The 57213-nt window shown below is 69.8% G+C and carries 46 protein-coding genes, 1 pseudogene and 1 riboswitch (1 of these 48 only partly in view); of the genes and pseudogenes, 19 read left to right on the forward strand and 28 right to left on the reverse strand.

Going from position 1 to position 57213, the window contains the following annotated elements:
* Nucleotides 1-482: the 5' portion of a thioesterase family protein gene (locus tag ACIBK0_RS19725; protein ID WP_399081320.1), read on the reverse strand. The gene continues 379 nt to the left of window position 1, outside the view; 482 of the gene's 861 nt are visible here — the first part of the coding sequence; it begins with the start codon at nucleotides 480-482; its stop codon lies off the left edge, out of view.
* 154 nt (nucleotides 483-636) lie between these two features.
* Between ACIBK0_RS19725 and ACIBK0_RS19730 the strand changes: the two genes are divergently transcribed.
* Nucleotides 637-1878: an alpha/beta hydrolase gene (locus tag ACIBK0_RS19730; RefSeq protein ID WP_399081322.1), complete on the forward strand. Its 1242-nt coding sequence runs from the start codon at nucleotides 637-639 to the stop codon at nucleotides 1876-1878.
* Here the strand turns inward: ACIBK0_RS19730 and ACIBK0_RS19735 are convergent.
* The 10 genes from ACIBK0_RS19735 to ACIBK0_RS19780 form a co-directional block, all read right to left on the reverse strand.
* On the reverse strand, nucleotides 1778-2443 hold the full coding sequence (locus ACIBK0_RS19735) for a trimeric intracellular cation channel family protein (RefSeq protein WP_399081324.1): 666 nt from the start codon (nucleotides 2441-2443) through the stop codon (nucleotides 1778-1780). The two genes, ACIBK0_RS19730 and ACIBK0_RS19735, sit on opposite strands and share 101 nt — an antisense overlap.
* A gap of 66 nt (nucleotides 2444-2509) precedes the next feature.
* Nucleotides 2510-3901, reverse strand: coding sequence for a M1 family metallopeptidase (locus ACIBK0_RS19740; RefSeq protein ID WP_399081327.1), 1392 nt, complete (start codon nucleotides 3899-3901; stop codon nucleotides 2510-2512).
* A gap of 96 nt (nucleotides 3902-3997) precedes the next feature.
* A complete protein-coding gene (locus ACIBK0_RS19745; RefSeq protein ID WP_399081329.1) occupies nucleotides 3998-5458 on the reverse strand; it encodes an ABC transporter ATP-binding protein in 1461 nt (486 codons plus the stop codon).
* The gene (locus tag ACIBK0_RS19750; protein WP_399081331.1) at nucleotides 5455-6552 is read right to left on the reverse strand and encodes an ABC transporter ATP-binding protein; all 1098 of its coding nucleotides are present in this window, start codon (nucleotides 6550-6552) and stop codon (nucleotides 5455-5457) included. The genes ACIBK0_RS19745 and ACIBK0_RS19750 overlap by 4 nt, the downstream gene beginning before the upstream one ends.
* Entirely contained in the window at nucleotides 6549-7556 is a 1008-nt protein-coding gene (locus tag ACIBK0_RS19755; protein WP_399081333.1) for an ABC transporter permease, read from the reverse strand. Before ACIBK0_RS19755 ends, ACIBK0_RS19750 begins: the two co-directional genes overlap by 4 nt.
* Before the next feature lie 72 nt (nucleotides 7557-7628).
* On the reverse strand, nucleotides 7629-9401 hold the full coding sequence (locus ACIBK0_RS19760) for an ABC transporter substrate-binding protein (RefSeq protein WP_399081335.1): 1773 nt from the start codon (nucleotides 9399-9401) through the stop codon (nucleotides 7629-7631).
* Nucleotides 9402-9436: 35 nt separating this feature from the next.
* Nucleotides 9437-10435, reverse strand: a complete 999-nt coding sequence (locus tag ACIBK0_RS19765) for an ABC transporter permease (RefSeq protein ID WP_399081337.1) — start codon at nucleotides 10433-10435, stop codon at nucleotides 9437-9439.
* 465 nt (nucleotides 10436-10900) lie between these two features.
* Entirely contained in the window at nucleotides 10901-11698 is a 798-nt protein-coding gene (locus ACIBK0_RS19770; protein ID WP_399081339.1) for an enhanced serine sensitivity protein SseB C-terminal domain-containing protein, read from the reverse strand.
* Between the two features lie 179 nt (nucleotides 11699-11877).
* Nucleotides 11878-12654 carry an enhanced serine sensitivity protein SseB gene (locus ACIBK0_RS19775; RefSeq protein ID WP_399081341.1) on the reverse strand — a complete coding sequence of 259 codons (777 nt, stop codon included), beginning with the start codon at nucleotides 12652-12654 and terminating at the stop codon, nucleotides 11878-11880.
* A gap of 129 nt (nucleotides 12655-12783) precedes the next feature.
* Nucleotides 12784-13458, reverse strand: coding sequence for an AAA family ATPase (locus tag ACIBK0_RS19780; RefSeq protein ID WP_399081420.1), 675 nt, complete (start codon nucleotides 13456-13458; stop codon nucleotides 12784-12786).
* Between the two features lie 168 nt (nucleotides 13459-13626).
* A riboswitch (glycine riboswitch) is annotated at nucleotides 13627-13729 on the forward strand.
* A gap of 147 nt (nucleotides 13730-13876) precedes the next feature.
* Here ACIBK0_RS19780 and gcvT point away from each other — a divergent pair.
* The 5 genes from gcvT (at nucleotide 13877) to ACIBK0_RS19805 (ending at nucleotide 18964) form a co-directional block, all read left to right on the forward strand.
* Nucleotides 13877-14995: a glycine cleavage system aminomethyltransferase GcvT gene (gene gcvT / locus ACIBK0_RS19785; protein WP_399081343.1), complete on the forward strand. Its 1119-nt coding sequence runs from the start codon at nucleotides 13877-13879 to the stop codon at nucleotides 14993-14995.
* A 119-nt stretch (nucleotides 14996-15114) separates the two neighbouring features.
* Nucleotides 15115-15492, forward strand: a complete 378-nt coding sequence (gcvH, locus tag ACIBK0_RS19790) for a glycine cleavage system protein GcvH (protein WP_399081345.1) — start codon at nucleotides 15115-15117, stop codon at nucleotides 15490-15492.
* Nucleotides 15493-15505: 13 nt separating this feature from the next.
* Complete coding sequence (gene glyA / locus ACIBK0_RS19795) at nucleotides 15506-16768, forward strand: serine hydroxymethyltransferase (RefSeq protein WP_399081347.1); 1263 nt, start codon at nucleotides 15506-15508, stop codon at nucleotides 16766-16768.
* 130 nt (nucleotides 16769-16898) lie between these two features.
* A complete protein-coding gene (locus ACIBK0_RS19800) occupies nucleotides 16899-18266 on the forward strand; it encodes an L-serine ammonia-lyase (protein WP_399081349.1) in 1368 nt (455 codons plus the stop codon).
* Nucleotides 18267-18406: 140 nt separating this feature from the next.
* Entirely contained in the window at nucleotides 18407-18964 is a 558-nt protein-coding gene (locus ACIBK0_RS19805; protein WP_399081351.1) for a glycoside hydrolase family 25 protein, read from the forward strand.
* Here the strand turns inward: ACIBK0_RS19805 and ACIBK0_RS19810 are convergent.
* Nucleotides 18938-19612, reverse strand: a complete 675-nt coding sequence (locus ACIBK0_RS19810) for an HAD-IA family hydrolase (protein WP_399081353.1) — start codon at nucleotides 19610-19612, stop codon at nucleotides 18938-18940. The genes ACIBK0_RS19805 and ACIBK0_RS19810 overlap by 27 nt on opposite strands.
* A 38-nt stretch (nucleotides 19613-19650) precedes the next feature.
* On the opposite strand from ACIBK0_RS19810, the gene ACIBK0_RS19815 reads away from it, so the two are divergent.
* The gene (locus tag ACIBK0_RS19815; RefSeq protein ID WP_399081356.1) at nucleotides 19651-20199 is read left to right on the forward strand and encodes an MOSC domain-containing protein; all 549 of its coding nucleotides are present in this window, start codon (nucleotides 19651-19653) and stop codon (nucleotides 20197-20199) included.
* Nucleotides 20200-20212: 13 nt separating this feature from the next.
* Here the strand turns inward: ACIBK0_RS19815 and ACIBK0_RS19820 are convergent.
* A pseudogene (locus ACIBK0_RS19820) lies at nucleotides 20213-20896 on the reverse strand (NADPH-dependent F420 reductase); the annotation flags it as partial.
* Between the two features lie 78 nt (nucleotides 20897-20974).
* Nucleotides 20975-21970, reverse strand: a complete 996-nt coding sequence (locus ACIBK0_RS19825) for a zinc-dependent alcohol dehydrogenase family protein (RefSeq protein ID WP_399081358.1) — start codon at nucleotides 21968-21970, stop codon at nucleotides 20975-20977.
* Between the two features lie 101 nt (nucleotides 21971-22071).
* Here ACIBK0_RS19825 and ACIBK0_RS19830 point away from each other — a divergent pair, with 101 nt between their 5' ends.
* On the forward strand, nucleotides 22072-22992 hold the full coding sequence (locus tag ACIBK0_RS19830) for an AraC family transcriptional regulator (protein ID WP_399081360.1): 921 nt from the start codon (nucleotides 22072-22074) through the stop codon (nucleotides 22990-22992).
* A 65-nt stretch (nucleotides 22993-23057) separates the two neighbouring features.
* Here the strand turns inward: ACIBK0_RS19830 and ACIBK0_RS19835 are convergent, their stop codons facing one another.
* Both ACIBK0_RS19835 and ACIBK0_RS19840 read right to left on the reverse strand, forming a co-directional pair.
* Nucleotides 23058-23270, reverse strand: coding sequence for an EF-hand domain-containing protein (locus ACIBK0_RS19835; RefSeq protein ID WP_189188843.1), 213 nt, complete (start codon nucleotides 23268-23270; stop codon nucleotides 23058-23060).
* 48 nt (nucleotides 23271-23318) lie between these two features.
* Nucleotides 23319-24233 (reverse strand): MerR family transcriptional regulator, encoded by a 915-nt coding sequence (locus ACIBK0_RS19840; RefSeq protein WP_399081363.1) that lies wholly within the window; start codon nucleotides 24231-24233, stop codon nucleotides 23319-23321.
* Between the two features lie 81 nt (nucleotides 24234-24314).
* Here ACIBK0_RS19840 and ACIBK0_RS19845 point away from each other — a divergent pair, with 81 nt between their 5' ends.
* Complete coding sequence (locus ACIBK0_RS19845; protein ID WP_399081365.1) at nucleotides 24315-24953, forward strand: GNAT family N-acetyltransferase; 639 nt, start codon at nucleotides 24315-24317, stop codon at nucleotides 24951-24953.
* 76 nt (nucleotides 24954-25029) lie between these two features.
* Here the strand turns inward: ACIBK0_RS19845 and ACIBK0_RS19850 are convergent, their stop codons facing one another.
* The 7 genes from ACIBK0_RS19850 to ACIBK0_RS19880 form a co-directional block, all read right to left on the reverse strand.
* The gene (locus tag ACIBK0_RS19850) at nucleotides 25030-25638 is read right to left on the reverse strand and encodes an ADP-ribosyltransferase (RefSeq protein WP_399081367.1); all 609 of its coding nucleotides are present in this window, start codon (nucleotides 25636-25638) and stop codon (nucleotides 25030-25032) included.
* A gap of 90 nt (nucleotides 25639-25728) precedes the next feature.
* Complete coding sequence (locus ACIBK0_RS19855; protein ID WP_399081369.1) at nucleotides 25729-26916, reverse strand: YncE family protein; 1188 nt, start codon at nucleotides 26914-26916, stop codon at nucleotides 25729-25731.
* Nucleotides 26916-27689, reverse strand: coding sequence for a polysaccharide deacetylase family protein (locus ACIBK0_RS19860; protein WP_399081422.1), 774 nt, complete (start codon nucleotides 27687-27689; stop codon nucleotides 26916-26918). Before ACIBK0_RS19860 ends, ACIBK0_RS19855 begins: the two co-directional genes overlap by 1 nt.
* 769 nt (nucleotides 27690-28458) lie before the next feature.
* On the reverse strand, nucleotides 28459-28962 hold the full coding sequence (locus tag ACIBK0_RS19865) for an ATP-binding protein (RefSeq protein WP_369249310.1): 504 nt from the start codon (nucleotides 28960-28962) through the stop codon (nucleotides 28459-28461).
* 331 nt (nucleotides 28963-29293) lie between these two features.
* Nucleotides 29294-30061 (reverse strand): enoyl-CoA hydratase/isomerase family protein, encoded by a 768-nt coding sequence (locus ACIBK0_RS19870; RefSeq protein ID WP_399081371.1) that lies wholly within the window; start codon nucleotides 30059-30061, stop codon nucleotides 29294-29296.
* Between the two features lie 80 nt (nucleotides 30062-30141).
* On the reverse strand, nucleotides 30142-31389 hold the full coding sequence (locus tag ACIBK0_RS19875) for an Ig-like domain-containing protein (RefSeq protein ID WP_399081373.1): 1248 nt from the start codon (nucleotides 31387-31389) through the stop codon (nucleotides 30142-30144).
* Nucleotides 31390-31568: 179 nt separating this feature from the next.
* Complete coding sequence (locus ACIBK0_RS19880) at nucleotides 31569-32786, reverse strand: Ig-like domain-containing protein (RefSeq protein ID WP_399081375.1); 1218 nt, start codon at nucleotides 32784-32786, stop codon at nucleotides 31569-31571.
* A 151-nt stretch (nucleotides 32787-32937) separates the two neighbouring features.
* On the opposite strand from ACIBK0_RS19880, the gene glgX reads away from it, so the two are divergent.
* Nucleotides 32938-35205 (forward strand): glycogen debranching protein GlgX, encoded by a 2268-nt coding sequence (gene glgX, locus ACIBK0_RS19885; protein ID WP_399081377.1) that lies wholly within the window; start codon nucleotides 32938-32940, stop codon nucleotides 35203-35205.
* A 272-nt stretch (nucleotides 35206-35477) separates the two neighbouring features.
* Here the strand turns inward: glgX and ACIBK0_RS19890 are convergent, their stop codons facing one another.
* Genes ACIBK0_RS19890 through ACIBK0_RS19905 form a run of 4 tightly spaced genes read right to left on the reverse strand, consistent with a single transcriptional unit; the run spans nucleotide 35478 to nucleotide 39055 of the window.
* On the reverse strand, nucleotides 35478-36119 hold the full coding sequence (locus ACIBK0_RS19890) for a response regulator (protein WP_399081380.1): 642 nt from the start codon (nucleotides 36117-36119) through the stop codon (nucleotides 35478-35480).
* Nucleotides 36109-37368, reverse strand: coding sequence for a sensor histidine kinase (locus tag ACIBK0_RS19895; RefSeq protein ID WP_399081382.1), 1260 nt, complete (start codon nucleotides 37366-37368; stop codon nucleotides 36109-36111). Before ACIBK0_RS19895 ends, ACIBK0_RS19890 begins: the two co-directional genes overlap by 11 nt.
* A gap of 26 nt (nucleotides 37369-37394) precedes the next feature.
* The gene (locus tag ACIBK0_RS19900; protein WP_399081424.1) at nucleotides 37395-38129 is read right to left on the reverse strand and encodes an ABC transporter permease; all 735 of its coding nucleotides are present in this window, start codon (nucleotides 38127-38129) and stop codon (nucleotides 37395-37397) included.
* Nucleotides 38130-38152: 23 nt separating this feature from the next.
* The gene (locus tag ACIBK0_RS19905; RefSeq protein ID WP_399081384.1) at nucleotides 38153-39055 is read right to left on the reverse strand and encodes an ATP-binding cassette domain-containing protein; all 903 of its coding nucleotides are present in this window, start codon (nucleotides 39053-39055) and stop codon (nucleotides 38153-38155) included.
* Between the two features lie 202 nt (nucleotides 39056-39257).
* Between ACIBK0_RS19905 and ACIBK0_RS19910 the strand changes: the two genes are divergently transcribed.
* The 7 genes from ACIBK0_RS19910 (at nucleotide 39258) to ACIBK0_RS19940 (ending at nucleotide 52051) form a co-directional block, all read left to right on the forward strand.
* Nucleotides 39258-41174 carry an ABC transporter ATP-binding protein gene (locus tag ACIBK0_RS19910; protein WP_399081386.1) on the forward strand — a complete coding sequence of 639 codons (1917 nt, stop codon included), beginning with the start codon at nucleotides 39258-39260 and terminating at the stop codon, nucleotides 41172-41174.
* Nucleotides 41171-43036, forward strand: coding sequence for an ABC transporter ATP-binding protein (locus ACIBK0_RS19915; RefSeq protein ID WP_399081388.1), 1866 nt, complete (start codon nucleotides 41171-41173; stop codon nucleotides 43034-43036). Before ACIBK0_RS19910 ends, ACIBK0_RS19915 begins: the two co-directional genes overlap by 4 nt.
* 206 nt (nucleotides 43037-43242) lie before the next feature.
* Nucleotides 43243-45060 (forward strand): ABC transporter ATP-binding protein, encoded by a 1818-nt coding sequence (locus tag ACIBK0_RS19920; RefSeq protein WP_399081390.1) that lies wholly within the window; start codon nucleotides 43243-43245, stop codon nucleotides 45058-45060.
* Nucleotides 45057-46814, forward strand: coding sequence for an ABC transporter ATP-binding protein (locus tag ACIBK0_RS19925; protein WP_399081392.1), 1758 nt, complete (start codon nucleotides 45057-45059; stop codon nucleotides 46812-46814). Before ACIBK0_RS19920 ends, ACIBK0_RS19925 begins: the two co-directional genes overlap by 4 nt.
* A 664-nt stretch (nucleotides 46815-47478) precedes the next feature.
* Entirely contained in the window at nucleotides 47479-49521 is a 2043-nt protein-coding gene (locus ACIBK0_RS19930; protein ID WP_399081394.1) for a M4 family metallopeptidase, read from the forward strand.
* A gap of 300 nt (nucleotides 49522-49821) precedes the next feature.
* A complete protein-coding gene (locus ACIBK0_RS19935; RefSeq protein ID WP_399081396.1) occupies nucleotides 49822-51480 on the forward strand; it encodes a M4 family metallopeptidase in 1659 nt (552 codons plus the stop codon).
* Between the two features lie 70 nt (nucleotides 51481-51550).
* Nucleotides 51551-52051, forward strand: coding sequence for a DUF1990 family protein (locus ACIBK0_RS19940; protein WP_399081398.1), 501 nt, complete (start codon nucleotides 51551-51553; stop codon nucleotides 52049-52051).
* 10 nt (nucleotides 52052-52061) lie between these two features.
* Here the strand turns inward: ACIBK0_RS19940 and ACIBK0_RS19945 are convergent, their stop codons facing one another.
* Nucleotides 52062-54680 carry a glycosyltransferase family 1 protein gene (locus ACIBK0_RS19945; protein WP_399081400.1) on the reverse strand — a complete coding sequence of 873 codons (2619 nt, stop codon included), beginning with the start codon at nucleotides 54678-54680 and terminating at the stop codon, nucleotides 52062-52064.
* Nucleotides 54681-55052: 372 nt separating this feature from the next.
* Here ACIBK0_RS19945 and ACIBK0_RS19950 point away from each other — a divergent pair, with 372 nt between their 5' ends.
* Both ACIBK0_RS19950 and ACIBK0_RS19955 read left to right on the forward strand, forming a co-directional pair.
* Nucleotides 55053-56255: a S8 family peptidase gene (locus tag ACIBK0_RS19950; protein ID WP_399081402.1), complete on the forward strand. Its 1203-nt coding sequence runs from the start codon at nucleotides 55053-55055 to the stop codon at nucleotides 56253-56255.
* A gap of 195 nt (nucleotides 56256-56450) precedes the next feature.
* Nucleotides 56451-57213 (forward strand): maltotransferase domain-containing protein (locus ACIBK0_RS19955; protein ID WP_399081404.1); only part of this gene is annotated, 763 nt, incomplete at its 3' end.

Raw genomic sequence — 57213 nt, forward strand, 5'->3', positions numbered from 1 at the left:
CCGGGGATCGGAGCGGGCGCGTCCTGCGGTCCGAAGCACTGGTCCATCGGCGGGATCGCGGGCGGTTTCGCGGTCGTGCGGACGTCGTCGGGCAGGGTGTCGAGATCGCCGTACGAGGCGAGGACGCGGATCCGCTCGACCTCGCGGCCCTCGTCGTCGCGCTGGAAGAGCGACGCCTGGCCGGTCGAGAGCGTCCGCCCCGTGCGGACGACGTCGGTGCGGACGACCGCCGGTCCCGGCTGGGACGCAGTCAGGTAGTGCGCCGAGATGGTGAACGGGTCGGAGTGCGGCAGGGCGTCCGCGAGCGCGCGGCCCAGGACGGCCAGCAGATAGCCGCCGTTGACGGCGCTGATGATCGTCCACCCGGCGGAGAGGTCGATGTCGTAGACGCCGGGTTCGCGCAGGGTGACCGCGGTGTCGCGGTCGAACTCACTGTCGCCGATCGTGGCCCGTAGGGCCTGTACCGAAGCTGCTTCTGGCATGCCTGAACGGTACAACAAGAAATTACTAAGCGGTAGCTTTTACTGGTACGACGAGGTGACATCCCTCGGCATCCTGGGTGAGGGTTAGGCAATTTCTTGGTAAGTGTCCGTTATGGACGGTGACCAATCGCCCGCGTCCCTCCTCTGAACTGACATGAGCCTCACCGGGACGCCGTTCCTCTTCTTCGCGATCGCGCTGTTCGCCCTCGCCCTCGTCCTGCCCCTGGCCCTCTGGTCCCGAGTCCGCGGTCCCGCGCCCGTACGCAGCGCCGCCAGGCTGCTGATGCTGCTGTTCGCCCAGGGCACCGCGGTCACCCTCGTCTTCGTCCTCGTCAACAACGCCAACAGCCTGTACGACAACTGGGCCGACCTCCTCGGCACGGGCAACCACGTCCAGCAGGCCGCCGACCTCGGCACGGACGGCACCGGCGGGATCGCCCTCAAGCAGCTGCCGAAGGTCCGGCAGACGTTCACCCAGGCCGACGGTCCCGGCATGCGCCAGGCGGGCGGGGTGCGCGTCACCCAGCTCAAGGGCCAGGTGTCGGGGGTGAACGCGGAGGTCTACGTCTGGCTGCCGCCGCAGTACCACGAAGCCGCCTACCGGCACCGAAGGTTCCCCGTCGTAGAGCTGCTGCCGGGCTACCCGGGCTCGGCCAAGGCCTGGTTCGGTTCACTGAAGGTGCACGAGCAACTGCTGCCGATGATGCATGCCGGCCAGGTCGCCCCGTTCATCCTGGTCGCGCCGCGCACCACGCTGCTGGCCAAGGTGGACACGGGCTGCGCGAACATCCCGGGCACGGTGAACGCCGACAGCTGGCTCAGCATCGACGTGCCGAAGATGGTGACGGACAACTTCCGCGCCGAGGCGGCTCCCGATGGCTGGGCGACCGCCGGCTACTCGGCGGGGGCGCACTGTGCGACGAAGCTCGCCGTCGCCCACCCCGACCGCTACCGGGCGGCGGCGAGTCTGTCCGGCTACAACGACCCGATGGGCGAGCGGAATTCTCTCGCCGCGCAGAGCCTGGCGCTGCGCCGGCAGAACAACCCCTACCTGCTGCTGCGCGCGTACCGCACTCCGCCGCGCGTCGCGCTCTACTTCTCCGGCGAGTCCGGAGACGGCTATCAGGCGGGCGCGGCGCTCCAGCAGATCGCGAAGCCGCCGACGACCGTGGACGTGGTGCTGCTGCCGAGGAGCGCGGGCGGCCACGACATGGGGCTGTGGCGGCCACAGGTCCCGGAGGTGTTCCGCTGGCTGACCCAGCAGATCGGCACCGGGGCGAAGGGAACCAGGACGGCTACGGGGTCTCCGGCTCAGTCGCCGTCGAACGACGGTGCCAGGCACGCGGCGCTCGCCAGTGGTACCGCATCGCGAGCAGCCTCAGGACGAAGGCGGTGACCACTGCCAGCCCGCTGGTGAACGGGGACAGCACGTCGTAGCGGATGCACAGCACGACCATCGTGGCGCCCACCATCGCGGGCACCGCGTACAGGTCGCGGTCCCAGCGCAGCAGGGAGGGCACCTCGTTGGCGAGCACGTCGCGCAGCACGCCGCCGCCGACCGCGGTGGCGAGACCCAGGGCGGCCGACTGGGGCAGACCGAGCCCGTACTCGTACGCCTTCGTGGTGCCCGCGACGCAGAAGAGGCCGAGCCCGGCCGCGTCGAAGACGTTGACGGCGACCTGGATCCGCTCCACCTCCGGGTGGAGGAAGAAGACGAGCAGAGCGGCGAGCAGCGGAGTGCTGAAGTAGCCGAGGTCGGTGAACGCGGCCGGGGGCAAGGCGCCGATCATCACGTCCCGGAACAACCCTCCGCCCAGCGCCGTGACCTCGGCGAGTACCGCGATGCCGAAGACGTCGAAGTTCTTGCGGACGGCCAGCAGAGCGCCGGAGATCGCGAAGACGAAGATCCCCACGAGGTCGAGCACATGCTGGACGGAGGGGGTGAACAGTTCCTGAAGCACCCGAACATTCTCACCCGCCGACGGCCGTGCACCTTACAAAGCAAGGCTCGCGGCAGATCTTGCGGCCTACACCACGGGCTTGCCGGTCGTGTAGATCCAGGTCTGGAACAGGTCGTCCAGCTGCCGGCCCGAGATCTTCTCGGCGAGCCGGATGAAGTCCGCGGTGTTCGCGTTGCCGTAGCGGTGCAGCTTCGTCCAGGCGGGCAGCAGCTTGAAGAAGGCGGTGTCGCCGATGCGCTCGCGCAGCATCTGGAGCGTCATCGCGCCACGCTGGTAGACCGCGGAGGCGAACATGGTGTCGCGCTGCGGGTCGGCGACCGTGATCTGCCAGAAGGCGGAGTCCGCGGGCCGCGCGTTGTACCCGGCCACGAACGAGTCGTGCGCCGAGCGGATGCCCTTGTGCTCGGACCACAGCCATTGGGCATAGGTCGCGAAGCCCTCGTTCAGCCAGATGTCCTTCCAGCGCTCCACCGAGACGGAGTCGCCGAACCACTGGTGGGCCAGCTCGTGCACGATGGTCGACTCCGAGCGCACGGCGGAGTACGCGGGCTTCGACTGGACCTCCAGCGAGAAGCCGGCCTCCGGCATGTCGTCGACGATCGCGCCGGTCTCCTCGAAGGGATAGGGCCCGAAGACCTGCGACCAGTAGTCGGTGGCCTCGGCCGTGACGCCGTACACGTCGACGCTGTTGCTGTTCGCGAGCACCGGATCGATGGCGACGTAGATGGGCGTCCCGGCGGGGGTCGTGCCCGTCTTGACGTCGAACTTGCCGATGGTCGCGGTCGCGAGATAGGTGGCCATGGGCCTGCTCTCGCGCCAGTGCGTGACGGTCTGACCGCCCCTGTCGTACGTCGATATGAGGCGGCCGTTGGAGACACCGGTCAGGCCCTTCGGGGCCTTGATGCGGATGTCGTACGTGGCCTTGTCTGCCGGGTGGTCGCTGGACGGGAACCAGGTGGAGGCGGCGTTGGGTTCACAGGCGACGAAGACGCCGTCGGTGGTCTTCATCCACCCGTAGTCGGAGCCGAAGACGATGGGGCCGTTGAGTGCTTCGGGGACACCGCCGTAGGTGACGGTCACCGTGAAGGTCCCGCCCTTGGGCAGGGCGCCGCGCGGGGTGATGTGGATCTCGTCGCCCGACCGCGTGAAGTCGGCGCGTCTGCCGTTCACTTCGACCCTCGTGACGTCCAGCTTCTGGAGGTCCAGGTCGAAGGCGGAGAGGTTCTGGGTGGCGCGCGCCGTGAGAGTCGTACGGCCGTCGAGACGGTCGGTGTCCGGGTTGTACGCCACATCGAGGTCGTAGTGGCGGGCGTCGAAGCCGCCATTGCCGAGCTGCGGGAAGTAGGGGTCGCCGATGCCGTCTGCGCCCGGGGTCGGGGCGGAGGAGGCGGCGATGAGGAGGAAGGAGGCCGCCGCGGTCGCGAGGGCTCCTAAACGTGCCGAACGGGAGAGTGCCATGAGCGTCCCTTTCGAGCGTGTTCCGAACTATCGGACACGCGAGACTCTGCACTCTCCCGCACGAGCATGTTCATGACTTTGCCAAGTCGTCATGGCCTACTTGCCGGTTGACTCCTGACGATCGGCTTCCGCTGCATCGGCCTTCGCCTCCGCGGCTTCGGTCTCGGCCTCGGCGGAGGCGTCGGCCTCGGGGGCTTCGGCGTCGGGGGCTTCGGCCTCGGCGGAGGCGTCGGCCTCCTCGGCTTCGGTCTCCGCTTCCGCGGCGTCGTCAGCTTCCTCGGCTTCGGCCTCTTCGGCTTCGGCTTCGGCAGGCGTCTCCTCGTCGGCAGCGGCCTCTGCGACCACCGGCTCGGCGGCCTCCGGCTCCGGAGTCTCCTCGGACGCCTCGGGCTCCGCCGCAGAGGACTGCGCCGGAATCACCAGCTCCACCGCTTCCTTCGCCGCCGACAGCAGCACCGTGTCCTGCGGCGCCTGGTCCTCGGCGTTCTCCGGGTGGTGGCAGGCGACCTGCTGACCGGGCTTCAGCTCAAGCAGCGGGGGCTCGGTCGTCTTGCAGATCTCCGTGGCCTTCCAGCACCGCGTGTGGAAGCGGCAGCCGCTCGGCGGCGAGATCGGCGAGGGCACGTCGCCCTTGAGCAGGATCCGCTCGCTCTTGGCACCCCGGCGCTTGGGGTCCGGCACCGGCACGGCCGACATCAGGGCCTTGGTGTACGGGTGCATCGGCGCCTCGTACAGCGAGGTGCGGTCGGCGAGTTCGACGATCTTGCCGAGGTACATCACCGCGATGCGGTCCGAGACATGGCGTACGACGGAGAGGTCGTGCGCGATGATCACGTACGTCAGGCCGAGCTCGGACTGCAGGTCGTCCATCAGGTTCACGACCTGCGCCTGGATCGACACGTCCAGCGCGGAGACCGGCTCGTCCGCCACGACCAGCTTCGGCTTCAGGGCGAGCGCGCGGGCGATGCCGATGCGCTGGCGCTGACCGCCGGAGAACTCGTGCGGGTAGCGGTTGTAGTGCTCGGGGCTCAGACCCACCAGCTCGAGGAGGCGCTGGACCTCCTTCTTCACACCACCCTCGGGCTCCACGCCCTGGAGCCGGAAGGGCGCCGAGACGATCGAGCCGATGGTGTGCCGGGGGTTCAGGGACCCGTACGGGTCCTGGAAGATCATCTGGATGTCCCGGCGCAGCGGGCGCATCTTCCCCACGCTGAGCGAGGTGATGTCCTTGCCCTCGAACTCGATGGTGCCGCCGGTCGGGTCCTGGAGGCGGGTGATGACCCGGCCCATGGTCGACTTGCCGCAGCCGGACTCGCCGACGACGCCCAGGGTTTCGCCCTTGCGGACCTCGAAGTCGATGCCGTCGACCGCCTTGACCGCGGCGACCTGACGCTGGAGAACGCCCTTCCGGATGGGGAAGTGCTTCTTCAGCCCCTGGACCCGGAGCAGTACCTCGCGGTCGCCCGAGCCCTTCGCGGAGTCCGCGCGGTCCTCGGGGGCCGCTGCCTGCTGCGGGACCACCGCGTTGGCGGCGTCCGTTTTCTTCGTCTCACTCACAGCTTCGGCGCAATCTCTTCGGTCCAGATCCGCGTACGGTCCTCCTGCGAGAGGTGGCAGGCGGTGTAGTGCCCGCTGCCGACCAGCTGCAGTTCGGGGCGCACGGTACGGGTGACATCGCCCTTGGGCAGGTCCGCGTACGGGCAGCGCGGGTGGAAGGCGCAGCCCGAGGGGACGTTGATGAGGCTCGGCGGCTGGCCCTTGACCGGGATGAGCCGGTCGGAGGTCTCCCGGTCGATGCGCGGCATCGAGCCGAGCAGGCCCCAGGTGTACGGGTGCTGCGGCTTCTCGAAGATCTCGTCGACCGCGCCGCGCTCCACGCACCGGCCGCCGTACATCACCAGGACCTCGTCGGCGATCTCGGCGACCACACCCAGGTCGTGGGTGATGAGGATGACCGCGGAGCCGAACTCCTTCTGCAGATCCCGGATGAGGTCGAGGATCTGCGCCTGGACGGTGACGTCGAGGGCGGTCGTCGGCTCGTCCGCGATGAGCAGCTCGGGATTGTTGACCAGCGCCATCGCGATCATCGCGCGCTGACGCATACCGCCGGAGAACTCGTGCGGGTAGCTGTCGGCGCGCTTGGCCGGCTCGGGGATACCGACCCGGTCGAGCATCTCGATGGCCCGCTTGCGGGCGGTCTTCTTGTCGACCTTGTGGTGGACGCGGTACGCCTCGACGATCTGGTTGCCGATCGTGTAGTACGGGTGCATCGCCGAGAGCGGGTCCTGGAAGATCATCGCCATCTCGCGGCCGCGGAGCTTGCGCACCTCGTCCGGGTCGGCGTTCACCAGTTCCTGGCCGTCCAGCCAGATCTCGCCGGACATCTGCACGTTCTTGCCGCGCGCACCGAGCCGGTGCAGGCCCATGATCGCCAGCGAGGTGACGGACTTTCCGGAGCCCGACTCGCCCACGATGGAGAGGGTCTTGCCCTTCTCCACCGAGAAGCTGAGCCCGTCGACGGACTTGACCAGGCCGTCGTCGGTCGGGAAGTGCACCTTGAGGTCGCGCACTTCGAGAAAGGCACTCGGGGCGTCCGAGGGAGCGTTGACGGGCTCGCCGACCGCGGCGCCGGTCTTGGACAGTTCGGTCACGAGAGCCTCACCCGCGGGTCGGCGGCGGCGTACAGCAGGTCCACCAGGAGATTTGCGATCACTACGAAGAAGGCGGCGAGCAGGGTGACGCCGAGGATCGGGGGCAGGTCGTTGTCGTCAATGGCCTGCACCGCGTACTGGCCGACACCGTGCAGCGAGAACACGGTCTCGGTGATCAGGGCACCGCCGAGCAGCAGACCGAGGTCCATGCCGAAGACGGTGATGATCGGGGTGAGGGCAGCGCGCAGTCCGTGCCGGACCACCACGTTGCGCTCTCGCAGGCCCTTGGCGCGGGCCGTGCGGATGAAGTCCTCGTTCATCGTCTCCAGCATGCCCGAGCGGGTGAGCCGCGCGTAGATGGCGGAATACAGGAGCGCGAGTGAACACCACGCGGGGAAGAGCGTGTTGGCCCATTGCGCGGGGTTCTCGGTGAAGGGGACGTAGGTGCGGCCGAAGATCGGCCACTGGTACGTGAAGAGCAGGATCGCCAGATTGCCCGTGAAGAACATGGGCAGCGAGACACCGGCGAGCGCGACGCCCATGAAGGCGCGGTCGAAGAACGAGCGCGGCTTGAGCGCCGAGACCACACCGACGGCCACACCGGAGATCAGCCACATCACGGCGGCACCCGCGGCGAGCGAGACGGTCACCGGGAGGCGGGAGGTCAGCTGCGGCCAGACCGCCTCGTGGGTCTTGAAGGAGTAGCCGAAGCACGGCGCGTTGCAGTGCGCCGTGGTGGGGCCCAGGTCATAGGTGGCGCCGGCCACGATCCCCTTGATGAAGTGCCAGTACTGGACATAAAGGGGCTGGTCCAGACCGAGGTTGTGCTTGACCGCGAGGATGTCGGCCTTCGACGGGCTCTTACCGATGTACTGCTGCGCCAACTGGTCGGCGGTCTGGCCGGCCATCCTTGGCAGCAGGAAGAAGATGGCGAAGGTGACCGCGGAGACGACCAGCAGCAGGATCACTGCCGCTACCGTCCGACGGAGGATGTACGAGATCACGGGGATCGGCGCTGGTGCCCGCGGGCCGCGAAGCCCGCGGGCACCAATGCCTTCACCTGCCTTCCGGGGCTGCTACTTCTTCGTGGTGCCGATGTTGAGGTAGTCGTACTGACCGCTGAAGGCTGCCGTGGAAACCAGGTTGGTGGCGTTCTGCGGGCGGGCCAGCAGGACCTTGAAGTAGGTCAGCGGGACCAGGACGGCGTCGTCCATGGTCTTCTTGTCGATCTCGGTGTAGAGGCTGTTGCGCGCAGTCATGTCCTCGGTGCCGATCGCCTTCTCCAGGAGGGCGTTGACATCCTTGTTGTCGTACTGCGACAGGTTGGTGTTACCCGACTCGCCGATCGCGCTGCCGTTCAGGATCTGCTGCAGGAAGCCGTAGCCGGACGGCCAGTCGGCACCCCACTGCATCATGATCAGGCCGATGTTGTTCTTCTCGGTGAACTTCGGGACACCGGCGTAGTCGGTGAAGTACTTGCCCGAGGGGTACTGCTTCAGGCTGGCGTTGATGCCGACCTTCTTCAGCGAGTTGATGATCGCGGTGGCCGCGTCGATCTCCTGCGGGCGGTCGCTGCGCGCCGAGATGTTCGTGCTGATCGTCGACTTGCCGCAGGCCTTCAGCTGGTCCTTGGCCTTGGCCGCGTCGCCCTTGTTGCCGGCGGACGCGTAGACGTCCGACTTCGCGTAGCCCGGGATGTCCGGCGGGAGGACGGTGGAGGCGACGTCACCGCGGATCGGGCCGCCCTCGGCGGTCTGCACCGAGACCTTGTCGATCGCGTACTGCACGGCCTTGCGGCACTCGACCTTGTCGAACGGCTTCACCTTGGTGTTGATCGCCATGTAGACGAGACGGCCACCGTAGGTGTTGTCCGTGCCCGCCTTCTTGTCGGCGGAGGCGAGCAGCTGAGCCTGGGTCGCGGCCTGGACACCCGTACCACCGAGGTCGATCGCGTCGCCGGCCAGGACGTCCTTGTCGATCGTCTCGGCGTTGACCTTCAGGTTGACGACGATCTTGTCCGGGTACTGCTTGCGCAGCGGGTCGGTCTTGGCGTCCCAGTTCTCGTTGCGCACGAGGACGGCCTGCTTGCCCTCGGAGTAGCTCTGGAACTTGTACGAGCCCGAGGACACGATGTTCTTGACGTAGTCGACGCCCTTGTCCTTCGCCTGGGGCACCGGAGCCGTCTGCGGGGCCGCGACCAGGTAGTCGAACTCCTGGAAGGCCGTCTTCAGGTGGAAGACGATCGTGGTGTCGTCGGGGGTCGCGATCGACGACAGGCCCTTGGCGCTCTTGTCCTTGTAGGGGCCCTTGTACTTGTCGCCGCCGGCCATGAACTGCTGGAAGTAGTTCGGGCCGAGGGAGAGCACGTCACGCGCGAAGTTCGAGCGCTCGACGGCGTACTTGACGTCCTTGGACGTGATCGGCGAGCCGTCCTGGTACTTCAGACCCGAACGCAGCTTGTACGTCCAGGTCTTGCCGCCGTCGCTCGGGACGCCCTTGCTCGCGGCGAGGTCCGGGACGAGGGTGTTGCCCTTCTCGCCGGCACCGGGCTGGAACGTCATCAGCGGGCGGGCGTACAGCCGGCTGAGGTTGTACATGTACGCGTAGTACGTGTTGCCCGGGTCGAAGGAGTCCGGGACGTCGGACAGCTCGTAGGTGACCGTGCCCCCCTTCTTCGTGGAGGCGTTGACGACATCCTTGGTCGCTGCGTTGGCCCCAGCTGATTTGGTGTTGTCGTCGTTCTTGTTGTCATCGGCCTTGCTGCAGCCTGCGACGAGCAGGCACGCGGAGCCGATGGCCGCAACTGCGGCCAGCGCTGACCTTCGCATGATGGGCGGGTTCCCCTCCATTGTCGGAAACTTGATGGGCTCTCGTGCGGCCGGACTCAGCGGCTGCGCGGGTCGAGAGCGTCGCGGAGACCGTCGCCGAGCAAGTTGAACGCAAGGACGGTCACGAAGATGGCGAGACCAGGCACGATCATGTACTGAGGGTCGACCTCGTAGAAGGTGACGGCCTCTCTGAGCATGCCGCCCCAGGACGCCTGCGGGGGCTGGATACCGACCCCGAGGAAGCTCAGGGACGCCTCGAAGAGGATGTTGGTCGGGATGAGCAGCGTCGAGTAGACGATGATCGGGCCGACCAGGTTGGGCAGCAGCTCCCGGAAGAGGATGTACGGGCCCTTGGCGCCCATGCCCCGGGAGGCGTCCACGAATTCCCGCTCGCGCAGGGCGAGGGTCTGGCCTCGCACGATCCGGCCCAGGTAGGGCCAGTTGAAGAAGCCGATGACGAAGATCAGCACGCTCAGGTGGAGCGGAAGCCCTTCGAGGCCGAACGCGCCGCCCTGCAGGGTGGCGGAGATGGCGATGGCGAAGAGCAGGAGGGGGAAGGCGAGGAAGGTGTCCATCAGGCGGCTGATGATCGAGTCGACCCGGCCGCCGTAGTAGCCCGCGACGACGCCCATGATCGCGCCGATCACGTTCGACAGGATCGTGGCGCCGAAGGCGACCACCAGCGACACCCAGGAGCCCTCCAGGATGCGGGTGGCGATGTCGCGCCCGAACTTCGGGTCGACACCCAGCGGGTGGTCCCCGCTCATCCCGCCGAGGCCGCCCTTGGGCAGCGAGGTGTTGGGATCGATCAGCTCCTGGTGGAACGCGTTCGGGTCCAGCCCGAACATCGCCTGGATGGGCCGCGCGAGCACGGCCACCAGGATGAGCAGCACGACGATGACACCGCCGGCGACCGCCACCTTGTCGCGCTTGAAGCGCGTCCAGGCGATCTGTCCCAGGGAACGGCCCTCGATCTGCCCCTTGTCGACACCGGTCAGCACGGCCTCCGGCTGTGCTTCCGTTGCCGCCCCGGTGGTCTCGATCGGTGCGGTCACAGTGACCCGACCCCTCTGACCGGTGGTGACCGGCCTACGCCCGCCGCTGTCTGCGGCTTGGTTCACTTGCAAGCCGGGAGGGACCGCAGATGGTGCGGAGTGGTTTCCCGGCTGATCCTTCGACTTGCACTCGCTCACAGGATCGAAGACCCCATGTCTGACTGGGGAGTCTTCAGTGCCCGCACGATCACGTGCCAGGCCTGATGGAGAAAGTATGCGCAACCGTGATGCGGTTAAGGGGATTCCGTTATCCGAACAGTGGGTAACGCGGGCCGGACAGGGGGCAGTTGGGTCGAAAGGCCCCACGAGGCACCCTTTCGATACACATCGCCCTCAAAGCGGACATATGGCTCTTACGTCCACTCCCGCGCAGGTCAGCTGCGAGGCGCGGGCGGCGCGACTCGCCCGTACGAGGTCATGATGACAGCCGGGCCCGATCCGGGACCCCTGGGCCCGGTCCCGCGGTCAGTAGCCGCCGCGGGCCGGCGGATAGCCGTACCCGCCCGCCATCGGTGCCTGCACCGGAGCCGCGTGCGCCTCGCGGTCGTAGAACGGCCGGGCGTTGGCCCGCAGCCACATCGCCACCGGGTCGTACTCGTCGGACATCGCGACGGTCGAGACGGGCAGCCCGTCCGGGACCGCGCCGATGGACTGCTGCATCATCGCGCGCACCGAGTCGACGGCGGGCGGCGAAGTGTCGTACACGTCAAGACCGATGGCCAGATACGGCGCCCCGAGCGCGGGCTGCACCCAGGCGCGGCGCAGCGAGCGCACGGCCGGGGTGCGGTGCGCGTTCTGCGAGAGGAGGGCGTAGAACTGCGGGATCTCGATGCCCGGTTCGGAGAGCCGGAGCGGGCCCGCGGGCTGGCGCTCCAGGCCGGCGGCGATGCGGCGCAGGTCCAGCCAGGGGATGCCGACGCCGCCGCCCGGGGCGTGCGGATTGAGCCAGAGGCCGAAGTGGTCGGGGTACAGGGTGCGGGCGACGTCGAGGCCGTCGACGACCTCGTACGAGCGGTTCCAGCCGCTGGCCGAGAGCTCCTGGGCGGAGGTGACACAGGGCGCGTAACCGAAGCCGTCCACCTCCATGTTCCCGTACTGGGCGTCCGGGGAACCGGCCTGGCCGTGCCAGAGCAGCATCCAGATCTGGCCGGACGACGGGGTCGCGAGCGCGCGAAGGAGCGCCTCGTAGGCGTCGTAGCGCCCGGGCGTCACCTGGCGCAGCATGTGCTCGACCTGCCCGGCCGCGGTGCCGCTGGCGCTCACCTGTACCGCCCCTTCGAGAAGTTGCCCCGGATATGAAACCAGCTTAAGTGGAGCCGCCTGCAGGAACCGCCCAAGAGCCCGGGGCTTCCTGCATCCAGTGGCCGCGGCTCATCGTGGTCGACCGCGCCCACGCCACGGAGCCGCACGATGCCACAGCCGGCGCCCCTGACGGGGCGCTCCTAGTGGCCGTGTTGATAAAAGGGCCGCACCTGGGCGCGCAGCCATTCACCCACCGGGTCCTGGGCCACGTCCAGGAGGACGAGGTTCACCGGCCACTGCACCGCGACCCTGCCCAGTGCGCGGCCCAGTGCCTCCATGGGCAGCGCCCGCAGATCGCCCTCCCATTGGGAGAGTTCCACGCCGATGAACATGACCGGGTCGGCGGTCTCGATGGCGGCCAGGCAGCGGCGGGCGGTCAGCACGACGCCGGTCTCGGCGAACTCGGCGGAGGCGGCCGACAGGAAGTCCACCGGGTCCTCCTGCCAGTCGGGCTCGAACAGCCGCACCCGGCCGCCGCTCGCGGGCCCGTCCAGCGGGGTCCGTCCGGCCCGGCACAGCTCGGCGACGGCGAGCGGCGGCAGCGGTACGCCGACCACGCCGTCCGGGTTGACCGCGATGCCGACCTGCGGGGGCAGCCCGCGGGCGAACTCGACGGCTGGCGCGATCGTGTACGACATGAGGCCGCCGGTGACCTGGCGGAACTGCTCCTCGGAGCTGAAGACGGGGACGTACGCCTGGCCCTCGATCTCCAGGGTGGGCAGGTCGAGCGGGCCGGACTGCGGACCGCCGCCGTTCGGCAGGGGCACCCACACGAAGCTGCGGCCGAGGACCTCGACGATGCGGGCACCCGCCGAGGGCACGCCGAGGGAGGCCGACAGCACCTCCTCCAGTTCGCTGCCTGGCCATCCGCCGTGCGGATGGGGGTGCGCCTGTGCCGGGAAGTCGGGGAAGTCCATCTGTCTACCGCCTGCTGTGAACCGCTGTTCGGGTGCTCCGGTGTTCCGGCTGGCTAGGTTAGTGGGCTCGTACGACCCTCTCGTACGCCTGTTTCGTACGAGAGGGTCGCCGTCGGCTCGTACGGTCCTTCAACCGCCGAAGTCAATCCGGCGCAGCACGTCCGCCGCCTCCCGGTCGATGAGGACCGCCGAGCCGCAGCCCTCCGGCAGGTCGCCCTTCTCCACGGAGCGCAGCAGTCGGGTGACCGCGCCGCGGTGGCGTGCGAACGCGTATCGCGACACGCCGCGGCCGCGCTCGCGCTGGCCCTCGAGGGCGGTTCCCGGTGTGACGTCGAGCAGCAGCAGGTGCAGCGCACCGCCCCGGCGCCGGGCCTCGCGGGCGAGCCAGCGGCGCACCCAGGCCTGCGTACCGCAGTCGTGCACGACGACTCCGGCACCGGAGCGCAGGGCGCGGCGCAGTCCGGCGTAGTGCGCGACGCGGACCAGGGGGCGGTAGACCGCGTACGGCAGCCAACGGATTATCCGCTCGTCCCAGCGGTCGCGGGTGTCCTGGGAGTCGATGCGCGCGCCCGTGACGGCCCGGCGCATCAGCGTCGACTTGCCGCTGCCGGGCAGCCCGGTGACCACGACGAGGTCGGACGCACCGAAGTGCAGCCCGTGCGGGCTGTGTCCCGCGCGGTCCCTGAGGTCGCGGACGACGGCCGTCGGCAGCGGGCCGCACGCCACCCGGGCCGGGGCGGCGGGCTGCTTGGGCAGCGCGATGCCCGAGGTCGTGGCGTACGCCGTGGTCCTGTTCACCGTGATCGTCCTCCCCTTGGGTCTGGAGTCCCATCCCCGTCGAGTGTAAAGAGAAGGTAATGCGCGGTGCTTCTTGTTTGCGTACTCGGACTGCCACAGGCCGGTTACAGATGCGGAGTGCCGGGATCGGACGGCGCGTGCAATGATGTGCGCGCCAACTGCATACCGGCCGCTTGAATCCGCGCGGGAGAGTTCCCGGTCACGTACGACGTGCCGGGGCGCCGAAGGAGCAAGTCCCTCCCTTGAATCTCTCAGGCCCCGTTACCGCGCGGGCGAGGCACATCTGAAAAGCGGGCCGCTGACCAGTGGCTCCACCCAAGGTGCAAGTCAGGACCACCGTTTCGCGGGGTCGTGATGAACCTCTCAGGTTCCGATGACAGATGGGGAGGAACGACCTCGCCGTCATGCCTTGGGAGCCCCACCGATGAGCAGCAACGCACCCCGTCACACCGCGCTCGATGCCCTGCATCGTTCGCTCGGCGCGACGATGACCGACTTCGCAGGCTGGGACATGCCCCTGCGCTACGGCTCCGAGCGCGACGAGCACCTCGCCGTCCGTACGAAGGCCGGTCTCTTCGACCTCTCGCACATGGGCGAGATCACCGTCTCCGGCCCGCAGGCGGCCGAGCTCCTGAACCACGCCCTCGTCGGCAACATCGCCTCCGTCGGCGTGGGCCGCGCCCGCTACACCATGATCTGCCAGGCGGACGGTGGCATCCTCGACGACCTGATCGTGTACCGGCTGGCCGACACCGCTTACATGGTCGTCGCCAACGCCTCCAACGCGCAGGTCGTGCTGGACGCCTTGGTGGAGCGTGCCGCGGGTTTCGACGCGTCGGTGCGCGACGACCGTGACGCGTACGCGCTGATCGCCGTGCAGGGCCCCGAGTCCCCCGGCATCCTGAAGTCGCTCACCGACGCCGACCTGGACGGCCTCAAGTACTACGCGGGTCTGCCCGGCACGGTCGCGGGCGTCCCGGCGCTGATCGCGCGTACCGGCTACACCGGCGAGGACGGGTTCGAGCTGTTCGTGAAGCCGGAGCACGCCGTCGAGCTGTGGCAGGCGCTGACCGAGGCCGGCGAGGGCGTCGGCCTGGTCCCCTGCGGTCTGTCCTGCCGCGACACGCTGCGCCTGGAAGCGGGCATGCCGCTGTACGGGCATGAGCTGAACACCTCGCTGACCCCCTTCGACGCCGGGCTCGGGCGGGTCGTGAAGTTCGAGAAGGACGGCGACTTCGTGGGGCGTACCGCCCTGCAGGCCGCCGCCGAGCGCGCCGCCGAGAACCCGCCGCGGGTGCTCGTCGGCCTGATCGCCGAGGGCCGTCGCGTCCCGCGCGCCGGGTACCAGGTCGTCGCCGAGGGCAAGGTGATCGGCGAGATCACCTCCGGCGCCCCCTCCCCCACGCTGGGCAAGCCCATCGCGATGGCGTACGTCGACGCCGCGCACGCCGCTCCGGGCACGGCCGGAGTCGGTGTGGACATCCGGGGCAGCCACGAGCCGTACGAGGTCGTGGCGCTGCCGTTCTACAAGCGTCAGAAGTAGAGACTGAGCGCGGTCCAGAAGTAGCCAAAAGCGACACCGCGCGCTTCTTCCCTGCTCATCGGCAGGTCCAGCAGTCCCCCATTCACCAGCACTCCCCCGCGTACAGGAGAATTCAGGCCATGAGCAACCCCCAGCAGCTGCGCTACAGCAAGGAGCACGAGTGGCTGTCGGTCGCCGAGGACGGCGTCTCGACGGTCGGCATCACCGAGTTCGCGGCCAACGCGCTCGGCGATGTCGTCTACGCCCAGCTTCCGGAGGTCGGTTCCACGGTGACCGCGGGTGAGTCCTGCGGCGAGCTGGAGTCGACGAAGTCGGTCAGCGACCTGTACTCCCCGGTCAACGGCGAGATCACCGAGATCAACGAAGACGTGGTCAACGACCCGTCGCTGGTGAACTCCGCGCCCTTCGAGGGCGGCTGGCTGTTCAAGGTGCGCGTCGCGGAGGAGCCGGCCGACCTGCTCTCCGCCGACGAGTACACCGCCTTTTCCGCCGGCTGAGAGGTCGTAGAACATGTCGCTTCTGAACATGCCCCTGCACGAGCTGGACCCGGACGTCGCCGCCGCCGTCGACGCCGAGCTGCACCGCCAGCAGTCCACCCTGGAGATGATCGCCTCGGAGAACTTCGCTCCGGTAGCGGTCATGGAGGCCCAGGGCTCCGTCCTGACCAACAAGTACGCCGAGGGCTATCCCGGCCGCCGCTACTACGGCGGCTGCGAGCACGTCGACGTGGTCGAGCAGATCGCCATCGACCGCATCAAGGCGCTCTTCGGCGCCGAGCACGCCAATGTGCAGCCTCACTCGGGCGCCCAGGCCAACGCTGCCGCGATGTTCGCGCTGCTCAAGCCGGGCGACACCATCATGGGTCTGAACCTCGCGCACGGCGGGCACCTGACCCACGGTATGAAGATCAACTTCTCCGGCAAGCTCTACAACGTGGTCGCGTACCACGTGAACGACCAGACCGGTCAGGTCGACATGGCCGAGGTCGAGCGCCTCGCCAAGGAGTCCAAGCCGAAGCTGATCGTGGCGGGCTGGTCGGCGTACCCGCGCCAGCTGGACTTCGCCGAGTTCCGCCGGATCGCGGACGAGGTCGGCGCGTACCTCATGGTCGACATGGCGCACTTCGCCGGCCTGGTGGCGGCGGGCCTGCACCCGAACCCGGTGCCGCACGCCCACGTCGTCACGACCACCACCCACAAGACGCTGGGCGGCCCGCGCGGTGGCGTGATCCTTTCGACGGCCGAGCTGGCCAAGAAGATCAACTCCGCGGTCTTCCCGGGTCAGCAGGGTGGTCCGCTGGAGCACGTGATCGCCGCCAAGGCCGTCTCCTTCAAGGTCGCCGCCTCGGACGACTTCAAGGAGCGCCAGCAGCGCACCCTCGACGGCGCCCGGATCCTGGCCGAGCGCCTGGTCCAGGACGACGTCAAGGCCGTCGGTGTGGACGTCCTGTCCGGTGGCACGGACGTGCACCTGGTCCTGGTCGACCTGCGCAACTCCGAGCTGGACGGGCAGCAGGCCGAGGACCGCCTTCACGAGGTCGGCATCACGGTCAACCGCAACGCCATCCCGAACGACCCGCGCCCGCCGATGGTCACCTCCGGCCTGCGCATCGGCACGCCCGCCCTCGCCACCCGCGGCTTCCAGGCCGAGGACTTCACCGAGGTCGCGGACATCATCGCCGAAGCGCTGAAGCCGTCCTACGACGCACAGGCCCTCAAGACCCGGGTGTCCGCTCTGGCCGACAAGCACCCGCTGTACCCCGGCCTGAAGTAATTCGTACGGAACGTACGATTCTTCGAGGCGCCGCGCACACTGGAGATGTGCGCGGCGCCCACCCCCTGCACCGCTCTCCTGCACCACCCTCCTGCACCACCCCTGGCACCACCCGCTTTGAGGAGTCCCCGTGGCCATCTCGGTCTTCGACCTGTTCTCGATCGGCATCGGCCCGTCCAGCTCCCACACGGTGGGGCCGATGCGAGCGGCACGGATGTTCGCCCGCCGACTGCGCAACGAGGGGCTGCTGGCCCCGGTGACCTCCATACGCGCCGAGCTCTACGGCTCGCTGGGCGCGACCGGGCACGGGCACGGCACCCCCAAGGCGGTGCTGCTCGGCCTGGAGGGGGCGTCACCGCGGACGGTCGACGTGGAGAGGGCTGACGAGCGGGTCGAGCAGATCAAGTCCTCGGGGCGCATCAACCTGCTCGGCGAGCACGAGATCGATTTCTCCTTCGACGACGACCTGATCCTGCACCGCCGCAAGGCGCTGCCGTACCACGCGAACGGCATGACGATCTTCGCGTACGACACCTCCGGGGAGCTCGTGCTGGAGAAGACGTACTACTCCGTGGGCGGCGGCTTCGTGGTCGACGAGGACGCGGTCGGCGAGGACCGCATCAAGCTGGACGACACGGTCCTGAAGTACCCCTTCCGCACGGGCGACGAGCTGCTGCGGCTGACCCGCGAGACGGGCCTGTCGATCTCGGCCCTGATGCTGGAGAACGAGCGGGCCTGGCGCACCGAGGAGGAGATCCGCGAGGGGCTCCTCGGCATCTGGCGCGTGATGCAGGCGTGCGTGTCGCGCGGCATGTCCCGCGAGGGCATCCTGCCCGGCGGCCTCAAGGTCCGCCGCCGCGCCGCCGTCTCGGCCCGCCAGTTGCGCGCCGACGGCGACCCGCTGGCCCACGCGATGGAGTGGATCACGCTCTACGCCATGGCCGTGAACGAGGAGAACGCGGCGGGCGGCCGCGTGGTCACCGCCCCCACCAACGGCGCCGCGGGCATCATCCCGGCGGTGCTGCACTACTACATCAACTTCGTGCCGGGTGCCGACGAGGACGGCGTGGTCCGCTTCCTGCTGGCCGCGGGCGCCATCGGCATGCTCTTCAAGGAGAACGCGTCCATCTCCGGCGCCGAGGTCGGCTGCCAGGGCGAGGTCGGCTCCGCCTGCTCGATGGCCGCCGGCGCCCTCGCCGAGGTCCTGGGCGGCAGCCCCGAACAGGTCGAGAACGCCGCCGAGATCGGCATGGAGCACAACCTCGGTCTGACCTGCGACCCGGTCGGCGGCCTCGTCCAGATCCCCTGCATCGAGCGCAACGGCATGGCGTCCGTGAAGGCCGTGACCGCCGCCAGGATGGCCATGCGCGGCGACGGCTCCCACAAGGTCTCCCTCGACAAGGTCATCAAGACCATGAAGGAAACCGGCGCCGACATGAGCGTCAAGTACAAGGAGACGGCGCGGGGCGGGCTGGCGGTCAACATCATCGAGTGCTGAGGCGCCGACAAGCCGTCGGACCGCGGTCGGTGGCCACCAGAGGCTGAGGTTCCCGCCGCGAGCGGGGATCGCGCGTGCCAGGGTGGGGCAGGAATCAACCACAACTCCTGCTCCCCCCACCGGCACTTCAGGGAGTCCCCATGCTGCGCGGCATCGACGTGAGCGCGTACCAATCCTCTTCGTACGACACCGACGGCCTCTCCTTCGTCTTCATCAAGGCGACGGAGGGCCGCTCATACGTCAACCCGAAGCTGACCGCCCAAGTGAAAACGGCCCGCGACGCCGACTGCGTGGTCGGCTTCTACCACTTCCTGTGGCCCGGCAACATCACGGCGCAGGCGGAGTACTTCGTCGGCAAGGCCCCGGAGGAGGCGGGCGACCTGCTCGCCGTCGACTGGGAGACGACCGGCGACGGCACCCACGCGAGCAACGCGGAGAAGGACCGCTTCCTCCGCAAGGTGAAGGAACTCCGCCCCGATCACCGGGTCGTGCTCTACACCAACCGCAACTACTGGCTGAACGTCGACACCACCTCGTACGCGGGCGACGGCCTGTGGATCGCCGACTACGTGACCGCGGGCAAGCCCCGCATCCAGGCGAAGTGGCGCTTCCACCAGTACACCGACGACCCCCTGGACAAGAACGTCGCCGACTTCGCGAGCAAGGCGGCGCTAGTCGACTGGACGGGCGGCGACTGAACGCTCCCCGGCCGCGAAGGCCAGAATCTCGGGCACGGCATCGCGCAGGCTCCCGAAGTGGCGGTGGACGCCGTCCACTTCGGGAGCGTTGACTCCCCACACCGTCATGCCGGCGCGCAGCCCGGCCTCCACTCCCGACGGTGCGTCCTCCACCACGAGACAGTCCGCCGGCTCGGCGCCGAGGAGCTTCGCCGCCAGCAGGTAGGGCACCGGCGACGGCTTGCCCTCCTCCACGGCGGCGGCGTCGACGAGCACCTGGGGAACGGGGAGACGGGTCCGGGCGAACCGGCCGCGCACCCGGTGCTCATAGTTCGACGTGACCAGCGCCCAGCACCGGGGCGGCAGTGCGGCGAGCAACTCCGCGGCACCCTCGAAGGCGGAGTAGACGCCGGTGCGTACGTCCTCGTCCTCCAGCTCGTGCAGGGCGGCCAGGCACTCCCGCGGGTCGCGATCCGGGGCGACGGTCGCGAAGGTCTCCAGGGGGCGGGTGCGCAGCGCCACGCGGTGGACCTGCTGAGGGTCCAGCCCGTAACGCGTCGCCCACGATCCCCAGACACGGCGCTGGTTGTCCACCGCGTCGATCAGCGTGCCATCGACGTCGAACAGGACGTACTTTTTGGTGGCGGCCCTTACGATTTCGCTGGTCACGGACGTGATCATGCCATCAGCCGAGCGGGGAGCAGGACATGGGTGGGACCGTCACAGCGGTCAGCAGCAACGGAACGTACTCGTTCACCAAGCCGAATCGGGAGAGCATCAGGCTGCTCGCCGGGCTCGGGGTGGAGGGGGACGTGCATGCCGGCACGACGGTGAAGCACCGGTTCCGGATGGAGAAGGATCCGTCGCAGGTGAATCTGCGACAGGTGCACCTCATGCACGAGGAGCTGTTCGACGAGCTGCGCGAGGCCGGATTCGTCGTCGCTCCCGGGGAGCTCGGGGAGAACGTCACCACTCGGGGGGTCGATCTGCTGGGGCTGCCGGTCGGGGCGCTGCTGCGCCTCGGGAACGAGGCCGTCGTCGAGATAACCGGGCTGCGGAATCCGTGCGCGCAGATCGACAACTTCCGGAAGGGACTGCTCAAGCAGGTCGTCGGGAGGCAGGACGGGGGCGACGGAGGCATCGTCCACAAGTCCGGTGTCATGAGTGTCGTACGGGAAGGCGGCGTGGTGCGGCCCGGGGACCCGGTCGAGGTCGAGCTGCCGGACGGGCCGCACCAGCCCCTGCGCATCGTCTAGGGCGCGTCCGGGATCAGGCTCGGAAGTCCGCCGAGCGCTCCCGGGGTGCCTCGGCGAGGGCCTTCGTCACCGCGTCGAGGCCCTCCTGGAGCCCGTAGACCGGGGTGCCGGGCTGCTGGCGCCAGGAGTCGTCGAGGCCGCCGGCATCGACGGTGTCGAAGCCGAGGTCGTCGATGAGGGCGCGGACTACGCGCTTGGCTGCCTCGTCGTCGCCGGCGACCGGGAGGGCCATGCGGTCGGGAGCGCCCGCCGGTCGGGGGCGGTCCAGGATGTCCTGGGCGTAGGTGCCGTTGAAGGCCTTGATGACGGTGTGGCCGATCTGCTGGGCCGTCCAGCGGCTCTCGGTGAGGCCCTCGTCCTCGATCGCGGCGATCCTGCCGTCGCGCTGCTGGGGGTAGTAGTTGCCGGTGTCGAGGACGGCGACACCGTCCGCCGCCTCGTCGAGCAGCCCGGACGGCAGGTCCGGGACCGCCTTCACCGGGACCGTGATCACGACGAGCTCGGCGCCGCGTGCCGCGTCCTCGACCTTGACGGGTGTCGCCCCGGTCTCCTCGGCGAGCGCGGTGAGTGTGTGCGGACCGCGGGAATTGGCGACGGAGACGTCATGGCCGAGGGCGGTGAGCCGCCGGGTGAGGTTGCCGCCGATGTTGCCCGCGCCGATGATGCCGATCTTCATGAGTGCCAGGCCCTTCCGGGGTTGATGGTCCTGATGAGGGTCACCAACCCCGGGGACGCACTGGCTATTCCGGGGTGTACGGCACCCGGGTGACCGCCCTCAGGGTTTCACCACGATCTTGCCGAAGTGCGCGTTGCTCTCCATCAGACGCTGGGCGTCCCCGATGCGGTCGAGCCCCTCGAAGACCTCGGCCACCGGTGGCCGGAAGCCGCCGTCGCGCAGGCCCGCGTTCAGGAAGGCCGTGGAGCGGCGGCGGCCTGCCGGCGTCGAGGTCAGGGCGAAATTGGCGTACGTGTGGACGGTGAGCGGCCAGTTCCAGGGGAGTTCGGCCGGTCGCTGATCGAGCCAGCCGTAGACGAGCATCGCACCGCCCTGCGCGAGCGCCTCGCCCAGCGGGCGGAAGCCGGGACCGCCGATCGCATCGAAGATCACCTCGGCTCCACGCCCGCCCGTGAGCCGCCGGACCTCCTTCGGCACGTCCTCGTCGTCGGACACGATCACATGCTCCGCCCCGAACTCGAGGAGCCGGCGCTTCTTCGCCTCGGACCGGGTGGTGGCCAGCGGAACCGCGCCGATGCGGTGGGCGACCTGGATCGCGGCGGTGCCGACACCGCTGGACGCGCCGGTGATCAGGACATGGTCGCCGGGTTTCAGTCCCGCGGTCTCGAGGAGCGCGCCGTACGCCGTCGTGTACGTCAGCCACGCCGCCGCGCCGGTGACCGCGTCCACCGTCTCCGGGCGCGGCACGACCGTGGTCTCCGGCAGCACGACGCGTTCCGCGTACACCCCCTGGGCGCTCATCTCGATGCCGGGTCCCGTCGTCACGGTGTCGCCCACGGCGAAGTCGACGACGCCCTCGCCCACCGCCTCGACGGTGCCGGACGCCTCGTAGCCGAGCCGCGAGGCGGGCAGGGTGGGCTGGTAGTAGTACGTCCCCGCGCGGAACAGGGCCTCGGCGCGGTTGAGGCCCAACGCCTCGACGCGGACGAGGACTTCGCCGGGACCGGGGGCGGGCACCTCGACGTCCTCGATCTTCAGGACGTCCGGGCCGCCGAGTTCGTGAAAGAGCACGGTGCGTGAAGTGGTGGATGGCATACCCATGACGCTAGGAGCGCGACGCGAGACGATCCATGCCTGTAGGTCTCGCTTTCCTGTCCTTTCGTCTCGCCTCGATGCCCGCGCGCTACGGTACGGTCATGGACGTACTCAGCGACGCCATCGCCACGATGCGCACCGGGCGCCCGCACTCCTCGCGCCGGGACGAGTACGCGCCCTGGGGAATGCGCTTCGAGTCCTCGGACGGGGCCGGGTTCCATGTGGTGCTGCAGGGTTCGGCGTGGCTGCTTCCCGCGGAGGGGGAGCCGGTGGCGCTCGGCCCCGGCGACGTGGCCTTCCTCGCACACGGCCGCGGTCACGCGCTGGCCAGCGGCGTGGACGTACCGTTGGAAGACGTACGGCTGCGGCCTGACGGTACGTGGCCGGAACCTCCGCCTCCACGACCGTTGACCGGCACGTCCACCGTTCTGCTCTGCGGGGCCTACCAGTTGGACCGGGCCCGCGCGCATCCGCTCCTGTCCGAGTTGCCCGACGTCGTCCACCTCCCCGCCCGCGTCGGCGCCCACCGCTCGCTGCGGGCCGCGGTCGAACTGCTCGGCATGGAGCTGGAGGAGCCCCGGCCGGGCTCCGACACGATCGTCACCTCGCTCCTGGACACACTCCTGCTGTACATCCTGCGCGCCTGGTGGCAGCGCGAGCGGCACAGCTCCGGGCATCCCACCGGCTGGTCGGCCGCCCTCGCCGACCCGGCGGTCGCGGCGGCCCTGCGCGCCGTCCACGGTGCCCCGTCCCACCCCTGGACGGTCGAGGAACTCGGCGCCCTCGGCGGCCTCTCCCGCGCGGCCTTCGCCCGACGGTTCACCACGCTGGTCGGCGAGCCCCCGCTCACGTACCTCACCTGGTGGCGCATGACGACCGCGGGCCGCCTGCTGCGCACCGACGACATCCCCCTGCGCCAGGTGGCCCAACGCACCGGCTACACCTCGGAGTTCGCCTTCGCCAAGGCGTTCAAGCGGGAGTACGGGGTGGCGCCGGGACAGTACCGCAGGCGCGCCTCCTGAGCGCCGCCCGCACCGCATGACGAAGGGGCGCCCGCCGGATCACCGGGGGCGCCCCTTCGCGGGTGTCACTTGCTCAGGTGGGTCCAGAACTCGTCGAACGAGAGGACCTTGTCGCCGTTGAGGTCGCGGCTGGCGATGATGGCCTCCGCCACCGACTCGGTGACGTTCCAGTCGCCGCCCTGGGCGAGGGCGGTCTTGAACTCGGCAGCGGTGATGAAACCGTCACCGTCCGTATCGATCCGCTCGAACTGCTTGCGTGCTTCCTCGATGTCCGCCACCGGTCCGCCCCTTCGTAGTGCATTACTGCCATGTGTACGGAGGTCAGATTAACGGGCGGGCCGAGCGCGCAGTGCGGCGACCACCCAGGCGAACTCCGCGCGGTGCGCGGACAGCGGCTCCATGCCGCGGACCAGCGCGTTCAGCTCCCGAAAGCGCGCCATCTCGACATGCGCCGCGGACTCCAGGCGTTCCAGTACGGCCGCCCGGTCGGCGTTGCCGAGCAGCGGGCCCAGCACCTCCTCGGCCTCGGGCGACTCGGGGTCGACGCCCTGCTCCAGCGCCTCGCCCGCGAGCTGCACCAGGCGGCTCATGAACCACAGGGAGGTGCCGGCCGGCACGTCCGGCCCCCGGTCCGCCGCGTTGAACTCGATCATCTTCCGCATACGCCGGCGAAAGCCCTTGTCCTGCAACAGCTCGGCCAGCTCCACCCACGCGTCCACCTGCTCCGGCGTGGGGTCCTCGGGCAGCTCGGCGAGGCCGAACCGCATCCTGGTGCGGATGTCGGGGTCCGCGGTGTCGAGGCCCTCAAAGGTCTCCTCCATGAAGTCGTCGGCGATGCGCTTGCGCTCCGCGGCCGACAACCGCGCCAGCTTGTTCATGAGTGTCATCTCCTCCGCGGTGGAACCGCGTCGCGCCACGGTCGACAGCACCGCCCGGGTCACCTTCAAGGACCGGATCTGTGCGTCCAGCGCCACCACATGCGCGGCCGCCACCTCCGCGACCGTCGTCTCGCCCGCCAGCACCTTGCGTATGTCGTCCAGGCCCAGGCCCAGTTCTCGCAGGGTGCGGATCAGCTCCAGACGGGCGACGGACGCGGCGTCGTACAGGCGGTAGCCGCCCGAGGAGCGGGCCACCGGGGGCAGGGCGCCCTCGTCCGACCAGTAGCGGATGGTACGGACGGACAGGCCGGTGCTCCGGGACAACTCTCCGATGGTGAAAAGTCCGGTGCCGTCTTCGATCATGTCTGGGAGTGTGGGCCTTCCAGTGGGTGGAGACTCAAGGTGAGCGCTCAACTCGGGGACTCGAGGTGCGGGGGCGCGGTCGTGGCTGACACTCTGCTGAACATTCTGAATGCGGCGGCTCGTGGTGTCTTTCCGCCTCCCGACGGCGGCGTCACCGTCGTGCGTCAGCATTCCGGGCGGGACGCCGGGGTCACCGCCTTCACCGCCCATAACGTCGTCTTCACCGACGAGGATCCCCGGTGGGTGCGCGAGGCGCTGGCCTCCGTCGACTGCGACGCCCTCGCCGCGCCGATGAACGCGCGGTTCCTCGCGGCGCTGATGGAGCGTACGGGGCGGGCGAGCGACACCATCGACGTGCTCACGGTCGGCTCCCCGCTCCCGGGTGAGCCACCGCTCGAGCTGAAGGAGATCCACGACCCCGACCATCCACGGGTCGTCAGTTCCCGCAGGCGCCGCGACGACGTGCGGGTGTGGACCACCGCGGGCGGCGTGCTCGTGATGGGGCGCGGGGTCGCCGGCCGCCTGGAGGTCGCGGTCGAGGTCGATGAAGACGTACGGCACCGGGGGCTGGGGCGTGCGCTCGTCACGGCGGCCCGGCAGCTGAGCGGGGGCGAACCGGTGTGGGCCCAGATCTCGCCGGGGAACGCCCGCAGTCTGCGGGCGTTCCAGGCAGCCGGTTACCGCCCGGTGGGGTCGGAGGCGCTGCTCATCACCTGCTGAGCAGGTGATGAGGAAGTGCGGGTGCGTGCCCGCGTCGATCCGTGCGCGCCCGAACTTCCCCGAGATCGCTCGGAGATCAGTGCCAGGGCTCGTAGTTCGGGTTGCTCTCGCAGTCGCTCATGATCTCGGTCTTGGTCTTCTTGTCGACCGGACAGACGCCGATGATGTATTGGCTCGCGATGCCGCCGGGGAAGGCGACCTCGACCTGGTCAGCCCACTTGTGGGTGTCGCCGATGGTCTTGTTGACGTCCACGCCGCCGGGCGCGTCGATGTAGTAGTTGTAGCCGGACTTGTACCAGGTCTTGTACAGGTCGTGGTCGTACGTCGTCGACACGTACGGCGAGGGCTGGTTGACGAGGACGTACTGCTCGATGTCGTACTGCCCGTTGACGACGTCCTTCGGGTAGAAGCCCTGCTCGAAGACGGTCGCCGGGCCGCGGCTGTCGCTGCGGTAGAGCGTGCCGCAGGTCTTGCGCCAGACCGGTTCGGGGGTGATGCGTCCGATGTCCACGCGACGGTCGGCGGCCGCCTTGATCGGGTCGGCGAACTGGGGACAGGCGGGCGCGGCCGCCTTGGTGGCCGTCTCCGGGGCGGGAGAGGCGGGGGTCGCGGCGGACGTCGCGAAGACCGCCCCGAGGGAGAGGACGACAGCAGCGGCCCGCCGCCGCGGACGAGTTGTGATCATGGGGAGCACGATCTCGGTTCCGTAGCGGCGGGCCGGGGATCATCACCCGTACGGCGGCGTGTCATCCGCCGGAGGTCAACTGCGCTCCCGTCAGCGGAAGATGCCCGTGTGGCCGAGCGAGTAGCGGCCCGGCTGCGGGTACACCGCGAGGCCGTGCGGACCATCGCCGACCGGGATGCGGGCGAGCTGGACGCCGGTGCGGGTGTCGATGGCGTACACCTCGGAGTTGTAGCGGCCGGAGAGCCACAGGACCTTGCCGTCCGCGGAGACGCCGCCCATGTCGGGGCTGCCGCCCTGGGGCAGATACCACTTCTTGGTGAGCCTGTTCTGCGTGAAGTCGAAGATGGAGATGCTGCCTTCGCCTCGGTTGGAGATGTACATCTCGCGCGAGTCGCGGCTGACGTACAGGCCGTGGGTGCCCTTGCCGGTGGACAGGAGGGTCGGCTTGGTGAACTTGTCGCCGTCCAGGGCCCATACGCCGTTGGCCATCATGTCGGCGATGTAGAACCTCTTGCCGTCCGGTGAGATCTTCACGTCCTGCGGCATGGAGCCGTGGAACGGCAGTTTCTGCTGCGCGACCACCTTCATGCTCTGCGTGTCGAGCTTGAGCAGTTCGCCGCTGAACTCGCACGACACGATGAAGTAGCGGCCGTCGAGGGAGAAGTCGGCGTGATTGACGCCGTAGCAGTTGACCGGCACGGTCTTCACGCGCTTCATGGTGTGCGCGTCGCGGAAGACCAGTTCGCGGTCGAGCGAGGCCATCACGATGGCGTACTTGCCGTTGGGCGTGAAGTAGAGGTTGTACGGGTCGTGCACGCTGACCGGTTTGCCTGCCTTGCCGGTCTTGGGGTCGATGGGCGTGAGGGTGTTGCCCTTGTCGTTGTTGACCCACAGGGTCTTCATGTCCCATGAGGGAACCACGTGTTGGGGCAGGGCGCCGACCGGGATCGTTCCGATGACCCGGTACGTACTCGGGTCGATGACCGAGACGGTGTTGGACTGGGTGTTGGGGACGTAGACGCGGGCGGGGAAGTCCTTGACCACCGGGGAGAGCCTGTTCGGGCGGTCGGCGGCGTAGACGTCCGTCGGGTCCAGCACGGGGGGCATGCCGGGCAGCCCTTGGACCGCCCTCTTCGTCGACGGAGTGGGCTGGACAGCGGCCTTGGTGTCAAGGGCCTCGTGCGCTGGTTGCTTGGGCTCACTGTCGCAGCCCGCGAGCGCGGCGAGGACGGCGCCGGCGATCAGCGCGCGCTTGATGGTGGTGTGGTGCTTCTGCATCAGCTCAGCAGCTCCGTGGTGGTGACCGCGTGCAGGCCGCGGCGGTGGAGTTCTTCGAGGACAGCAGGGAGCGCGGCGACCGTGTCCGCGTAACCGAAGTGCAGGCTCACGATCGATCCGGCGCGGACTTCGCCCATGACGTTGCGGGTGACGGCGGGCGCTCCCGGCGAGGTGAAGTCGCGCGAGTCGACGTCGTAGGAGAGCGTGTGCGGGTAGCCCGCGGTGCGGGCGAGCCGTTCCACGAGAGGTGAGGCGCGGGGAGTGCGGGACGGCCGGAACCAGGTGCCGATCGAACCGGTGAGCCGCGCCAGGCGCTCCGCGCAGCCGCGGATCTCCGCGTTCGCGTCCGCCTCCGACATCGCGTTGATGTCCAGGTGGCGCAGGGTGTGATTGCCGAGGTCATGGCCGCCGTCGAGGATGCGGCGGGCGATGTCGGGGTGCTCGTCGAGCCAGGTGCCCACCGCGAGCACGGTGACGCGGGCGCCGCCCTTCTCGGCCTCGCCGAGGAGCGCCTTGGCGATGGTGGGATCGCCCTGGCCGTGGAAGGTGAGGGCTACTTGGGGGCGGGTGCGGGGGCCGTGGGTGATCTGCTCGGGCTGCTTGGGGAAGCTGCGCGGGGTGGGGGCGGAGGCTGGGGTCGGGGCCTGGGACGCGGTGTGGGTGGCCGGGGTGGCCGGGGATGCGCTGTGAGCCGCAGGGGATGGCGCTACGGCACCTGCCGTGGAGCAGCCGGCGGTAAGTGTTCCGGCGGCGAGTGCGACGCCCGTGCGCAGCGCCGTACGTCGATCCGGTGCGGGGCGGGCGGCGTTGTCGTCCTCGCCGGACGGCTGAGGGGGGTGCGCGGGGTGCGCGGGGCGCGCGGGCGTGGTCACTCGCACTATTTAAGGGCGAGTTGGCCCCAAAAGCGGCGATTGGCCCGATCAGAGGGCTGCGCGGGTCGCGCTCCGCTGGTGAGTGGGTGGGTCGGGGCCGTGCCGGTACATCCGCTCCGTCGCCGGCGGCAGATCGGTCGGACTTCACGGCTCTGCCTGTTGGCAACCAGGTAAGCGACGGGGCATGTGATGTACCGGCACGGCCCCTTCCGTGCGTCGGCGACTGCGGATGCGTGGGGAGTGCCGCCTCTCTAAGCCGGGGGCGTGCGTCGCCGACTGCGGGCGGGGGGGTATCGGGCCCGTGGTCGGTGGCTGCCAACAAGTCTTCAGCCTGTCCGGCGTTCGAGGACGAGGCCGTCAAGGCCGATACGGGGGTCCGGGGGCGGAGCCCCCGGGTATGGGACGGGTAGGGGCGGAGGGGGCGAAAAACCCTGACCGCAGCCGGAGGTGTCCGGGTACAGGGTGCGCAAAGTTCCTGCACAGACATGTGGTTGGGCGGGCGGTGCTTTTGGATCAGTCGACCGCGTCTGCGATAGTCAGCGGTGCGACCTCCACCCATTGACCCGGGCCATGGTTGTCGCCGGTGCCGCGGTTCACACCCCAATTCGTTCCGCGGCGCCCAGGAGCCCCGGCTGCTCAGCGGCCGGGGTTTCCGCGTGCCGGGGAGGGTTCAGCGGTCGGCCACGCGCATTTCGAACCAGGTGGTCTTGCCGCGGGGCAGGAGATCGACGCCCCAGCGGTCGGAGAGTTTGTCGACGAGGAAGAGGCCTCGGCCGCTCAGGTCCAGCTCCTGAACCGGCATCAGACAGGGCAGGCCACGGGAGGGGTCGCGGACCTCGATGCGGATCCAGCCCCGGCGGCGGCGCATCCGGAGCCCGAAGACGCGGGCACCGGTGTGGCGTACGGCGTTGCCGACGAGCTCGGACACGAGTAAGACCGCGTCCTCCGTCATCTTCGGCGACAGCCCCCAGTGCCGCAGGACCACGACCTGCGTGAGCCGCCGCGCGGTGGCCGCGGACTCCGGGCGGGACGGCAACGGCACCTCCGCCTCTGTCGGATTGCCGAACAACTCCAGCGCCTTGAGCGCCCGTTCGTCTTCGACCGCAGGCGTCCAGCGCGCCGCGGTCGCACTCCCGTGCCGCCGCGGCTGTTCGATACCCTCCAGCCCCGCCATGCCCCCATCATGGCCGCCCAGAGCCCCCTTCGGGGCCGTTCCGAAGGAATACACCCCCCGGAAGGCATCATTCCGCACCATCCGATCGGCATATGCCGCAGGCAGTTCGGGGGGCATCGAGGCCCGTCTGACCTGCCCATACGGGCCACTTGGGGGCAATCACCAGCGCCCCCCGACAAGGCAGGCTTAAGGTTGCCTTAAGGCTCGCATAAACCGCCCCTTCGGGGGACGACGGGTAAGACATCGCGTCAACTGCAAGTTGATCAGCGGAACTTGGAGAGTGACTTTCGCCGTATCGGCGAGGGGTTCGGAGCCGCCGGGCGCCGCCCGCTCAGAGGAACTTCGCCTTCCCCGGCCCCTCCTCCACGAAGCTCCGCATCCCCCGCTCACGGTCCTCCGTCGCGAACAGGCCCGCGAACCAGTTCCGCTCGATGGCGAGTCCGGTCTCGATGTCCGTCTCCAGGCCCGCGTCGATCGACTCCTTGGCGGCGCGCAGCGCGATCGCCGGGCCCTGCGCGAGCTTCGCGGCCCAGGCGTGCGCGGCAGCGTACACCTCGTCGGCCGGGACGATCCGGTCCACCAGGCCGAGCGACAGGGCTTCGCCGGCCTTGACCATGCGGCCGGTGAAGATGAGGTCCTTGGCCTTGGAGGGGCCGATCAGACGCGACAGGCGCTGGGTGCCGCCGGCGCCGGGGATCAGGCCGAGCAGGATCTCCGGCTGGCCCAGCTTGGCGTTGTCCGCGGCGATGCGGTAGTCGGCGCACAGTGCCAACTCGCAGCCCCCGCCGAGCGCGTACCCGGTGACGGCGGCGACGACCGGCTTGGGGATGCGGGCGACGGCGGTGAAGGAGTCCTGCAGGGCCCGGGACCGCACCACCATCGCGGCGTGGTCCATCGCCTGCATCTCCTTGATGTCCGCGCCCGCCGCGAACACCTTCTCCCCGCCGTACAGGACGACCGCGCGGACGTCCGCCCGGCCCGCGGCCTCCTCGGCGAGCTCCTTGAGCCGGTCCTGCGTCGCGACGTCCAGCGCGTTCATGGGCGGGCGGTCCAGACGGATGGTGCCCACACCTTCGGCTACTTCGAGATGCACAGTCATGGGAGCAGGTTAGTGGGCGTTAACGCCGACGGGCCGGGTGTGCTGGGTCACAGCACACCCGGCCCGTACCGGTGGAGCGATTACTTGGTCCAGTCGGACCAGGACAGGTTCCAGCCGTTGAGGCCGTTGTCCGGGGCGACCGTCTTGTCGTGGGAGTTCTTCACGACCACCACGTCGCCGATGATCGAGTTGTCGTAGAACCAGGCGGCCGGCACCTTGCCGTCGTAGCCGCCGCGCACATCGCGTACACCGATGCAGCCGTGGCTGGCGTTGTAGTTGCCGAAGGCGCCGCCGCCCCAGTAGTTGCCGTGGATGAAGGTGCCCGAGTTGGTCAGACGCTGGGCGTGCGGCACGTCCTTGATGTCGTACTCGCCGCCGTAGCCGACCGTTTCGCCGTTCATGCGAGTCACCTTGAGGCGCTCGCTGATGACCATCTGGCCGTTCCAGGTGTCGTAGCCCGGCTTGCCCGTGGTGATCGGGATGGTCTTGATGACCTTGCCGTCGCGCTTGACGACCATCGTGTGCTTCTTGGCGTCGACCGTGGAGACCTGGCTGCGGCCGATGGTGAAGTTCACGGTCTTGGTCTGCTTGCCGTAGACGCCCGGCCGGCCCTCGACGCCGTCGAGGTTGAGGGTGACGCTGACCTTCGTGCCGGCCTTCCAGTACTGCTCGGGACGGAAGTCGAGGCGGTCGTTGCCGAACCAGTGACCCTCGACGTCGACCGCGGGCTCGGTCTTGATCTTGATGGCCTTCTCGACGTCGTCGGGGTGTGTGATGCCCCGCGTGAAGTGGATCGAGAAGGGCATCCCGACGCCGACCTTGGAGCCGTCGTCGGGGGTGTAGATGCCGACGAAGGTGTTCTTCGGGGTGAGCGTGGTGAAGGCGGAGTCCTCGGCGGCCTCACGGCCGTCGGAGTCCTTGGCCACCGCGTGCACCTTGTACTTGGTGGCCGAGGCGAGGTGGGTCGAGGGCGTCCAGCCGGCGCCCCCTCCCGTTATCTCGCCGTCGACCGCGTTGCCCTTGGTGTCCTCGACCTTGACCTCGGTCAACTTGCCCTTGGCAGCGGTCACCTTGAGGACGCCGCTGGTCTTCACATCGTCGGCGCCGTCCTTGGGGGCAATGGTCACGACGGCCTGCGAAGCCTTGGTGTCCGCCGTACTTGAGCCCTTGCCCTTGCCGTCCCCCGAGCCGGACCCCGAGTCCTTGCCCCCTCCGCCGCCGCAGGCGGTCACGGCGAGCAGCAGGGCGGCAAGGAGCAGTGCCAGAACCCCCTGCTTCCCGTGTGTCCGCGCGCCAACCGACGCCCCCGATATCGGTCGCCCGTTCAAAGTCGTTCTCCCCTCGCACGGCCTGATCAGGCCCGCACTCCAGCGCGTCCCACGCGCGTATCGCGCTAATTAATCACACGACCTGGAGCGATGGCTCCCCGGGAATGTCACTGTTCAGTCCCAACTTCGGCCGAACGGGGCGCCGCTGGAGTGCGTCGTGCGCGTACCCCCAAATCGGGTTACTTCACCGCGCCCCCCGCTTTCCACTCCTTCCATCCCATGTTCCACCCGCCGAGCCCATTGTCGGGAGCGACCTTTTTGTCATTGCTGTTGACGACCTCGATGACGTCCCCGATGAGGCTGCGGTCGAAGAACCAGCCCGCCGGGCTGTCCGAACTGCCGCCCTTCACGTCCTCCAGGCCCACGCAGCCGTGGCTGACATTGGCGTTGCCGAAGACGCCCGGCGCCCAGTAGTTGCCGTGCAGGAAGGTCCCGGAGTCGGTCAGGCGCATCGCGTGCGGGACGTCCGCGATGTCGTACTCGCCGCCGAAGCCGACCGTGCGGCTGTTCATCCGCGTCACTTCCAGCATCTCCATGACGACCATCTTCCCGTTGTACGTCGCCTTCTCGGGGGCCCCCGCCGTGATCGGCACGGTGGCGAGGAGGTCGTCGTCGCGGCGTACCTCCATGGTGTGCGTGGCGGCGTCGACGAGGGAGACCTGGCTGCGTCCGATGGTGAACGAGAAGGTCTTGTACTGGAGTCCGTAGACGCCGGGGGCAGCCTCGACGTCCCGCAGATGCAGCCCGACCGTGACCTTCGTGCCCGGCTTCCAGTACTGCCGGGGACGGAAGTCGAGGCGGCTCTTGCCGAACCAGTGCGGGCGGACCTCGACGGCGGGTTCGGTGTTCACCTGAATGGCGCGCTCCACCGCGGCCCGGTTCTGGATCTCCCGGTTGAAGGAGAGCGAGACGATCATTCCGGTGCCGACGATGGATCGGTTCTCCGGAGTGACGTAGGCGATGAACCGCTCGCCGGGGACGGCCGTCGTGAACGTGGTGTGCCGCGCCGAGCGCCGCCCGCGTCCGTCGAGGGCCACCGCGTCGACGGTGTACTTGGCCGCCAGCGCGACCCGCGCGTCGTCGGGCTTCCAGGTCAGGCCGTCGTCAGTGATGTGCCCCGGCACCGGGGACTCCTGCGCGTCCTGGGACTTGACGACCTTGACGGATTCCAGGCGCCCGTCGGGCACCCATACCTTGATCGCCTCTTTTGGGCGTACGCCCTTGGCGTTGTCGGCCGGCGAGACGCGGATGACGTCCTCGGACGACTGCGGTTTGCCGAACACCTCGTCGAACCCGTCCGAGGTGCAGCCGGAGGCTCCGGCCAGCAGGCCGGCCCAGGTCAGTACGGCGGCCAGCGCGGCCCCTGCGCGCCGCGCGCGCGTCTGTACGTGCTTCACAGGGGGCCCAACGACTGTGCCCCTCTGGGGAAACGTGAGTGCGAGCCACGCTCTGGGCAGAACAGTGGGGAGGACGACGCGAAGGGGAGCCGCGGCCGGGACGCCGCACGCTTCTTTCCGGGTCGTTCCACGAGCCGCGGGAGGCTGACCGGTGTCGAGCGCACCCGAGCAGGAGGCAGTCCAGGAGGGACGTGCCGCGGGCGGCGGGCTGCCCGCGCAGCCGGCCCCCGGGCTGAACGGCGCCCGGCGGACGCCCACGCCCGCCGTGTCCGTGTGGCCGGGCGCCCCGACCCCGCTCGGGGCGCGTTTCCGCGTCGGCCCCGACGGCGCCGCGGGCACCAACTTCGCCCTCTGGGCAGGCGGCGCGGAGGCCGTGGACCTGTGTCTCTTCGACGAGCGGGACGGTGAGGTCCACGAGACCCGGGTCCCGCTCACCGAACTCACCCACGAGATCTGGCACGGCTTCGTCCTCGGCGTGCTGCCCGGCCGCCGCTACGGCTTTCGCGTGCACGGCCGCTGGGATCCGTGGACCGGCGCCCGCTGGAACCCGGCGAAGCTGCTCCTCGACCCGTACGCCCGTGCCGTGGACGGCGACTTCAGTCTGCCGCCCGAGGTGTACGGACACGTCCGCGACTGGCCTCAGCAGCAGGTCGCCGACACGGTGCGCGACGACCGCGACTCGGCGCCGTACGTCCCCAAGGGTGTAGTGGTCCATGACGACGACGACTGGTCGGACGACCACCGGCCGAAGACGCCGTGGGCGGACTCGGTCATCTACGAACTGCATGTGCGGGGGTTCACCCGCCTGCACCCCGGGATCCCGGAGGAACTGCGGGGCACGTACGCGGGACTGGCGCACCCGGCCGCCATCGAGCACCTCGTGAAACTCGGCGTGACCGCGGTGGAGCTGCTGCCGGTCCACCAGTTCGCGCACGAGGACCATCTGCTGCGCAAGAGCATGCGCAATTACTGGGGCTACAACTCGATCGGCTATTTCGCGCCGCACGCGGGGTACGCCGCCTCCGGGACGACCGGGCAGCAGGTCGGCGAATTCAAACGGATGGTGCGGGCGCTGCACACCGCCGGCATCGAGGTCATCCTCGACGTCGTCTACAACCACACGGCGGAAGCGGACGAATTGGGCCCGATGCTGTCGCTGCGCGGCATCGACAACCGGGGGTATTACCGGCTGCAGTCGGACGCCCGCCGGTACGCGGACTACACGGGGTGCGGGAACACGCTGCACGTGGTGCAGCCGCATGTGCTGCGGCTGATCACCGATTCGCTGCGGTATTGGGTGACGGAGATGGGGGTGGACGGCTTTCGGTTCGATCTGGCTGCCGCGCTGGCGCGCTCGATGCACGACGTCGACATGCTGTCGCCGTTCCTCGCCGTCATCGCCCAGGACCCGGTACTGCGGCGGGTGAAGCTGATCGCGGAGCCCTGGGACGTGGGCTCCGGTGGATATCAGGTGGGATCCTTCCCACCCCTGTGGACGGAGTGGAACGACCGGTATCGGAACGCCGTGCGGGATTTCTGGCGCGGGGCGCTGCCCGATGTGCGGGATCTGGGATATCGGCTGTCCGGGTCGAGTGACCTCTACGCCTGGGGTGGGCGGCGGCCGTACGCCTCGGTGAATTTCGTGACCGCCCATGACGGGTTCACGCTGCGGGATCTCGTGTCGTACGAGCGCAAGCACAACGAAGCCAACGGGGAAGGGAATCGGGACGGTTCCGACGACAATCGGTCGTGGAACTGCGGGGCGGAGGGGGAGACGGCAGACGACCGGGTACGGGCCCTGCGACGGCGGCAGTTGAGGAATCTGCTGACGACACTGTTGCTGTCGACCGGAGTGCCGATGCTGGTGGCCGGGGACGAGTTCGGGCGGACTCAGCGGGGCAACAACAACGCGTACTGCCAGGACAACGAGATCAGTTGGGTCGACTGGTCCCATCTCGACGACCCCGGGTGGCGGGCCTTGTTCGATCTGACGTCCCGGTTGATCGCCCTGCGGCACGAGCATCCCGTACTGCGGCGGCGGGCGTTCTTCTCCGGGCGTGCCCATTCCGCCGACGGGTTGCGGGATCTGGCGTGGTTCACCGCGCGGGGGACGGAGATGACGGAGCGGGACTGGTACGCGCCCGCGGCGACGCTGGGGATGTATCTGTCCGGGCGGGACATTCCCGGGCGGGACGAGCGCGGGGTGCCGGTCGTGGACGACAGCTTCCTCGCCGTACTGCATGCCGGGGACCGGCCGGTGAGTTTTCTGCTGCCGGGGTCGCCTTGGGCGGAGCGGTACGAGGTGGTCGTGGACACCTCTCGGGAGGAGCAGGGGGTGGCGCCGGGGGTCGTGCACCGGGCGGGGGCGGGGGTCACGGTGCCGGCCCGGGCGGTGTTGCTGCTGCGAGTGGTGGGGTGAGGGTTTTCGCCCCCTCCGCCCCTGCCCTTCCCGGCCTTCCTTTCGGCTGCGGGTGGGTGCGGGCTTGTCGCGCAGTTGCCCGCGCCCCTTCCGGGGCGCGGGCAACTACGCAGCTTTTGGCGGGGGCCTGGAGGCGCAGCCCCCAGATACGGGACGGGCAGGGGCGGAGGGGGCATATAACTAACCCGGGTGTCCACAGCATGGACGGTGGCCTGACGGCTCGGTCTCGCCGCTGCTGCCGTATCCGGCCCCCTGGTCCTCCGCCCGCACGGCTAGCCGAGGATCCCGCGGTCGTACGCGACCGCCACCGCCGCCGCGCGGTCGTTCACGCCCAACTTGGCGTACAGGTGGGTGAGATGGGTCTTCACCGTGGCTTCGCTGATGAACAGGACGCGGGCGATCTCGCGGTTGGAGGTGCCCTTGGCGACCAGCGCGAGGACCTCGCGTTCGCGGGCGGAGAGGGCCCCGGAGGGGGTGGTGGGGGCGCGTACGGCCGAGACCAGACGGGAGGCGACCGCCGGGGACAGGACCGTACGGCCCTCCGCCGCCGCGCGGACCGCCGTGAAGAGCTCGTCCCTCGGAGCGTCCTTGAGGAGGTAGCCCGTCGCGCCCGCCTCGATGGCGGGGAGCGTGTCGGAGTCCGTGTCGTACGTCGTCAGCACGAGGATCTTGGCGCGGGCGCCACGGCCGGTGAGTTCCGCGATGGCCTCGACGCCGTTGCCACCGGGCATGCGGAGATCCATCAGGACGACGGCCGGGTCGAGCGTCACGGCGAGCGAAACCGCCTCCACGCCGTTCGTCGCCTCGCCGAGGACGGCGAATCCAGGGGCGGACTCGAACATGCCGCGCAGCCCGTCCCGTACGACGGGATGGTCGTCGACGATCAGCAGGGAGATGGGCGCGTCATCGGTCATGGCGCACCAACGGTACGCGAGCCGACACCGCCGTACCCTGCCCCGGCTCGGACTCGACGGTGAGTGCCCCGGCGATGCGCTCGGCGCGTGCGCGCATGCCGTCGAGGCCGAAGCCGCCGGTGCCGGTGCGCTCGGGGACGGCGACGGGGTCGAAGCCGCGTCCGTCGTCGCGGATGTCGAGGGTGACCTCTTCGTCCATGAAGCTGAGGGTCACTCCGACGCGGGAGGCGGCCGCGTGCCGCGCGGCGTTCGAGAGGGCCTCCTGGGCGATGCGCAGAAGGGTGGCCGAGACCTCGTCGTGGAGCTGTTCGGCGGTACCGGTGAGTGTGAACCCGGCCCGTACGCCGGCGCGTTCGCCCCATTCGGCGACCGTTTTCTTCAGCGCCTCGGGCAGCCCGTCGTCGGCGAGCGCCACCGGTGCGAGATTCTGCACCGAGCGGCGGGCCTCGCCGAGGCTGTGCCGGGCCAGGTCGGCTGCGCGGCCCAGGTGCTCGCGGGCGGCCGCCGGGTCGGGCGTGTTCGCGACGACCTGGAGCTGGGCGATGATCCCGGTCAGGCCCTGCGCGATGGTGTCGTGGATCTCGGCGGCGAGGCGGCGGCGTTCGTCGGCGACGCCGGCTTCCCTTGCCTGGACCAGGAGTTGGGCGTGCAGGGCGGCATTCTCGTCGAGGGCCTGTTGCAACGCCGTGTTGGTGCGTTCCAGTTCGGCGATCGTCTCGGCCTGGACGCGGGCACGTTCGTCCTCCGTGGCGAACAAGCGGTCGGAGACACCGACCAGGACGAGGGTGATCGCGAGGATCGCCCCGAAGAGCAGCCACTGGGTTCCCTCGCGCGGAGGCAGCCCGCCGGACTGCGCACCGGCCATGGTGACGGCGGTGGCGAACAGTCCGGCCTTCCTCAGCAGCCGCCGCGGCAGCAGCCGACGAGCGCCGAAGTAGCCGGTGAACGCGTAGAAGCAGAAGAACGGGTTGATCCAGGTGAGCACGAAGGCGATCAGCCAGCGGACGGCGTAGTAGCTGATGCTCATGGCAGACGGCCCGCGCCGAGAATCGGCGACGGTCCCCCACCACACCTGGAGCACCAGCCCGGCGGCGACCAGGCCGCCGACCGTGTACCAGTCGCCCGGCCCCATGTCGAACAGGCCCCCGGTCGGCACCGCGAGGAGCCCGCCGACCATCAACAGCAGGTACGGCCCCCGGTGGTCGATCGCCGCCCACCGCTGCTCGACTCCCGCCACGTCCTGCTCCATGGGCCCAGTCTCGGGCACGCGCGTACTCACTCCCAGCGGAACCAGCGGCTCGCCGCGCCCGTCAGCAGCAGGATCCACACGGCCAGCACGCCGAGGTGGGTCCAGCCAGGCCATTGACCGGCCGCCGCCTGGTTCAGGGCCTGTGCGGCGGCGCCGAACGGCGTGCAGCCGACGATCCGGGCGAGCACGTCCGGCATGGCCTGCACCGGCAGCCACACGCCCGCGCAGAACATCGCCGGGAAGAACACGGCCGATCCGATCGCGCCCGCGGTCTTCGTCGTACGGGACAGCGCCGACACCACCGATCCGAGAGCGAGGGCCGCCAGTACGGCCAGGAGCAGCGCGAGGACGTATCCGAAGGGCTGCTTCGGCAGTCGTACGTCGAAGCCGAGCCGCCCGACTGCGAGGACGAGCAGCGCCGATGCAAGGGCAGCGACGCCGTACACCAGCATGTGCGAGGACAGCAGGGCGCTCGGTCGTACGGGCGTGGTGGACATCCGGCGCAGGATGCCGCGTTCGCGGTAGCCGGTCAGGGTCTGCGGCATCGACTGCAGTGCACCCACGATCAGACCGAGCAGCACGGCCACCGGGACGTAGGCGTCGACGGTGCGCAGGCCGCCGAAGTCGTCGTTGGGCTGCCGGAAGGACGGGATGGAGCCGAGGATCACCAGGAGGAGGGTGGGGAACACCAGGATCCAGAAGATGCCGCCGGGTTCGCGGCAGAAGAGCCGGACCTCGGTCCTCAGGACCGCGGAGTTCACACGGGGGCGGATCAGGGTGCCGCTCATGCTGCGGCCTCCGTCAGGTCCAGGAAGGCGTCGTCCAAGGTGGCCTCGGAGACGCGGAGTTGGTGGGCGGTGATGTGGTGGCGGGCGAGCAGCGTGATGACGGCGTTGACCGTCTCGTCGGTGCCGGACAGGGTGATCCGGCCGTCCTTGTGCTCCACCGAGGCGAGCGCGGGCAGCGCCGTCAACTCCCGCTCGTCCAGCGGCACCGACGGCGTGAAGCTGATGACGGTCGAGCCCGCCGAGCGGCGGATCAGGCCCGCCGGGGTGTCCAGGGCGGCGACCCGCCCCTTGTCGATGACCGCGATCCGGTCGCACAGGCGCTGCGCCTCCTCCATGAAGTGCGTGACGAGGAGGACCGTGACGCCCTGCGCGCGGACGTCCTCGATGAGCGCCCAGGTGTCGCGGCGGGCCCGCGGATCGAGTCCGGTGGTCAGCTCGTCGAGCACGACCACGCGGGGGTTGCCGATGAGCGCGAGCGCGATGAACAGGCGCTGCTTCTGGCCGCCGCTGAGCCTGCCGAAGCGCGTGGTGAGCTTGGCGGTGAGGCCGAGGCGCTCGGCGAGCGGGCGCCAGTCGGCGGGGTGCGGATAGAAGGCGGCGTACAGCTCCAGCGCCTCGCGCACGGTGAGCTTGGCCTGGAGTTCGCTCTCCTGGAGCTGGGCGCCGAGGACGCGGCTGGTGGCCTCGCGGTCGGCGACGGGGTCGAGGCCGGTGACCCGGACGCGGCCCGCGTCGGGGATCCGGAGACCCTCGACGCACTCGACGGTGGTGGTCTTGCCGGCGCCGTTGGGGCCGAGGATCCCGAAGATCTCGCCTTCCTCGACTGCGAAGGAGACGCAGTCGACGACGGCCCGGCCGCCGTAGGACTTGCGCAGTCCGCTGACTTCGATGACTGACATGATCCGAGGGTCCCTGCCAGGCGCCAGGAGCCGCATCGCCCATCGCGCTCGAAGCGGCATCAGCCGATCGGTTGATGCGGCGGTACGACCCCTCGAACGGCCCGGTCCCAGGGGCCGTCGAACGATTCAGGTCCGGCCAAAACTCGGTGGGCGCTGTCAGTGCCGAACCGTAGGCTCGCCGGTGATGCCCACAACAGATGCAATGACCAAGGACCGTGCCGACAGCCAGGACGACCGTACCGGGACCGAGGGCCGTGCCGGCCGTTCGACCGTACGCAGTCTGCTGCGCCTGTGGCCGTATGTGCGGCCGGTGCGGGTGCGGCTGTTCAGCGCGGCGTTCGTCGCGGTGGTCGCCTCCTGTACGGGGCTGGTCTTCCCGCTCGTCCTGAAGTGGATGGTGGACGGTCCGGTGGCCGGCCACGATCCGGCGGGCGTCTGGCTGGGCGCGCTGTATCTGCTGCTGATCGGGTTCGCCGAGGCGGGGCTGTTCGGGCTGCGGCGGTGGCTGGTGGCGCGGCCACTGGCGGGAGTCGAGGCGGGGATGCGCTCGGATCTGTTCCGGCATCTGCAGCGCCTCCCGGTCGCTTTCCACGACCGCTGGGCCTCGGGTCAGCTGCTGTCCCGGGGCACCACGGACCTCATGCTGCTGCGCATGTTCCTGGCGTTCCCGCTGACGTTCCTTCTGGTCAACGCCGTGACGATCCTGGTGGGCGTGGCCATCATGCTGGCCCAGGAGTGGACGCTCGGGCTGGTGCTGCTCGCTCCCGCGGTACCCGTCGTGATCGTGTGCTGGATCTTCGAGCGGCGCTACTCGGAGGTGGCCCGGCGCTCGCAGGACCAGGTCGGCGATCTGACGACGGTCGTCGAGGAGAGCGTGCTCGGCATCCGCATCATCAAGGGCTTCGGCCGCCATCGCAGCCAGGCCCGCGCCTTCCGCGAGCTGTCCCGCACCCTGCGCGGCACGGAACTCGTCAAGGCCCGGCTCCTCGCCTCCATCTGGGCCGTCATCGTCACCCTCCCGGAACTCGCCATCGGCGCCGCCCTCGTCCTCGGCACCGTCCAGGTCGCCGACGGCCACCTCTCCGCCGGCACGCTGGTGGCCTTCCTCTCGACGGCCCTCGCGCTGCGCTGGCCCATCGACTCCATCGGCTTCCTCCTCGCGATGAGCCAGGAGGCGGCGACGGCTACGGAGCGGTATTTCGAGGTGATGGACGCGGAGCCGGAGTCGGAGTCGGCTGAAGCCGCCCCGGCTGCGGGCCGTCGTGCCGCCGGGGCGGCACCCGTCCCGGCGGGAGCGGCACCCCGCGAGCGCCCGGTTGCGCACCCACCCACGCCCCGTCCCGATGCCGGGCCATCGGACGCCCACGCCGGCCCCGGCGGACTGCGGTTCGACGACGTCCAGTTCCGCTATCCGGATGCCCCCGCGGACGCCAGCCCCGTGCTGGAGCGCATCGACCTCCACATCCGCCCCGGCGAGAGCATGGCCCTGGTCGGCGCCACCGGCACCGGCAAGACCACCCTCACCGCCCTCGTCCCCCGCCTCCACGAGGTGACGTCCGGCCGCATCACCCTGGACGGCCGGGACATCACCGCGATGCCCCGCGAGGAACTGCGCGAACTCGTCGCCGTCGCCTTCGAAGAGCCCACCCTCTTCTCCGCGACCGTCGGCGAGAACGTCCTCATGGGCGGGAACGACGACGCAGGCCGGCCGGAGCTGGACCGCGCCCTCGCCGTGGCCCAGGCCGACTTCGCGCACGCCCTCCCGCAGGGCACCGCGACCCAGGTCGGTGAACAGGGCCTGAGCCTCTCGGGCGGCCAGCGCCAACGGCTCGCCCTGGCGCGGGCGGTGGTCGGCCGCCCCCGCTTCCTGGTACTCGACGACCCCCTGTCGGCCCTGGACGTCCACACGGAGGCCGCGGTCGAGGCCGCCCTGCGCCGCGTCCTGGCGGAGACGACCGCGCTGATCGTGGCGCACCGCCCGTCCACGGTCCTGCTCGCCGACCGCGTGGCCCTGCTCTCCGGCGGCCGCATCGCCGCGGTCGGCACCCACCAGGAACTGCTGCGCACGAACGCCGAGTACGCCCATCTGATGTCAGGCGACGAGGAGGCCAACCGATGACGGCGCCCACTACGACCGCGCCGGACAAGGACAGGGACAAGGACGGGCCGGCGCAGGACCCCGCGGAGTACAAGGACCCCTTCGACCGCGATGTCCTGCCCACTCCCCCGGGCGCGACCGCCGCTCTCCTGCGCTCCCTGCTCGCCCCGCTCAGGGCCCGCGTGGCCGTGACCACCCTCCTGCTGCTGCTCCAGCAGGCCGCGGTGCAGGCGGGCCCGCTGCTCGTCGCGTACGCCCTCGACCGCGCCGTACCGGCGTTCCGGCACGACGACCACGGCCCGCTCATCGCGGTGGGCGTCGCGTACCTTCTGTGTTCGCTGGCCTCCGGCGGACTCCAGTACGCCTTCATCATCGCCTCGGCCCGCGTCAACCAGGACGTACTGCTCGACCTGCGCGGCCGGATCTTCCGCCATGCGCAGGCGCTCAGCATCGACTTCCACGAGCGCTACACCTCGGGCCGGCTGATCTCCCGCTCCACGACGGACGTCGAGTCACTGCGCGAGCTGCTCAGCGAGGGCCTGCAGGAGCTCGTCACGGTCATCCTGTCCTTCGTCTACATCTCCGCGATGCTGCTCTGGCTGGACCCCGGCCTCGGCGCGGTTGCGGTGGCGTCGTTCGTACCGCTGTATCTGCTCATCCGCCTCTACCAGCACCGCGCGGGCCGAATCTTCGCCCTGCGGTCGACCGCGATCGCCGCCGTGATCGTGAAGTTCGCGGAGACGATGAACGGCATCCGCCCGGTCCGCGCGTTCCGCCGCGAGGCCGCCAACGACGCGGACTTCCGGGTGCTCAACCAACGCCACGAGAAGACGAACGGCGACGCCCTGCTGGAGATGGCGCGCTATGTCGTCGGCTCCCGCCTTGTCGCCAACACGGCGGTCGCCGGGATCGTGCTGTGGGGTGCGTACCGGGTGGCCTCGGGTTCGCTGGCGCTGGGTGTGCTGGCCGCCGCGGTGCTCTATCTGCGCCGCCTGTACGACCCCATCGACCGGCTCGGCATGTTCCTCAACTCCTACCAGTCCGCGGCGGCTTCGCTGGAGAAGATCGCGGGCCTGCTGGCCCAGACGCCGACCGTGCCGGAGCCGTCCTCGCCGAAGCAGCTGCCCGCTCTCGCCTCCGAGCACCCCGGCCGCGAGGTCGTCTTCGACGACGTCCGCTTCGCCTACCGAACCGGCGGCGAGGTCCTGCCCTCCTTCTCCCTCACGCTGCCCGCCGGGCAGACAGTGGCCGTCGTCGGCTCGACGGGCGCGGGCAAGTCGACGCTGGCCAAGCTCCTGGCCCGCTTCTACGACCCCTCACAGGGCCGGGTCCTCCTCGACGGCGTCGATCTGCGCGACCTCTCCGTGCCCGAACTGCGGCGTGGTGTGGTGATGGTGACCCAGGAGGCGTTCCTGTTCTCCGGCACGGTCGCCGAGAACATCGCGATCGGACGCCCCGACGCGTCCCGCGAGGAGATCGAGCGGGCCGCGAAGGCGATCGGCGCCCACGACTTCATCAGCGTCCTGCCCGACGGCTACGACACGGACGTACGCAAACGGGGTGGCCGCATCTCGGCCGGCCAGCGCCAACTGGTCGCCTTTGCCCGGGCGTTGCTCGCCGACCCGGCGGTCCTCATCCTCGACGAGGCGACCAGCTCGCTGGACATCCCCGGCGAACGGGCCGTCCAGCGCGCCATGTCGACGGTGCTGCGCGGCCGTACGGCCGTGGTCATCGCACACCGTCTGTCGACGGTGGAGATCGCGGACCGGGTGCTGGTGATGGAGCACGGCCGGATCGTGGAGGACGGAGGCCCGGCCGAACTGATCGCGGGGACGGGACGGTTCGCGGATCTGCATCGAGCCTGGCGGGACAGTCTGGCCTGAGCGACGTTTTTGCGCTCCCTCCGCCCCTCCCTGTCCTTACCTGGGGACTGCCGTCCCCAGGCCCCCGCATCGGCCTTGACGGGTTGGCCCTCGAACGCCGGACGGGCCGCAATCGGCCCGTCCGGCGTTCGAGGAGCGGGGTCCGGGGCGGAGCCCCGGGTCGGGACGGGAAGGGGCGGAGAGGGCGGGAAAAGAAGGGGGAGCTGATGATCGACGCGTACGAGGATCCCGGGACGCCGGACTGTCGTGGCGGCTGGTGGTATCTGTGGTGGCTGGTCACGCGGCAGGCGGGGCGGTCGGCCGCCGGCGCGTTGATCGCCAGCGTGTGGATGGCGCTCCTGGCGCTGACGCCGTATCTGCTGTCACGTGCCATCGACGACGGTCTGGAGCCGGGCGACCAGTCCGCGCTCGTAGGCTGGACCGCCGCCGTGCTGGGCATCGGGGTGTTCAACGCCTGGCTGGGCGTGATGCGGCACCGCACCATGACCAAGCTCCGGATGGACGCCAACTTCCGTACGGTCAAGGTCGTGGTCGAGCAGTCGACCCGGCTGGGAGCCGCGCTGTCGCACCAGGTCGGGGCCGGGGAGGTGGTCACGATCGGCGTCGGCGACGTGCAGACGATCAGTACGTCGCTGACCGTCGTGGGCCCCGGTCTGGCCGCGCTGTTCACCTACGGCGTGGTGGCGGCGCTGCTGCTGTCGGTCTCGCTCCAGCTGGCCGTGGTGATCCTGCTCGGAGTGCCGCTGATCGCCGTACTCATCGGACCGCTGATGAGTCGGCTGCAGGGCACGGAGACGGAGTACCGCGAGCGACAGGGCGTGCTGACCGCCCGGATCGGCGACCTTGCCGGCGGCCTGCGCGTTCTCAACGGGCTGGGCGGCAAGGGGCTGTTCGCCGACGCCTTCCGCCGCGACTCGCAGGCGCTGCGGGTGCAGGGGTACCGGGTGGGGTCGGCGACCAGCTGGCTCCAGGCGCTGGGTACGGGGCTGCCGACACTGTTCCTCGCCGTGGTGACATGGCTCGCGGCCCGGCTGGCCGCCCAAGGGGACATCACCATCGGCGAGTTGGTGTCGGTGTACGGCTATGTCGCGGTTCTCGTGATGCCGGTGGCCTTCTTCATCGATTGCGGCTACCAGCTCAGCCGGGGCGTGGTCGCCGCCCGGCGTGTCGCACGGTTCCTGGCCCTGCGGCCCGCCGCCGGTCGCCCGGACGCACTGGACGCGCCCTCGTCGCCCGCGGTGCTGCACGATCCGGAGTCCGGCGTCCGGGTGGTGCCGGGGCAGCTGACCGCGCTGGCCGGTGCCCGCCCCGCGGAGTCCGCGGCCGTGGTGGACCGCCTCGGCCGGTATGCGCAATCGGCGGTGACCTGGGGCGGCGTACGACTCGACGAGATCGCCCTGCCGCAGGTGCGCGAGCGCATCCTGGTGGCGGACAACGAGGCCGACCTGTTCGCGGGCACCCTGCGCGACCTGGTCTCGGGCAGTCGGGCGCACGACGACGAAGCCGTGGCACGGGCCGTGCACGCGGCTATGGCGGACGACATCGTGCTCGGACTGCCCGACGGTCTCGACTCGGCCGTCGACGCGCAGGGCCGCAGTCTCTCCGGCGGTCAGCGGCAGCGGGTACGTCTCGTGCGGGCGCTCCTCGCCGATCCCGAAGTGCTGCTCGCGGTCGAACCCACCTCGGCGCTCGACGCGCACACCGAGGCGGCCGTCGCGGCCCGGCTGCGCGCCGCGCGCACCGACCGCACGACGGTCGTCACCAGCACCTCGCCGCTGCTGCTGGCCCAGGTGGACAGCGTGTGCTTCCTGGTCGACGGGAAGGTCGCGGCCGTGGGAACCCATCGCGAGCTCCTGGCCGGGGAGCCGGGTTACCGCGCGCTGGTGGCCCGCGACGCGGACCTGGAGACGGAAGCGGAGGTGGACGCGGACCCAGAGGCGGACGCGAACCCGGAGACGGAAGCGGGCCTGGAGGCGGACGCGCACCCGCGGCCGGCCGTCGAGGCCGAGGAGGCTGTGCGATGAGTGCGCACCTGCCGATCGCCGAGCCCGCCGATGTGCGCCGGGCGTCGGTGCGGCTGATCCGGGCGGACGGGCGGGCCTTCGTCGCCGTGCTCGGCCTCAACGTGCTGGCCGCCGGGGCCGGTCTGGTCAGCCCCTGGCTGCTCGGACGAATCATCGACGACGTACGGGCCGGGGGCGGTGTGGACGCCGTGGACCGGCTGGCGTTCGTCATCCTGGTGTGCTCGCTGGCGCAGCTGCTGCTGGCGCGGTGGGCCCGGTATGTGGGGCACCGCTTCGGGGAGCGGACGCTGGCGCGGGTGCGGGAGGAGTTCGTCGATCGGGCGCTGTCGCTGCCGGCCTCGGTCGTGGAGCGGGCGGGCACGGGCGACCTGACCGCGCGCGGCACCGCGGATGTCACCGTGGTGGGCAACACCCTGCGCGACGCGGGGCCCGAGCTGCTCATCGCCTCCGCCCAGGCACTGTTCATCCTCGGCGCGGTCTTCGTCATCGACCCGCTGCTCGGCGGCTGCGGGGTGCTCGGCCTGGTGGGCATCCGGTTCGCGCTGCGCTGGTATCTGCGCCGGGCCCGCACCGGCTATCTCGCCGAGGGGGCCGCCACGTCGGAGGTCGCCGAGATCCTCGCGGCGACCGCGTCCGGCGCCCGCACGGTCGAGGCGTTCGGACTGCAGGAGCGCCGGATCGCCGCGAGCCGGGACGCGCTGGAGACGGCCCGCCGGAAGCGGATGTGGACGCTGTACCTGCGCAGCGTGTTCTTTCCGGCCGTGGAGATCTCGTACGTCATTCCCGTGGTCGGCGTGCTGATGGTGGGCGGCATCCTGCACGCGCGGGGTGCCATGAGCCTGGGTGTCGTCATCTCCGCGGCCCTGTACATGCGCCAGCTGGGTGAGCCGCTGGACCAGATCCTGATGCGGGTCGAGCAACTGCAGAGCAGCAGCGCCTCCTTCGCCCGTGTGGAGGGCCTCGCCCGGGCACCTCGGGCCGTCCCGTCCGGCTCCCCCACCCCGGTGGACGACCGGATCGACGTGACCGGTGTGCGCTACTCCTACGACCGCGGGGGCGAGGTGCTGCGCGGGGTCGATCTGACCGTGCGGCCCGGGGAGCGACTGGCCGTGGTCGGCCCCTCCGGCGCCGGGAAGACCACCCTGAGCCGACTGCTGGCGGGCGTGGACGCGCCGGGCACCGGCACAGTGACGGTCGGCGGGGTGCCGATCGTCGCGCTCGACCCCGAGCAGCTGCGCCGACAGGTCGTCCTGGTCACGCAGGAACACCATGTGTTCCTCGGGACGGTCCGCGACAACCTGCTGATCGCCGAACCGGCTGCCACCGACCCCGTGTTGTGGGCGGCTCTCGCCGCGGTCGGCGCCGAGGACTGGGCCGAGGAGCTGCCGGCGGGCCTCGACACCCGGCTGGGCCCCGAGGGCCATCGGGTGGACGGCTCACGGGCTCAGCAACTCGCCCTGGCCCGGGTCGTGTTGGCCGACCCGCACACGCTGATCCTCGACGAGGCCACGGCGCTCTTGGACCCGACGACCGCCCGTCATACGGAACGCGCGCTGGCCGCCGTGCTCGAAGGACGCACCGTCATCGCCATCGCGCACCGTCTGCACACCGCGCACGACGCGGACCGGGTGGCCGTGATGGAGGACGGCCGGCTGACCGAACTCGGCACGCACGACGAGCTGGTGGCGGCCGAGGGGGCGTATGCGGCGCTATGGCATTCCTGGCACGGGGAGCGACGGCCTTCGGTCGGCTGACGTGTGGCGGGGCCCGACCGGAGCCTCGTTCGCCCCCGCCGCCCCTGCCCTCCAGGGCCTCGGCCGACGTCCGCAAACTTCACGAACAGGCCAATCGCGCGCAGAGCGAGGAAAGTCATCACGGCGTCGTCGCGAGCACCGCGCCCGTGGCCCCCGCCTGCTTCCACAGCTGGTCGAGCCTGCCGTACCGCCCACCGCTGGTGGACCAGGTCGTGGAGCCGTCCTTGTCGAGGTGGACGCCGTCGCGGGGCCGGTCAGGGTCGCGACGAGCATGCCGACCGCGAGACCCGCGACGACGTGGGTGCGGACGACCCCGAGCGCGTCGTCGACCGTGTTGGTCCCGGAGCATGTCGGCGGAGCGAACTCCTCCTCACATGCCGGGAAGATCCGCACACCATCCAGCAAAGGGTTCGTATACCGAACATGACTTCCCGGACAACGAACCATTTCCGGCCAAGTTCTTGATGCGCTCCTGACAGAAAGCGTGATCCCCTGCCACTCTTCCCACGGCTGCTTCACAGCAACCCCACAGCTGTGCCGCTGTGTTGTGCCGCACGACCCCATGCACCTGGTTCCGCGTACCGCCCTGTTCTGCCCGGACGGGTCACCCATCGTCCGGTCTCCCCTGGCCGCGCGACCCGCGGCCACGCAGAAGGAGTCAGTGTTGAGTAGCAGTTCTCCCCACAGACGCACCTCCCACATCACCAAGCGCCGTGTCGCGGGCGTCGCCCTCGTCGGCGTCTCCGCCCTGTTGGCCGCGGCCGTCCAGTCGGGCGCCGCGAGCGCCGCCCCGGAGAAGGCACCTCGGGCGGGCAAGATGAACCCGGGCGCGGTCGCCATGAAGCTCACAGCGTCGCAGCGCGCCGAGCTCATACGCGACGCCAACGCCGCCAAGGCGACCACTGCCAAGGACCTGGGCCTCGGGGCCAAGGAGAACCTGGTGGCCCGCGACGTCATCAAGGACCACGACGGCACCGTCCACACCCGCTACGAGCGGACCTACGCCGGACTCCCGGTCCTCGGCGGCGACTTAGTGGTCGACACCGCCAAGTCCGGCAAGACCGAGCACGTCTACAAAGCGACGAAGGCCACCCTCAAGGTCGCCACCCTCAAGCCCGCGGTAGCCGCCGCCAAGGCGGAGCAGCAGGCCCTGTCCGCCGCCAAGGCCGCGGGGTCGAAGAAGACTGACGCGGACCGCGCGCCCCGCACGGTGATCTGGGCCGCGAGCGGCAAGCCGGTCCTGGCGTACGAGACGGTCGTCGGCGGCCTTCAGGACGACGGCACCCCGAACCAGCTGCACGTCATCACCGACGCGGCCACCGGCAAGAAGCTCTACGAGTACCAGGGCATCAAGAACGGCATCGGCAACACCCAGTACAGCGGCCAGGTGAGCCTGACGACCACCCAGTCGGGCTCCACCTTCACGCTGAACGACGGTGCGCGCGGCGGCCACAAGACGTACAACCTGAACCACGGGACGTCCGGCACCGGCACGCTGTTCTCCCAGACGAACGACACCTGGGGCAACGGCACGACGTCGAACGCCGCGACCGCCGGTGCCGACGCGCACTACGGCGCCGCGGAGACCTGGGACTTCTACAAGAACACCTTCGGCCGCAGCGGCATCAAGAACAACGGCGTGGGAGCGTACTCGCGCGTCCACTACGGCAACGCGTACGTCAACGCGTTCTGGGACGACGGCTGCTTCTGCATGACGTACGGCGACGGGTCCGGCAACGCCGATCCGCTGACCTCGCTGGACGTGGCCGGCCACGAGATGAGCCACGGCGTCACGTCGAACACCGCGGGTCTCAACTACTCCGGCGAGTCCGGCGGTCTGAACGAGGCGACCTCCGACATCTTCGGCACCGGCGTCGAGTTCTACGCCAACAACTCCTCCGATGTCGGTGACTACCTCATCGGCGAGAAGATCGACATCAACGGCGACGGCACCCCGCTGCGCTACATGGACAAGCCCAGCAAGGACGGCGGCTCCGCCGACTCCTGGTACTCGGGTGTCGGCAACCTCGACGTGCACTACTCGTCGGGTGTCGCCAACCACTTCTTCTACCTGCTGAGCGAGGGCAGCGGCGCCAAGGTCATCAACGGCGTGAGCTACAACTCGCCGACCTCGGACGGCCTTCCGGTCACCGGCATCGGCCGCGACAAGGCGTTGCAGATCTGGTACCGGGCGCTCACCACCAAGTTCGTCTCCACCACCAACTACGCGGCGGCCCGCACCGGCACGCTCGCGGCGGCGGGCGAGCTGTACGGCACCACGAGCGCCGAGTACACGGCCGTGCAGAACGCGTGGGCGGCCGTGAACGTCGGTTCCCGTCCCGGCGGTGGCGGTGGCGGTACGTCGTTCGAGAACACCACCGACGTATCGATTCCGGACAACGGGGCGGCGGTGACGTCGTCGATCACGGTCAGCGGCCGCACCGGCAACGCGCCGTCGAACCTCCAGGTCTCCGTCGACATCGTGCACACCTGGCGCGGCGACCTGGTCATCGATCTGGTGGCTCCGGACGGGTCGACGTACCGCCTGAAGAACTTCAGCTCCTCCGACTCGGCGGACAATGTGAACGCCACCTACACGGTCAACGCGTCCTCCGAAGTCGCCAACGGCACCTGGAAGTTGAAGGTCCAGGACCAGGCGGCGCAGGACACCGGCTACATCAACAGCTGGAAGCTGACGTTCCCGTAGACCGCTGGTGAACTCCGCGGCAAGGACAGGGCGCCGTTCCGGTGGTTCAACTCCCCGGGGCGGCGCCCTCTTTATCGGACCCTGGCCCCGGTTCTATTGCCGCTTGACGAAGATCAGCCTCACGCAAAGAGCACCCCACTGTTCACCCGGAGGACGATTTTCGGCCAAGGTCTTTATGAACTCCTGACATGTACGCGCCCTGGATGGCACTCTTCCACCGCACGGCTCACCCGCACCGCAACTTCACACTTCCGTTCGGCTACCCCACGCCGCTCGGTCGCCCCCACAAAAGGAGCTTGCGTGACCCCCCTCTACGCGCGTCACAAGCGCACCACTCTGGCCATCGCCACCGCTGTCGCGGCCGGAGCCCTGCTCACCACCGGTATGACCACCGGTGCGTCCGCCCAGACCGAGCCGACCCCGGCCGGCACGACGACCCTCGCCGGCGGCCCGGTCCAGCTGTCCTCGGCGGCGCGTACGACCCTCATCCAGAAGGCCCAGGCCGCCAGCACCGAGACGGCCAAGGAGATAGGCCTCGGCGCCAAGGAACAGCTGGTCGTCCGCGATGTCGTCAAGGACGCCGACGGCACCGTCCACACCCGTTACGAGCGCACGTACAACGGCCTCCCGGTCCTCGGCGGCGACCTGGTCGTCCACCAGAAGCCCGGCAGGACCCAGAGCGTGACCAAGGCGACGAAGGCCACCATCAAGGTCGCCTCCCTCAAGCCGCAGATCTCCGCCGCCAAGGCCGAGAAGCAGGCGCTGACCTCCGCGAAGTCCGCGGGCTCGGACAAGACCACCGCCGACAAGGCGCCCCGCAAGGTCATCTGGGCGGGCAGCGGCAAGCCGGTCCTCGCCTACGAGACCGTCGTCGGCGGCCTCCAGGACGACGGCACCCCGAACGAGCTGCACGTCATCACCGACGCGGCGACCGGCAAGAAGCTCTACGAGTACCAGGGCATCGAGACCGGCACCGGCAAGAGCCTCTACTCGGGCACCGTCACCCTCAACACCACCAAGTCGGGCTCGACGTACCAGCTGACCGACGGCACCCGCGGCGGCCACAAGACCTACAACAAGTCGCACGGCACCAGCTCGTCGGCCGGCACCCTGTTCACCGACGCGGACGACACCTGGGGCACCGGCGCGGCCTCCAGCTCCACCACCGACCAGACCGCGGCCGTCGACGCCGCGTACGGTGCGCAGGTGACGTGGGACTTCTACAAGAACACGTTCGGCCGCAGCGGCATCAAGAACAATGGTGTCGCCGCCTACTCCCGCGTGCACTACGGCAACGCGTACGTCAACGCGTTCTGGGACGACAGCTGCTTCTGCATGACGTACGGCGACGGTGACGGCAACACTCACCCGCTGACGTCCCTGGACGTGGCCGGCCACGAGATGAGCCACGGCGTCACGGCCAACACCGCCGGTCTGAACTACAGCGGTGAGTCCGGCGGTCTGAACGAGGCCACCTCGGACATCTTCGGCACCGGCGTCGAGTTCTACGCGGCGAACTCCAAGGACGTCGGTGACTACCTCATCGGCGAGAAGATCGACATCAACGGCGACGGCACCCCGCTGCGCTACATGGACAAGCCCAGCAAGGACGGCGGCTCCGCCGACTCCTGGTCCTCCGGGGTCGGCAACCTGGACGTCCACTACTCGTCCGGCGTCGCGAACCACTTCTTCTACCTCCTCTCGGAGGGCAGCGGCGCCAAGACGATCAACGGGGTCAGCTACAACTCCCCGACGTCCAACGGCTCCACGGTCACCGGCATCGGCCGCGACAAGGCGCTGCAGATCTGGTACAAGGCGCTGACGACGTACTTCACGTCGACGACGAACTACAAGTCCGCCCGCACGGGCACGCTGAGCGCGGCGTCGGCCCTGTACGGCTCCAGCAGCACCGAGTACAAGGCGGTGGCCGCGGCCTGGTCCGCAGTCAACGTGAGCTAGCTCTCCTCAGTCCAACGACGGCGGTACCCGGAGCGAAGGCAACCCCGGGTACCGCCCTACGCTGTCCCCCATGCCCTACACGTACGAGGACGTGGGCGCGACCCGCGAGGACCGCTGCCCACCGGGCTTCCACCGACTGCACGTCCGCTCCCGCATCGGCGAGGGCGAGGCCGTCTTCCGCCGCGCCTCCGAGGCCCTCATGACCTGGGAGATGCACCGCGCCCTGGGCGTCGGCATCACCTCCGACGCCGACAAGGCCGCCCCCGGAGTCGACGTCACGGTCGGCCTCGGCCCGATCAAAGCCCCCTGCCGCGTGGTCTGGACGGCCGAGGAACCCCGCCGCACCGCCTGGGCCTACGGCACGCTTTCCGGCCATCCCGAGTGCGGCGAGGAGTCCTTCGTCATCTCCCGCACGGGCGACGGCACCGTCTGGCTCACCATCACCGCCTTCAGCCGGGCGGCGAAGTGGTACGCCCGCGCGGGTGGAGCCGCCACGAGGGGGCTCCAGCACGCGTACGCCCAAAGGTGTGGAAAGGTACTGCGCCGGTTGTGCGCGGGCCTGGACAGCTGACGGGCCCGCCTCACCGCATCAGAACCCCCGCCCCCTCCCCCATCTCCTCCGACGGCACCGCCACCAGACCCACCTCCGCGCTCGACGCGAGCAAGCGGTGCGTGGGCAGGATCCGGACCGTGTAGCCGAAGGGGCCGGTGCGGTCCAGGGAGAGCGGGCCCTCGTACGCCCATCGCCCCTCCAGGTCCGGGCCGCCCGCCGGTTTCAGCGGCACGCACACGGCGTCCGCGATGCGGTCGTCGGAGTCGACGCGGCCCGCGACGGCCTGCACCTCGACGTCGTCCGGGACGAGCTCGCCGAGGCCGACGCGGACGCGCAGGGACAGGGTGGTGCCGAGTTCGGCGGTGGTCGTGGCGGAGGAGGCCTCGACGTGGTCGACCGTGACCTGCGGCCAGGCGGAGCGGACGCGGGACTTCCACGCGGCCAGCTCACGGGCCGTGTCCGCGGTGAGCGAGCGGTGGGCGCGGGCCGCCGGGGTGTACAGGCGCTCCACGTATTCGCGGACCATCCGGCCCGCGAGCACCTTCGGGCCGAGATGGGTCAGCGTCTGGCGAACCATCTCGATCCAGCGGTCGGGCAGGCCACCCTGGCCCCGCTCGTAGAAACGCGGGGCCACGCGCTGTTCGAGCAGGTCGTACAGCGCCGCCGCCTCCAGATCGTCGCGGCGGTCGTCGTCGGTCGCCGTGCCGTCCGCCGTCGGGATCGCCCAGCCGAAGTCGGGCTGGAACCACTCGTCCCACCAGCCGTCCAGGACGGACAGGTTCAGGCAGCCGTTGAGCGCCGCCTTCATGCCACTCGTCCCGCAGGCCTCCAGCGGGCGGAGCGGATTGTTCAGCCAGATGTCGCACCCCGGGTACAGCTTCTGTGCCATCGCCATGCCGTAGTCCGGCAGGAACACGATCCGATGGCGTACTCGCGGGTCGTCCGCGAACCGGACCAGCTCCTGGACCAGCCGCTTCCCGCCGTCGTCCGCGGGATGGGCCTTGCCCGCGACCACGATCTGAATCGGGCGTTCGGCATGCAGCAGAAGGTCCATCAGACGGTCGCGGTCGCGCAGCATCAGGGTCAGTCGTTTGTACGAGGGCACGCGGCGCGCGAAGCCGATGGTCAGGACGTCAGGGTCCAACACCCCGTCGATCCAGCCCAGTTCGGCCGTTCCCGCGCCGCGCTGGCGCCAGGACGCGTACAGGCGCGCCCTCACCTCCAGCACCAACTGCTCGCGCAGCACCCGTCGCAGATCCCAGATCTCCTGGTCCGCGATGTCGGCCACCGCGTCCCAGCGGTCCGAGCCGCCGACCGTCAAGGCGTCCTCGGTGCGCTGCGCGCCGATCTGCCGGGCGCCGAGCCGGAAGACTTCCGGAGCCACCCAGGTGGGCGCGTGCACACCGTTGGTCACCGAGGTGATCGGGACCTCCTCCGGGTCGAATCCCGGCCACAGGCCCGAGAACATCTCCCGGCTGACGTGACCGTGGAGCAGCGAGACCCCGTTCGCCCGCTGGCCGAGGCGCAGCCCCATCACCGCCATGTTGAAGAGGTTGGGCTCGCCTCCGGGGTAGGTCTCCATGCCGAGGCCCAGGATCCGTTCCACGTCGATGCGCGGGAGTTCGGCGTCCGTACCGAAGTGGCGGGCCACCAGCTCCCGGTCGAAGCGGTCGATGCCGGCCGGGACGGGGGTGTGGGTGGTGAAGACCGTGCCGGCCCTGACCGTCTCCAGGGAGGACTCGAAGTCCATCCCCTCGTCGGCGAGTTCGGCGATGCGCTCCAGGCCGAGGAAGCCCGCGTGGCCCTCGTTCGTGTGGAACACCTCGGGCTGCGGGTGGCCGGTGAGCCGGCAGTACGTCCGTACCGCGCGCACTCCTCCGATGCCGAGGAGCATCTCCTGCAGCAGCCGGTGTTCGCTGCCGCCGCCGTAGAGCCGGTCGGTCACCCCGCGCTCGCCGAGGTCGTTCTCCTCGACATCGGAGTCGAGCATGAGGAGCGGGACGCGGCCGACCTGGGCCAGCCAGATCCGAGCACGCAGCGCACGGCCGCCGGGAAGGGCCAGCGAGACCTGGGCGACGGTGCCGTCAGAGTCGCGCAAGGGCATCAGGGGCAGCTCGTTCGGGTCCAGGACCGGGTAGTGCTCCTGCTGCCAGCCGTCGCGCGACAGGGTCTGCCGGAAGTAGCCGTGCCGGTAGAGCAGACCCACGCCGATCAGCGGAACGCCCAGGTCGCTGGCGGCCTTCAGATGATCGCCCGCGAGGATGCCGAGGCCCCCGGAGTACTGCGGCAGCGCGGCCGTGATGCCGAACTCGGGCGAGAAGTAGGCGATGGCGGCGGGCAGTTCGGAGGACTGGGACTGGTACCAGCGGTCGCCGGTCACATAGTCGCGCAGATCGTCGGCGACCGCGGAAAGGCGGCGCAGGAAGCAGCGGTCCTCGGCGAGCTCCGCGAGCCGCCCGGTCGACACGCTGCCCAGCAGGCGTACGGGGTCGCCGTCCGAGGCGGCCCAGCGCTCCGGGTCGACGGACTGGAAGAGGTCGCGGGTCTCGGCATGCCAGGACCAGCGGAGGTTGCGCGCCAGGTCACTGAGCGGGTGAAGGGCTTCGGGGAGTACGGGGCGAACGGTGAATCTGCGGATTGCCTTCACGAGTTCCACCTTCACGGAGGACGTAACGGAGGACGTAGGCGGCAGGAGGGCGTACGTGGCAGGACGCGCGCCGAAGAGGGACACACGCCCTTGTGCGTCCTTCGTCACCCACGACGGTAGCGGCGAGGGTGCCTTCGCAACACGGCGCATCGAGGCCCGGACAGTCGATCGGGCGGACTGCGCGACTTCGGCGGGAATTCGCCGCAACCTTCACGTGTACGTCACGGCCGATATGGCCGATTCCGCCCTCCTGGGCGGCCTTGTGGCGCTTCACACCGCACGAGAGGCTCGCCAGGTGGCGTACGGCCGGACTCGGCCCACACCGGTCTGCTCCGATGGCCGTACGCCGAGTTGAGGAGGGGAACTCAAGTCATGGCACAGGCGAGAGAGAGGCGTCTGCGCTGGGCGGGAGGCCTCACCGCGGTCACGACGGCCGCGGTGCTTTCGGCCATCACCCTGCCCGCGCACGCCGCCCCGGAGGGGCAGATACTCGGCGCCGGCGATCCCGGTTCCGTCAGCGGGAGTTACATCGTGACACTCAAGGGGGGAACACAGGCTCCGTCGTCGGCGGGAAAGAGCATCGCCGAGAAGTACGGGGCGAGAATCAGCCACACCTACGGAACGGCCCTCAACGGCTACGCCGTGAAGGTCAACGAGAAGCAGGCCCGGCGGCTCGCGGCGGACTCCCGCGTGGCCTCGGTCGTGCAGGACACCCGGGTGGCGCTCGACCACTACCAGAAGAACCCGCCCTCCTGGGGCCTTGACCGGATCGACCAGCCGAACCTGCCGCTGGACAAGGGCTACACCTGGCCCGAATCTGCGGGCGCCGGCGTGACCACGTACGTCATCGACACCGGCATCCGCATCACGCACAAGGACTTCGGCGGCCGGGGAAGCTACGGCTGGGACTTCGTCGACAACGACAGGACGGCCAAGGACGGCAACGGGCACGGCACGCATGTCGCCGGCACCATCGTGGGCACCAAGTACGGTGTCGCCAAGAAGGCCAAGGTCGTCGCCGTCCGCGTCCTGGACAACGCGGGCTCCGGCACCACCGCCCAGGTCATCGCGGGCATCGACTGGGTGACCAAGCACGCGAAGAAACCGGCCGTGGCGAACCTGAGCCTGGGTGGGTACGCCAACGCACAGTTGGACGCCGCCGTACGCAACTCCATCGCCTCCGGCGTGACCTACGCGGTGGCGGCGGGCAACGACGGACTTCCGGCCATTCTCTACTCCCCGGCCCGGGTCTCGCAGGCCCTCACGGTCGGCGCGAGCGACAAGTCGGACGCACGGGCGAGCTTCTCGAACACCGGTTCAGCGCTCGACCTGTTCGCGCCAGGTGTGGCGATCACCTCGGCGTCGTACGCGAGTGACACGGGGAAGGCGACCTTCTCCGGTACGTCGATGGCGAGCCCGCACGTGGCGGGCGCGGCCGCGCTCTATCTGGCCGACCATCGCAGGGCCACGCCCGCCCAAGTGGCCAAAGCGCTGGTGAAACAGGCCGTCTCGGGGAAGATTTCGGGCGCGGGCCTCGGCTCACCGAACAAGCTCCTGCAGGTCGACAACCCCTAGCGGGCCCGGGGACACCGACCGGCCTCGACCTCTCAGGACGAGGCCGGTCTTGTGTGTAGACATACGCGTGAGTAGTTAACAAAGTGCCGGATTGCCCACCCGAATAGGGTGGGAAGGCTCCTCCGGTACGCCCCGCAGGCCCCACCTCCCCACACCGTCATCCGCCCACCCAAGTTGACGCGGACAGGAGCGGTCATGCCCGCAACGCACCACACGTCGCCACCCCCGACGACCACCCCCGACGCACCGCCCATACGCACGACCGAAGCCGATTCCCGCACCACGGAGAAACCCTCCGCCGAGACCGGGGCCGAGACCCGCACCGGCACCACCGGCACCACCGGCACGACCGTGGGGCGCATCCCCGTCCTCGACGTCCGCCCGATCGTCCTCGGCGGCCATCGGCCCGCGAAGGCGGTGGTCGGCGAGTCCTTCGAGATCTCGGCCACGGTCTTCCGCGAGGGCCATGACGCGGTCGCCGCGAACGTCGTCCTGCGTGATCCGGACGGCCGCACCGGCCCCTGGAGCCCGATGCGTGAACTGGCTCCCGGCACCGACCGCTGGGGCGCCACGGTGTCCGCGGAGAAGGCGGGCCGCTGGACCTACACGGTGGAGGCGTGGGGCGATCCGATCACCACCTGGCGGCACCACGCGGGCATCAAGATCCCGGCCGGGATGGACACGGAGCTCGTCCTGGAGGAGGGCGCCCGGCTGTATGAGCGTGCGGCCACCGCTGTGCCGAAGAGCAAGGGCCGCCGGGACACGATCCTGCGGGCCGCCGACGCGCTGCGCGACCTCGCGCGCCCCGCCTCGGCCCGGCTCGCCGCCGCCCTCACCCCCGAGGTCGACAAGATCCTCGCCCGGCATCCGCTGCGTGAACTCGTCACGTCTTCGCAGCCGTTGCCCCTGCTCGTGGAGCGGGAGCGGGCGCTGTACGGCTCCTGGTACGAGTTCTTCC

Source organism: Streptomyces sp. NPDC050564, assembly GCF_044457265.1.
In the GTDB taxonomy this organism is placed as follows: Bacteria; Actinomycetota; Actinomycetes; order Streptomycetales; family Streptomycetaceae; genus Streptomyces.

What these genes read in the sequence shown, in the direction of transcription:
- ACIBK0_RS19890 (WP_399081380.1), bottom strand. Translation starts at nt 36,119, where the DNA reads ATGACCGATGACGCGCCCATCTCCCTGCTGATCGTCGACGACCATCCC.
- ACIBK0_RS19865 (WP_369249310.1), bottom strand. Translation starts at nt 28,962, where the DNA reads ATGGCGGGGCTGGAGGGTATCGAACAGCCGCGGCGGCACGGGAGTGCG.
- ACIBK0_RS19805 (WP_399081351.1), top strand. Translation starts at nt 18,407, where the DNA reads ATGCTGCGCGGCATCGACGTGAGCGCGTACCAATCCTCTTCGTACGAC.
- ACIBK0_RS19925 (WP_399081392.1), top strand. Translation starts at nt 45,057, where the DNA reads ATGAGTGCGCACCTGCCGATCGCCGAGCCCGCCGATGTGCGCCGGGCG.
- ACIBK0_RS19760 (WP_399081335.1), bottom strand. Translation starts at nt 9,401, where the DNA reads ATGGAGGGGAACCCGCCCATCATGCGAAGGTCAGCGCTGGCCGCAGTT.
- ACIBK0_RS19730 (WP_399081322.1), top strand. Translation starts at nt 637, where the DNA reads ATGAGCCTCACCGGGACGCCGTTCCTCTTCTTCGCGATCGCGCTGTTC.
- ACIBK0_RS19915 (WP_399081388.1), top strand. Translation starts at nt 41,171, where the DNA reads ATGACGGCGCCCACTACGACCGCGCCGGACAAGGACAGGGACAAGGAC.
- glyA (WP_399081347.1), top strand. Translation starts at nt 15,506, where the DNA reads ATGTCGCTTCTGAACATGCCCCTGCACGAGCTGGACCCGGACGTCGCC.
- ACIBK0_RS19855 (WP_399081369.1), bottom strand. Translation starts at nt 26,916, where the DNA reads ATGCAGAAGCACCACACCACCATCAAGCGCGCGCTGATCGCCGGCGCC.
- ACIBK0_RS19850 (WP_399081367.1), bottom strand. Translation starts at nt 25,638, where the DNA reads ATGATCACAACTCGTCCGCGGCGGCGGGCCGCTGCTGTCGTCCTCTCC.
- ACIBK0_RS19815 (WP_399081356.1), top strand. Translation starts at nt 19,651, where the DNA reads ATGGGTGGGACCGTCACAGCGGTCAGCAGCAACGGAACGTACTCGTTC.
- gcvH (WP_399081345.1), top strand. Translation starts at nt 15,115, where the DNA reads ATGAGCAACCCCCAGCAGCTGCGCTACAGCAAGGAGCACGAGTGGCTG.
- ACIBK0_RS19950 (WP_399081402.1), top strand. Translation starts at nt 55,053, where the DNA reads ATGGCACAGGCGAGAGAGAGGCGTCTGCGCTGGGCGGGAGGCCTCACC.
- ACIBK0_RS19905 (WP_399081384.1), bottom strand. Translation starts at nt 39,055, where the DNA reads ATGTCAGTCATCGAAGTCAGCGGACTGCGCAAGTCCTACGGCGGCCGG.
- ACIBK0_RS19775 (WP_399081341.1), bottom strand. Translation starts at nt 12,654, where the DNA reads ATGGACTTCCCCGACTTCCCGGCACAGGCGCACCCCCATCCGCACGGC.
- gcvT (WP_399081343.1), top strand. Translation starts at nt 13,877, where the DNA reads ATGAGCAGCAACGCACCCCGTCACACCGCGCTCGATGCCCTGCATCGT.
- ACIBK0_RS19840 (WP_399081363.1), bottom strand. Translation starts at nt 24,233, where the DNA reads ATGATCGAAGACGGCACCGGACTTTTCACCATCGGAGAGTTGTCCCGG.
- ACIBK0_RS19740 (WP_399081327.1), bottom strand. Translation starts at nt 3,901, where the DNA reads ATGGCACTCTCCCGTTCGGCACGTTTAGGAGCCCTCGCGACCGCGGCG.
- ACIBK0_RS19830 (WP_399081360.1), top strand. Translation starts at nt 22,072, where the DNA reads ATGGACGTACTCAGCGACGCCATCGCCACGATGCGCACCGGGCGCCCG.
- ACIBK0_RS19940 (WP_399081398.1), top strand. Translation starts at nt 51,551, where the DNA reads ATGCCCTACACGTACGAGGACGTGGGCGCGACCCGCGAGGACCGCTGC.
- ACIBK0_RS19910 (WP_399081386.1), top strand. Translation starts at nt 39,258, where the DNA reads ATGACCAAGGACCGTGCCGACAGCCAGGACGACCGTACCGGGACCGAG.
- ACIBK0_RS19895 (WP_399081382.1), bottom strand. Translation starts at nt 37,368, where the DNA reads ATGGAGCAGGACGTGGCGGGAGTCGAGCAGCGGTGGGCGGCGATCGAC.
- ACIBK0_RS19825 (WP_399081358.1), bottom strand. Translation starts at nt 21,970, where the DNA reads ATGCCATCCACCACTTCACGCACCGTGCTCTTTCACGAACTCGGCGGC.
- ACIBK0_RS19920 (WP_399081390.1), top strand. Translation starts at nt 43,243, where the DNA reads ATGATCGACGCGTACGAGGATCCCGGGACGCCGGACTGTCGTGGCGGC.
- ACIBK0_RS19870 (WP_399081371.1), bottom strand. Translation starts at nt 30,061, where the DNA reads ATGACTGTGCATCTCGAAGTAGCCGAAGGTGTGGGCACCATCCGTCTG.